The 57,671-nt window shown below is 35.9% G+C and carries 53 protein-coding genes, 1 tRNA gene and 3 pseudogenes; 20 read left to right on the top strand and 37 right to left on the bottom strand.

Annotated features, from left to right (window positions below; genetic code table 11):
- The first annotated feature begins 294 nt into the window (after nucleotides 1–294).
- The 3 genes from QZN33_RS10475 (at nucleotide 295) to QZN33_RS10465 (ending at nucleotide 1,868) form a co-directional block, all read left to right on the top strand.
- A complete protein-coding gene (locus QZN33_RS10475; RefSeq protein WP_296792141.1) occupies nucleotides 295–435 on the top strand; it encodes a hypothetical protein in 141 nt (46 codons plus the stop codon).
- Nucleotides 436–1,151: 716 nt separating this feature from the next.
- Nucleotides 1,152–1,448: a hypothetical protein gene (locus tag QZN33_RS10470; protein WP_296792138.1), complete on the top strand. Its 297-nt coding sequence runs from the start codon at nucleotides 1,152–1,154 to the stop codon at nucleotides 1,446–1,448.
- 54 nt (nucleotides 1,449–1,502) lie between these two features.
- Nucleotides 1,503–1,868, top strand: a complete 366-nt coding sequence (locus tag QZN33_RS10465; RefSeq protein WP_296792135.1) for a HEPN domain-containing protein — start codon at nucleotides 1,503–1,505, stop codon at nucleotides 1,866–1,868.
- A gap of 165 nt (nucleotides 1,869–2,033) precedes the next feature.
- Here the strand turns inward: QZN33_RS10465 and QZN33_RS10460 are convergent, their stop codons facing one another.
- Nucleotides 2,034–3,905 carry a hypothetical protein gene (locus QZN33_RS10460; protein ID WP_296792132.1) on the bottom strand — a complete coding sequence of 624 codons (1,872 nt, stop codon included), beginning with the start codon at nucleotides 3,903–3,905 and terminating at the stop codon, nucleotides 2,034–2,036.
- Between the two features lie 336 nt (nucleotides 3,906–4,241).
- On the opposite strand from QZN33_RS10460, the gene QZN33_RS10455 reads away from it, so the two are divergent.
- Together QZN33_RS10455 and QZN33_RS10450 are read left to right on the top strand one after the other, a co-directional pair.
- Entirely contained in the window at nucleotides 4,242–5,345 is a 1,104-nt protein-coding gene (locus QZN33_RS10455) for a hypothetical protein (RefSeq protein ID WP_296792129.1), read from the top strand.
- A gap of 39 nt (nucleotides 5,346–5,384) precedes the next feature.
- Entirely contained in the window at nucleotides 5,385–12,863 is a 7,479-nt protein-coding gene (locus tag QZN33_RS10450) for a lectin like domain-containing protein (protein WP_296792127.1), read from the top strand.
- Here the strand turns inward: QZN33_RS10450 and QZN33_RS10445 are convergent, their stop codons facing one another.
- From QZN33_RS10445 to QZN33_RS10435, 3 genes are read right to left on the bottom strand one after another with little or no spacing between them, the layout of a single operon-like run.
- Entirely contained in the window at nucleotides 12,864–13,730 is an 867-nt protein-coding gene (locus QZN33_RS10445; protein WP_296792124.1) for a toll/interleukin-1 receptor domain-containing protein, read from the bottom strand.
- Between the two features lie 11 nt (nucleotides 13,731–13,741).
- The gene (locus QZN33_RS10440) at nucleotides 13,742–14,560 is read right to left on the bottom strand and encodes a toll/interleukin-1 receptor domain-containing protein (protein ID WP_296792121.1); all 819 of its coding nucleotides are present in this window, start codon (nucleotides 14,558–14,560) and stop codon (nucleotides 13,742–13,744) included.
- Nucleotides 14,557–15,051 carry a hypothetical protein gene (locus tag QZN33_RS10435; protein ID WP_296792118.1) on the bottom strand — a complete coding sequence of 165 codons (495 nt, stop codon included), beginning with the start codon at nucleotides 15,049–15,051 and terminating at the stop codon, nucleotides 14,557–14,559. Before QZN33_RS10435 ends, QZN33_RS10440 begins: the two co-directional genes overlap by 4 nt.
- A gap of 355 nt (nucleotides 15,052–15,406) precedes the next feature.
- Between QZN33_RS10435 and QZN33_RS10430 the strand changes: the two genes are divergently transcribed.
- From QZN33_RS10430 to QZN33_RS10420, 3 genes are all read left to right on the top strand, one after another.
- Complete coding sequence (locus tag QZN33_RS10430; protein WP_296792115.1) at nucleotides 15,407–16,303, top strand: hypothetical protein; 897 nt, start codon at nucleotides 15,407–15,409, stop codon at nucleotides 16,301–16,303.
- Nucleotides 16,304–16,359: 56 nt separating this feature from the next.
- Nucleotides 16,360–16,497, top strand: a complete 138-nt coding sequence (locus QZN33_RS10425; protein WP_296792112.1) for a hypothetical protein — start codon at nucleotides 16,360–16,362, stop codon at nucleotides 16,495–16,497.
- A 537-nt stretch (nucleotides 16,498–17,034) separates the two neighbouring features.
- Nucleotides 17,035–17,265: a hypothetical protein gene (locus tag QZN33_RS10420; protein ID WP_296792109.1), complete on the top strand. Its 231-nt coding sequence runs from the start codon at nucleotides 17,035–17,037 to the stop codon at nucleotides 17,263–17,265.
- A 196-nt stretch (nucleotides 17,266–17,461) separates the two neighbouring features.
- Here the strand turns inward: QZN33_RS10420 and QZN33_RS10415 are convergent, their stop codons facing one another.
- The gene (locus QZN33_RS10415) at nucleotides 17,462–18,922 is read right to left on the bottom strand and encodes a sodium-dependent transporter (RefSeq protein ID WP_296792107.1); all 1,461 of its coding nucleotides are present in this window, start codon (nucleotides 18,920–18,922) and stop codon (nucleotides 17,462–17,464) included.
- A gap of 41 nt (nucleotides 18,923–18,963) precedes the next feature.
- On the opposite strand from QZN33_RS10415, the gene QZN33_RS10410 reads away from it, so the two are divergent.
- On the top strand, nucleotides 18,964–19,341 hold the full coding sequence (locus QZN33_RS10410; protein ID WP_296792104.1) for a DUF4258 domain-containing protein: 378 nt from the start codon (nucleotides 18,964–18,966) through the stop codon (nucleotides 19,339–19,341).
- A gap of 10 nt (nucleotides 19,342–19,351) precedes the next feature.
- Here QZN33_RS10410 and QZN33_RS10405 read toward each other — a convergent pair whose 3' ends face one another.
- The 25 genes and pseudogenes from QZN33_RS10405 to QZN33_RS10285 form a co-directional block, all read right to left on the bottom strand.
- A complete protein-coding gene (locus tag QZN33_RS10405; protein WP_296792102.1) occupies nucleotides 19,352–20,839 on the bottom strand; it encodes a putative glycoside hydrolase in 1,488 nt (495 codons plus the stop codon).
- Nucleotides 20,840–20,848: 9 nt separating this feature from the next.
- A complete protein-coding gene (locus QZN33_RS10400) occupies nucleotides 20,849–22,669 on the bottom strand; it encodes a putative glycoside hydrolase (protein WP_296792099.1) in 1,821 nt (606 codons plus the stop codon).
- Nucleotides 22,670–22,834: 165 nt separating this feature from the next.
- Nucleotides 22,835–24,424, bottom strand: a complete 1,590-nt coding sequence (ftsY, locus tag QZN33_RS10395) for a signal recognition particle-docking protein FtsY (RefSeq protein WP_296792096.1) — start codon at nucleotides 24,422–24,424, stop codon at nucleotides 22,835–22,837.
- Nucleotides 24,425–24,582: 158 nt separating this feature from the next.
- Nucleotides 24,583–25,017: a prefoldin subunit alpha gene (gene pfdA / locus QZN33_RS10390; protein ID WP_296792093.1), complete on the bottom strand. Its 435-nt coding sequence runs from the start codon at nucleotides 25,015–25,017 to the stop codon at nucleotides 24,583–24,585.
- A gap of 17 nt (nucleotides 25,018–25,034) precedes the next feature.
- Nucleotides 25,035–25,259: a 50S ribosomal protein L18Ae gene (gene rpl18a / locus QZN33_RS10385; RefSeq protein ID WP_296792091.1), complete on the bottom strand. Its 225-nt coding sequence runs from the start codon at nucleotides 25,257–25,259 to the stop codon at nucleotides 25,035–25,037.
- 24 nt (nucleotides 25,260–25,283) lie between these two features.
- Nucleotides 25,284–25,958, bottom strand: a complete 675-nt coding sequence (locus QZN33_RS10380) for a translation initiation factor IF-6 (RefSeq protein ID WP_296792088.1) — start codon at nucleotides 25,956–25,958, stop codon at nucleotides 25,284–25,286.
- A 45-nt stretch (nucleotides 25,959–26,003) separates the two neighbouring features.
- A pseudogene (locus QZN33_RS10375) lies at nucleotides 26,004–26,218 on the bottom strand (50S ribosomal protein L31e).
- An 11-nt stretch (nucleotides 26,219–26,229) separates the two neighbouring features.
- Nucleotides 26,230–26,385 carry a 50S ribosomal protein L39e gene (locus tag QZN33_RS10370; RefSeq protein WP_004032463.1) on the bottom strand — a complete coding sequence of 52 codons (156 nt, stop codon included), beginning with the start codon at nucleotides 26,383–26,385 and terminating at the stop codon, nucleotides 26,230–26,232.
- A 20-nt stretch (nucleotides 26,386–26,405) separates the two neighbouring features.
- The gene (locus QZN33_RS10365) at nucleotides 26,406–26,990 is read right to left on the bottom strand and encodes a hypothetical protein (RefSeq protein ID WP_296792085.1); all 585 of its coding nucleotides are present in this window, start codon (nucleotides 26,988–26,990) and stop codon (nucleotides 26,406–26,408) included.
- A 5-nt stretch (nucleotides 26,991–26,995) separates the two neighbouring features.
- On the bottom strand, nucleotides 26,996–27,298 hold the full coding sequence (locus QZN33_RS10360; RefSeq protein ID WP_296792083.1) for a DNA-binding protein: 303 nt from the start codon (nucleotides 27,296–27,298) through the stop codon (nucleotides 26,996–26,998).
- Between the two features lie 26 nt (nucleotides 27,299–27,324).
- Nucleotides 27,325–27,756: pseudogene (locus tag QZN33_RS10355) on the bottom strand (30S ribosomal protein S19e); the annotation flags it as partial.
- A 95-nt stretch (nucleotides 27,757–27,851) separates the two neighbouring features.
- A complete protein-coding gene (locus tag QZN33_RS10350; RefSeq protein ID WP_296792080.1) occupies nucleotides 27,852–28,109 on the bottom strand; it encodes a YhbY family RNA-binding protein in 258 nt (85 codons plus the stop codon).
- Entirely contained in the window at nucleotides 28,078–28,443 is a 366-nt protein-coding gene (locus QZN33_RS10345) for a ribonuclease P protein component 4 (RefSeq protein ID WP_296792077.1), read from the bottom strand. Before QZN33_RS10345 ends, QZN33_RS10350 begins: the two co-directional genes overlap by 32 nt.
- Nucleotides 28,444–28,661: 218 nt before the next feature.
- Complete coding sequence (locus tag QZN33_RS10340) at nucleotides 28,662–28,901, bottom strand: hypothetical protein (RefSeq protein WP_296792075.1); 240 nt, start codon at nucleotides 28,899–28,901, stop codon at nucleotides 28,662–28,664.
- An 83-nt stretch (nucleotides 28,902–28,984) separates the two neighbouring features.
- A complete protein-coding gene (locus QZN33_RS10335) occupies nucleotides 28,985–29,224 on the bottom strand; it encodes a hypothetical protein (RefSeq protein WP_296792073.1) in 240 nt (79 codons plus the stop codon).
- A 121-nt stretch (nucleotides 29,225–29,345) separates the two neighbouring features.
- Entirely contained in the window at nucleotides 29,346–29,573 is a 228-nt protein-coding gene (locus tag QZN33_RS10330) for a hypothetical protein (RefSeq protein ID WP_296792071.1), read from the bottom strand.
- A gap of 18 nt (nucleotides 29,574–29,591) precedes the next feature.
- Entirely contained in the window at nucleotides 29,592–29,990 is a 399-nt protein-coding gene (locus QZN33_RS10325; RefSeq protein WP_296792069.1) for a type II toxin-antitoxin system VapC family toxin, read from the bottom strand.
- A gap of 31 nt (nucleotides 29,991–30,021) precedes the next feature.
- Entirely contained in the window at nucleotides 30,022–30,402 is a 381-nt protein-coding gene (locus QZN33_RS10320; RefSeq protein WP_296792067.1) for a hypothetical protein, read from the bottom strand.
- A 264-nt stretch (nucleotides 30,403–30,666) separates the two neighbouring features.
- On the bottom strand, nucleotides 30,667–31,206 hold the full coding sequence (locus tag QZN33_RS10315; RefSeq protein ID WP_296792064.1) for an adenylate kinase family protein: 540 nt from the start codon (nucleotides 31,204–31,206) through the stop codon (nucleotides 30,667–30,669).
- A gap of 21 nt (nucleotides 31,207–31,227) precedes the next feature.
- On the bottom strand, nucleotides 31,228–32,322 hold the full coding sequence (locus QZN33_RS10310) for a GTP-binding protein (RefSeq protein ID WP_296792062.1): 1,095 nt from the start codon (nucleotides 32,320–32,322) through the stop codon (nucleotides 31,228–31,230).
- Between the two features lie 149 nt (nucleotides 32,323–32,471).
- Complete coding sequence (locus QZN33_RS10305; RefSeq protein WP_296792059.1) at nucleotides 32,472–35,198, bottom strand: STT3 domain-containing protein; 2,727 nt, start codon at nucleotides 35,196–35,198, stop codon at nucleotides 32,472–32,474.
- Between the two features lie 310 nt (nucleotides 35,199–35,508).
- A complete protein-coding gene (gene topA / locus QZN33_RS10300; RefSeq protein WP_296792056.1) occupies nucleotides 35,509–37,677 on the bottom strand; it encodes a DNA topoisomerase I in 2,169 nt (722 codons plus the stop codon).
- Between the two features lie 206 nt (nucleotides 37,678–37,883).
- The gene (locus QZN33_RS10295) at nucleotides 37,884–38,048 is read right to left on the bottom strand and encodes a hypothetical protein (protein ID WP_296792054.1); all 165 of its coding nucleotides are present in this window, start codon (nucleotides 38,046–38,048) and stop codon (nucleotides 37,884–37,886) included.
- 41 nt (nucleotides 38,049–38,089) lie between these two features.
- Nucleotides 38,090–39,751: a phosphoserine phosphatase SerB gene (gene serB / locus QZN33_RS10290; RefSeq protein WP_296792053.1), complete on the bottom strand. Its 1,662-nt coding sequence runs from the start codon at nucleotides 39,749–39,751 to the stop codon at nucleotides 38,090–38,092.
- 13 nt (nucleotides 39,752–39,764) lie between these two features.
- Entirely contained in the window at nucleotides 39,765–40,316 is a 552-nt protein-coding gene (locus QZN33_RS10285) for a TATA-box-binding protein (protein ID WP_296792050.1), read from the bottom strand.
- Between the two features lie 506 nt (nucleotides 40,317–40,822).
- On the opposite strand from QZN33_RS10285, the gene cyaB reads away from it, so the two are divergent.
- The 6 genes from cyaB to fen are packed head-to-tail and all read left to right on the top strand — an operon-like array spanning nucleotide 40,823 to nucleotide 45,980.
- Entirely contained in the window at nucleotides 40,823–41,371 is a 549-nt protein-coding gene (gene cyaB, locus QZN33_RS10280; protein WP_296792047.1) for a class IV adenylate cyclase, read from the top strand.
- Nucleotides 41,372–41,416: 45 nt separating this feature from the next.
- Nucleotides 41,417–42,580: a homocitrate synthase family protein gene (locus tag QZN33_RS10275; protein WP_296792044.1), complete on the top strand. Its 1,164-nt coding sequence runs from the start codon at nucleotides 41,417–41,419 to the stop codon at nucleotides 42,578–42,580.
- Nucleotides 42,581–42,589: 9 nt separating this feature from the next.
- A complete protein-coding gene (hacA, locus tag QZN33_RS10270; RefSeq protein WP_296792042.1) occupies nucleotides 42,590–43,843 on the top strand; it encodes a homoaconitase large subunit in 1,254 nt (417 codons plus the stop codon).
- 8 nt (nucleotides 43,844–43,851) lie between these two features.
- Nucleotides 43,852–44,415 (top strand): chorismate pyruvate-lyase family protein, encoded by a 564-nt coding sequence (locus QZN33_RS10265; RefSeq protein ID WP_296792040.1) that lies wholly within the window; start codon nucleotides 43,852–43,854, stop codon nucleotides 44,413–44,415.
- A gap of 12 nt (nucleotides 44,416–44,427) precedes the next feature.
- Complete coding sequence (locus QZN33_RS10260) at nucleotides 44,428–44,988, top strand: chorismate pyruvate-lyase family protein (RefSeq protein ID WP_296792038.1); 561 nt, start codon at nucleotides 44,428–44,430, stop codon at nucleotides 44,986–44,988.
- 8 nt (nucleotides 44,989–44,996) lie between these two features.
- A complete protein-coding gene (gene fen, locus QZN33_RS10255; protein ID WP_296792035.1) occupies nucleotides 44,997–45,980 on the top strand; it encodes a flap endonuclease-1 in 984 nt (327 codons plus the stop codon).
- Here fen and QZN33_RS10250 read toward each other — a convergent pair whose 3' ends face one another.
- The 3 genes from QZN33_RS10250 to QZN33_RS10240 all read right to left on the bottom strand — a co-directional run bounded on the left by QZN33_RS10250 (nucleotide 45,981) and on the right by QZN33_RS10240 (nucleotide 48,613).
- Nucleotides 45,981–46,631 (bottom strand): DUF2119 domain-containing protein, encoded by a 651-nt coding sequence (locus QZN33_RS10250; RefSeq protein WP_296792033.1) that lies wholly within the window; start codon nucleotides 46,629–46,631, stop codon nucleotides 45,981–45,983.
- Nucleotides 46,632–46,654: 23 nt separating this feature from the next.
- Nucleotides 46,655–47,905, bottom strand: coding sequence for an adenosylhomocysteinase (locus QZN33_RS10245; protein ID WP_296792030.1), 1,251 nt, complete (start codon nucleotides 47,903–47,905; stop codon nucleotides 46,655–46,657).
- Nucleotides 47,906–47,968: 63 nt separating this feature from the next.
- On the bottom strand, nucleotides 47,969–48,613 hold the full coding sequence (locus tag QZN33_RS10240; RefSeq protein WP_296792028.1) for a zinc ribbon domain-containing protein: 645 nt from the start codon (nucleotides 48,611–48,613) through the stop codon (nucleotides 47,969–47,971).
- A gap of 164 nt (nucleotides 48,614–48,777) precedes the next feature.
- Here QZN33_RS10240 and QZN33_RS10235 point away from each other — a divergent pair.
- The 5 genes from QZN33_RS10235 to QZN33_RS10215 all read left to right on the top strand — a co-directional run bounded on the left by QZN33_RS10235 (nucleotide 48,778) and on the right by QZN33_RS10215 (nucleotide 54,237).
- Nucleotides 48,778–48,886 (top strand) — tRNA-Met (locus tag QZN33_RS10235).
- 106 nt (nucleotides 48,887–48,992) lie between these two features.
- Nucleotides 48,993–50,159 (top strand): aldo/keto reductase, encoded by a 1,167-nt coding sequence (locus QZN33_RS10230; protein ID WP_296792025.1) that lies wholly within the window; start codon nucleotides 48,993–48,995, stop codon nucleotides 50,157–50,159.
- Between the two features lie 8 nt (nucleotides 50,160–50,167).
- Nucleotides 50,168–50,911, top strand: a complete 744-nt coding sequence (locus QZN33_RS10225) for a HesA/MoeB/ThiF family protein (protein WP_296792022.1) — start codon at nucleotides 50,168–50,170, stop codon at nucleotides 50,909–50,911.
- A gap of 239 nt (nucleotides 50,912–51,150) precedes the next feature.
- The gene (gene glnA, locus QZN33_RS10220; RefSeq protein WP_296792020.1) at nucleotides 51,151–52,506 is read left to right on the top strand and encodes a type I glutamate--ammonia ligase; all 1,356 of its coding nucleotides are present in this window, start codon (nucleotides 51,151–51,153) and stop codon (nucleotides 52,504–52,506) included.
- 48 nt (nucleotides 52,507–52,554) lie between these two features.
- Nucleotides 52,555–54,237 carry a DUF128 domain-containing protein gene (locus QZN33_RS10215; protein WP_296792018.1) on the top strand — a complete coding sequence of 561 codons (1,683 nt, stop codon included), beginning with the start codon at nucleotides 52,555–52,557 and terminating at the stop codon, nucleotides 54,235–54,237.
- On the opposite strand, the gene QZN33_RS10210 is transcribed toward QZN33_RS10215, so the two are convergent.
- From QZN33_RS10210 to QZN33_RS10195, 4 genes and pseudogenes are all read right to left on the bottom strand, one after another.
- Nucleotides 54,238–54,528, bottom strand: coding sequence for a DUF2097 domain-containing protein (locus QZN33_RS10210; protein WP_296792014.1), 291 nt, complete (start codon nucleotides 54,526–54,528; stop codon nucleotides 54,238–54,240).
- 121 nt (nucleotides 54,529–54,649) lie between these two features.
- The gene (locus QZN33_RS10205) at nucleotides 54,650–54,940 is read right to left on the bottom strand and encodes a DUF2097 domain-containing protein (RefSeq protein ID WP_296792011.1); all 291 of its coding nucleotides are present in this window, start codon (nucleotides 54,938–54,940) and stop codon (nucleotides 54,650–54,652) included.
- Between the two features lie 46 nt (nucleotides 54,941–54,986).
- Nucleotides 54,987–55,862, bottom strand: a complete 876-nt coding sequence (locus QZN33_RS10200) for a formylmethanofuran dehydrogenase subunit C (RefSeq protein ID WP_296792009.1) — start codon at nucleotides 55,860–55,862, stop codon at nucleotides 54,987–54,989.
- A gap of 2 nt (nucleotides 55,863–55,864) precedes the next feature.
- Nucleotides 55,865–57,561: pseudogene (locus tag QZN33_RS10195) on the bottom strand (formylmethanofuran dehydrogenase subunit A).
- Between the last annotated feature and the right edge of the window lie 110 nt (nucleotides 57,562–57,671).

The following is a 57,671-nucleotide window of genomic DNA, read 5'->3' as shown; positions in this document are numbered from 1 at the left end:
CTAAAACAGATGTTTGATATTAATTTATTTATAAATCTCACTATATAAACTGACAACACTTTTAAACCATCCAAAATTAAAAATACAGAAACTCCAATGGATCAAAAAGGCATATGAACCCGCCATAAACTCAGCATCAAAATGAATAATAAACCACTACAAAAGATCTAAAAGAGATAATCTAAATGAAATGAGAGCAATTTTACTTAATGACTTCAACAAGATTTAAATAAAAAGATAAAGAAAAATAACCTTCAAACAGGCCTCCAATAAACTAAAAAGGAGGTGGTGAGTATGAAAATAATTTCAAAAACATACTCAGCAACCATCATCAATTTCTTAAAAAAATTGAATGATGTCTCCTACACAACCAATCTAAAGGGAGGTGTCTCCAATGGAGATAATTATATTTCTAATGGTGACTTACATGTTTAATATCAAAAACATGATAACCATCATCAAACAAAATATATAATATCTCACAGACACCTCCAGATATGTAATTGGACAAAAATCAATTTTCAATGAAGGACGTTTAGAAAATACCCTAAATGTTTTCGCGGAGGTCTTTTTACCAGAGAAGACACTATCCAACTACATATTTCAAAAATGATTACATTTATATACTATCTCCTCTAAAATATTCACAAGAGAACACCTCCATTGAGGAAATCTCGAAAGATNNNTAAATCCTGCAATATAGGCATTAAATTTTAAAAAAAACTATTTTTAACAGAAAAAACACCATCTAACTACCCATATCAAATGATTACATTTATATACTATTTTCCATTAAAATATTCACAAGAGAACACCTCCATTGAGGAAATCTCGAAAGATTGATAATAGAATTTAATGCTTAAGGTTGGTATTGTAGGAGTAAATCCTGCAATATAAGCATTAAATTTTAAAAAAACTATTTTTAACAGAAAAAAACACAATTAAAAATAATATCAAAAAATTCACCAGATATATGAAAATTTTCCCAACCAAATTAAAAATTGCACTCACTTATCAAAATTGTTCTAACTTCACAAAAATGACTCCAATTCACAAATAAAAGAATTAAAAAAGGTTAAATTTATATTTAATTAAATAAAATATAATAAACAGGAAACCCGGATTTTCCATGAAAATTTGTGAGGTGAAAAATGACAACAAGACTTGAAAGATTCAAAAGGCAGATGGAACCTGCAAAAGAACTCTACACCAAAGAAATCCAAAGTTTTGCAAAAAACTACGACTTTTTAGGTGAAATGACATTACAGGAACGACCGGACATCGATACACAGGATTATATCTTCCGTTTTGAAAAAGTGAATGGAACAAGTGAAGAAGTTCTTGATCAAACATTATCAGAACTTTACGACCACATGGACAAATTTTCAAAAGTTCATGGCATCACCCAATTTTCAAGAAATACAATAATATCTTATAAATGGAGGTGAACAATCGATATTGAAAAATATCCCCAATTCCAACTGTATCTGTTAACATTACGCATGAAAATGTTAAAAAATCAATTAATTCCAGAGAACTGTGATGAATGGTGTGTTAATGCAAGCATAATCAACAGAGCATACTACAGTGCATACCTATACTGCAAATTATGGCTTGAAGACATTAAAAACTTTAAAATCAAACGTCCATGGGAATTTGATGACAGTGAAACTCGAATGGGGGAACACAAGCAAGTTCGAGAAGCATTAAATAAATTTGGAGAAAAAAATATGCAAAGTGAACTAAATGACCTATTTGATTTGAGAGTTAAAGCTGATTATGAGCCATTCATTGACATCACACCAGATGAGGTCCAAGATGCCATCCACCACATGGAAAAAATCTTCAACCACCTGAAAATCAGCTAAAAAAAAACTATTTTTTTTAAATCCTGAAAAAATTACGGCCACACTGCAAAATTGATGAAACTAAAATTAACTATTCATTAATCATCACTAAAAAAAACAGAAATGTTAAACTAAAATACAAATTACATGTTTAAAGAAAAAAAATAAGTAGTAAAGGCAAAGCCTTTACTTGGTTGTTATTTTTACGGTTTTAGATGCCTTGTTGTAGTAGGAATTGCCGGCAAATTTGATGACTGCATTGAAAGTGCCTTTTTTAGTCAGTTTGTTGATTTTAAAAGTAGCCTGACCTTTGGAATTGGTTTTTGCACTGTAGGTTTTACCGTTGACGTTTAAGGTAAGTTTTGTGCTTTTCATAACCTTGTTGTTGACTTTAAGAGTTACTGTGTATGATTTGGTTTTCAGTTTCACTTTATAAGTCTTTTTGGCAGCTGTTATCTTTGGAGTTGCCTTTTTGATTACTACTTTCTGGCTTGAACTGTACTTGATACCTGTTCCGGAATAGCTGACTGTTGCAGTAACGGTTCCTGTGAAAGGAACAGCATAAGTGGCCACTCCATTTAAGTTAGTTGTTACAGTAGCAGTTTTACCGTTTGAAAATACAATTGTCAGTTTTTGATTCACCATCACCAGTCCAGTCCCGGAATCTTTTAGAGTTATAGTCATTTTTTTGTCCGGATAATATGTACCTGACTGTTTAATAGTTATTTGAGGTTTGACATCACAAACTACAGAAGTTCTGGAAGTGATCGGTTCGCTGTTTCCTTCAAAATAACAGTTTACTAATTTTCCGCCTTCAACTATCCCTTCTTTTTCGGCATGATTGTTTATGAAAAGAGCATTCTCGATATTTGAGTTGCTGTCTATGATTGATAATGCTCCGCCGGTTTGTGCTCTGTTTTCTTCAAAGAGAACCCCATCATAAATGTTTAAAACACCCTTGATGCCTTTTTTAAGATAAGTCGGATTAGCATACATCTTGATTGCACCCCCATATCTTCCGGCGCCATTATCAATGAACCTGGAAGCGCCGTGAATGTTCAAACCGAATATTTGGGTAACGGTTCCGTTATCATTGCTAATACCGTTGTTTGAATATATTGCTCCGCCGCCGTTTATTGCATAATTATAGCTGAATTCTGTGTCTTCAATATCACAATACTGAAAATTGAATATTGCTCCACCGTAGCCTGCTTCACCTGTACCGTATGCATCCGGATAACCTGCATCATTGTTTGTGAAAATGGACTGACTTATATATGTGCTTATAGCACCATCAACAAAATATCCGTCACGGTTAAAGCAGTCAAGATAAATGGCACCGCCGTTACCTTTTGCCCCGTTATAATCGAAAACTGTATCATTGATAATTAAAGACGCACTGGCATAAATAGGGTAATATGCATATATTGCACCCCCATCTCCTAAAGCAACATTATTGTAGAAAATGCAGTGGTTAAGAAAAAGAGCACCCGTGGTGTCAATTGCTCCGCCGTTGCTTCCTGCAGTATTGTTTATGAAATTACAGTTATTGAATGTAGCCACATTGCTTCTGATGTAAGCACCTGCACCCGAATATTCCTCATCATGACCATTAATCAGATTCAGGTTGTTGATTGTAACACCATCGCTGTATATAAGCAAAACACCGGTTTTATGGCATGCATCCCAGGTATTGCCCTGAGCATCGATTGTTATGGGTTTTCTGATTTCTATTCCATACTTCCCACTGTTGGCAAATTCATCATCACAGTAATAATTGGAATAGAATGTAATTGAAACCCCTTCTTCTGCATTATCAATAATCTTTTGAAGATTTGTGAATGTTCCCCATTGAGCATCATCTTTCAGGACATCCCCATCAGATGCCCCGATTATTTCATCATCGATTTTTATATTATTATTTTCGTTTGCTTCAATCTTATCACTATCTGAGTCCGCTACAGTATCATTGGCCAGATCACTTGCACTGACTGCAGACGCTGTTGCGACAATTATTAAAAATAAGAATAAAAGCAAGAAGACCTTTCTGTTAAACATGATAATAACTTTATCATTAGCTATATTTAATTGTATACTATTGTGAAATATCTTTAAACCACGATTAAAGAAAAATTAGATGTAATGAATATTTTACACCCGCCCAGAGCCCTTAACTCACCAATCAAAACTAAAAGATAGTGTAAATTTCATCTCAAAATATGAACAGTATCATTAACCATAGCCAACTGAAATGAAAAAAAATGAAGAATATATAAAAATTATTAAATTTTAATTGGATAAAGAAAACCAAAACATTAATTTAATGTACAAATCAAATATAAATACAATATACAATATCAAATCGTTAAGCATTTGATAAACATTGGTGGAAAAATGAAATACAAATATCCCTTTGCAGTGATGCTGATTTTGACTATGCTATTTTTACTTGGAAGCGCCACAGCAATCGAAGATATGGATTTGAACGTGACTTCATCTGATGAAGCGCCAATTTTGGACATTCCGGTTAGTGAGGACATGGCAAATGTGGAGATTGAATCAGAAGAAAATCCTATAGAATTATCTTCCGCCGACAGTTCAGACTTATCAGTTGAAATAAAACTCGGTGACGTCAAAAAAACCACATTTGGAATCAACGAGATGAATTTTGATGTTCCACTTATCATTACAGCGAAAAACGCTGAAGGAGTGGCAAAAAATTCAAAAGTCTTTATAAGCATACCTGAAGAATTTGAAATTGCATCATACAACGCTACACACGGATTATATTCATCCGAAAGCGGAATCTGGAACATAGGCAATTTAGACAGCACAACAGATGCAGTCCTTACAATATTTACAACAATCAAACAAAAAGGAAGCTATCTCATTTCCTTAAATGCAACAACAGATTCCAACGACAGCGACATGGTAAACAATTATCTGGGATGCACAATTGAAGTTACCTCAAAAATTTCATCAAATGTTACAAGAACCAGTGCTGATAGAAGTTCAACACAGCATACCAGCCACTATGCAAGTACTGTTAAAGGAACAAGTAGAGGATACAGCGGTGAAAATATACCAAAGCCAAATCAAAACCCTCAAACAGATCAGGAAAATGAAAATCAGCATGAAAACGAAAACGATCCAAACCCGAACGAAAATGGAGGAAATTCCGAAACTAATAACGGTAAAAGCAGCACACAGGGACAATCAGGTGAAGGTTCATCATCTTCCCAGGGCGAAATAGGCATATCCAATGTTGCACGAAGAGGCATAAGAACCAGCACTATTTCAAATGCATTTACCGGCTTAGGCAATGTAATATCAGACCTGTTAAATCCCGATTCCGGTTCAGATAAAGATTCATACAGCCCATCCAGAATTGTTAAAGCAATTCAAAGCAATAATTACATAACAATACCTATTGCAATATTTGTACTCTTTGTGATTATACTGGCCGGAAACTATGCCTATGAAAAAATCAGACCATGATTTTAAAAAAATTCAAAATTAACGGAATATATATCGAACATGTACAGTTTAAATATATTTAATAAAAAGGTTTTTTCACTCTTATTATTACTGATTGTTATCGCAAGCATATCAGTGGCCAGTGCAAATGAAGTTAATCAGACCACAGAAACTTTTCCGCAATCACAAAACAGCGCAGTTTATGAAGATTCACTCAATGATATGCAAACGGCCAGAACTTTTTCTGATTTAAACAGTGAAATAAACAGCAACGATAATTCTGAAATTTACCTGAAACACAATTATACATTTAATTCTGATTTTGATGAGGAATTTAAGAAAGGAATAGTCATTGACCGAGCCATAACCGTGTGGGGTAACGGATTTACTCTTGACGGGAACAATTCCGCAAGGATTTTTAATGTTGCCAATTCAAACGTTGTTTTTCATGACATCAACTTTATCAATGGAAATACAGCAGACAATGGAGGAGCCATCAACGGCAAATGTAGTGCAGCAAACTGTAATTTTACCCGAAACACAGCAGGCTTTGGAGGTGCAGTCACTGGCGCTGACTGTGTAAACTGCAGATTTACACAAAACAGCGCAAATTACCGGGGCGGGGCAAGCTGCGGTGGTTCTTTTGAAAACTGCATTTTCACCGGAAATTTCGCATATCATGAAGGAGGTGCTTATTATCTCGGTTCAAATATGAAAATATATTCAATCACTAACTGCAGTTTCACTGAAAACTCTGCAAATGAAGGAGGAGCAATCAGCATTCAGTTTCCCGAATACTGCAGAGTTGTTGACTGCACATTTACTGCAAACACCGCATCATGGATAGCCGGCGCCGTCAATAGCGTGATATGTGAGAATTGTACTTTCATTGAAAACTCTGCAGATTACGGGGGTGCAATGAGATACGGCTGGGCTATAAACTGTATTTTCCTTGGAAATTCAGCCATATTTGGTGGTGCAAGCTTTGAAGGAGGATGCCGGAACTCAACATTCATTGAAAATTATGCAGACTACGGCGGCGCAATCTACAATGGTTTTAGAACTGAAAACTGTATGTTCATTGAAAATCATGCTGATTACGGCGGAGCGATACATGGAAACTCCCTTACTGTAGATACATGTTATTTTGCAAACAATACTGCCCGAGACGGTGGTGCATTATACCAGACAGAAGTAAAAAACAGTTATTTTGAAGGCAACAGTGCATCCGGAATGGGAGGGGCAATGTATGGTAAATCTGCAATCAACTGCGTATTTAAAAACAACAGCAGAACAGACACATACAATACTGAAATCACCCAATCCGATGCAAACATTTCACAGGATATCAATATAATCTATTTTGATGCATCTGCCGAAAGAGACGGTAACGGATCAAAGAAAAATCCATACAAATATTTATATGCAGAGCGAATAACCCCAGGAGTTACAGCATACTTTGCACAGGGAACTTACGAACTGGAAAGCACATGCACAATTAGCCAGGCAAAGTTAATCGGAACAGGAAGAGCAGTAATAAGCTCCAAAGTATCCGACAAGTATGATTTTATAATTAGACAAAATTCCTATCTTGAGATGTACAATCTGATTTTAAACAATGTAAATATCCTCAATCAGGCCACACTGAAAGCGGACACCTGTTCCTTTGAAGGAAATGACGTGTTTGACCCTCAAAACTTGCCGGAGATTGAATCCGGTTCAGGACTTTTTGACAGCTCATATGGAGGAATAATAGTCTGTGACCCTCCAGGCAATGTCAAATCCACACTAATTTTGAATGGATGTTACTTCCAAAGAGTTTATGACGCATTCAACGGAGGAGTCATTGCAGCAATAAATTCAAACATATCCATTTCAAATACAGTATTCATGCATTATTCCGCTACCTATAAAGGCGGTGCAATCTATTGTCTGAATTCAAATTTAAACATTCATAACGTGCAATTTTCAGCATATACCAGTTCAAGTGATGATGATGCTACCGTGAACAGATATGGAACATATACTGCGTATTATGGAGGTTCCATCTACTGTGAAAATTCCAATGTCATGATATATCAGTCCAAATTTGACGATTCAGTATCATTCAGTTTTGGAGGAAGTATTGCATCACTGAATTCACATATAACAATTAAAGAAAGCAGTTTAAACAATTCCAAGTCTATAACAGACGGCGGAGGTGCTGTTTACAACTCAAAAAGTGAACTTCACATTTTTAATTCAGACATTCATGGAAACAGTGCTGAATTTGGTGGTGCAGTATGCAACATAAACTCTGTTCTGGACTCTTACCGCAGCAGATACGGGCATAACCATGCAACCCACTACGGAGGAGTCATCTATGACATCTACGGAACACTGAACGTTTATTTAAACCAGTTTTATGTTTCCCGTGCAGAAATTGGAGGCGTAATCTATACCAGGATTCCGAACGAATATAATCTGGAATCCAATTCATTTGGAGATGCCTTTGCAAATGAAGGAGCGGCAATATTTTATGACGGCAAAAAACAGGACGTCAAACCTAATTACTTCGGCAATGATTATTATGCTTTTGCAGAATTTACAGCAAGTTTAAACGGCGAAGATTATTATATCATAAGTAACCCCATATTTTATCAGCTGTCTTCCACAGCTACAACATTATATTTCCCATATCCGGTTTATGAAGTCTATGACAGTATGGTAAATATGACAATATATGACACTGACGATGAGCTGAAACTGACATCCGTCATCACAGATGAGATAAAGCACAGAATTTCGGTCAATATCAGCTTCACAGACAGGCTTGTAAATCCTAAACTCAACGTCTATCTGTTTGAAGACATTGACATATCATTATACAATAATGGACTTCCAGGCAATCTATACACTGGTTCAAGAAATAATCTGTTTGAAGGGCATACTCTTATTGGAAACTACAGCATTGACCTTTCAGACATGATTAACAGTTACACATGCACAATAGATTTTGGAAATTCATTTCTGAGTACCAAATACGACAATATCTATGAAGCCTCATCATTCAATCCTGTAAGCCTCATCAACAGTTCATTTGCGGATTTCACATCACTTCCAAGCGAAATTGAAGTGCTTTCATCATATTACAATTCAAATGACTACGGATACGTCAGTTCCGTCAAGGACCAGAAGGATGGCGGTAACTGCTGGGCATTTTCAGGTATTGCAACCCTTGAAACCTGCCTGAGCAAAGCAACCGGTGTTTCCTATGACTTTTCAGAGGAAAATGCCAAAAACCTCATGGCAGCATATTCTGTTTACGGTATGAAGCTTGAAACCAACTATGCAGGATATGAATCAATGATACTGAGTTACCTTACAAGCTGGATAGGACCTATTGATGAGTCCAATGAAGACTATGACGACTACTCATCCATATCAGTTCTTCAAAATCCGATGTTCCACATCCAGAACGTCAAGTTCCTGCCTGCACGTGCCGACAGCTCTGACAACTACATGTATAAAATGGCAATAAGGGACAACGGTGCAGTTTCAGTAACATTCAAGTGGGGAAATGACTACCATTCAGTTTCACTTGTAGGCTGGGACGACAATTACAGAGGATATGACTCACTGGGCAATTCTTCAAATGGTGCATGGATATTTAAAAACAGCTGGGGACCCGACTGGGAGAACGGCGGTTTCGGATACCTTTCATATGATGAAAAGATATCAGAACAGATTTATCCGAACCTTCATGCATATACATTCGTTTTCAGTGACGTTAATCCTTATACCAAAATATATCAGTATGATTTTGCAGGAGTAAGCGAGTTTTATCATTATATGGATACAATATCATTTAAAAACACATTCAAAGCTGATAATGACAGCATTCTTTCTGCCTTTTCAACATATTTTGACAGACTGACCAATTTTACCGTTTCAGTTTATAAAAACGGTGAATTTGCTTTCTCACAGGACGGAACTTCATCAGCAGGATATTCCACAATAGCATTCAACACAATCATTCAGCTGGATGAAGGCGATGAGTTTACAATTGCCGTAAACAATCACAACAAAGGCTACAACTGCATCCCCGTATGTTCTGCAGAAGAAATTACCAAAAAGACTTTCAGCCGGAACGTTTCATTCATAAGTCTTGACGGTGAAACCTGGTTTGACCTTTATGACTATGCGGATTCATGCCATGTTGCATGCATAAAGGCATTTACCCAAAACATCAATCTGGAAGACATCACAATAAAAATAGATGAATTTGACACAGTAAACACAAATAATTTCAATATCAGAGTCGAATTCAGTGACGTTGACACCGATTTCATCAACTATTGTCTTGTAAAATTCATAATCGATAACCGCACATATTATGCCCAAATCAGGAACGGAGCGGCAAATCTGAATGTCAATCTTGAGGAAGGATACCACACACTGTCCGCACAGTACAAGGACAATCTCTTTGAGTCCAATATCGTCACTTTCAACTTTACAGTCAAAAAGAATGATGACGATACCTCATTTAATGCAATTCAGGATCTTATAAACAATGCAAAAGACATCGTCAGCCTTGACAAGGATTATCTCTACAGTGAAAAATTCGATGATGGAGAATATGGCGTGCATGTAAACAGGTCTTTAACCATAAACGGTAACGGACACATTATAAACGGACTCGGTAAAGCCGCAGGATTTTACATTGACGCAGACAATGTCGTTTTAAATGACATCATATTCAGCAATACACAATCCTCAAACGGTGGAGGAATATTTATTGCAGCTAAAAACGTCACATTGAACAACTGCAGCTTCATAAATTCACATGCTCTTCAAAACGGAGGTGGAATCTATTCATTATTCGACATCACTTTAAATAACTGCAGATTTATCAATAACTCAGCCAAAATGGGTGCAGGACTCTATCTGATTTCAGGCAAAAGCACATACATAATAGATTCACACTTTGAGGCCAACACAGCAGACATACACGGTTCTGCAGTCTATATGGAAGGTCTTGGAAAAGTAATGTTTACATCCACAAATTTCACAGGAAACGCCGCCCCATACAATGGAGGGGCTGTAATGTCCAGCGTCTATCGAAACACTTTTGAAAATTGCTCATTTACAGATAACTCTGCAAACTCAGGCGGATCAGTATTTTCCAATGCATATATAAATGAATTTTTAAACTGCATCTTTGAAAACAACTCTGCTAAAAATTCAGGAGGCGCTATAAGCTCCCACAATAAGATAAACATTTATGATTCCAGTTTCATGAACAATTCCGTTACCGGAAATGACGATCAATATTATAAAAATCCATTTGGAGGTTATGGTGGAGGAGCAGTATATTCCTATGACAATCTGAACATCTATCGCTCAGATTTCATAAACAACCATGCGGATGCCGATTCAGGCGGAGCTCTTTATACCAGCAAATACCTGAACGTCTATGACTCCCGATTCATAAACAATACCTCCCCAGAAAGCGGAGGAGCTATTTACAACACAGAATGGCAAATGATAAGAACAAACAGCGGAATGAGCAAATTTACCCAGTCACGCTACTACAACTCACTATTTATTGGCAATAAAGCAAGTTCCGGAGGAGCCATATTCAAAAGTGATTTGATAGTGAACTGTACTTTCACAAACAATTCCGCTACAGGCACAGGAGGTGCCGTCAATGAAGTGAAAGTCATTGACAGCTCTAGATTCATAAACAATTCGGCCACTCATGCAGGTGCAGTTTATAATGACGGAACAAGCGAATTTTATGTATTTAACAGTGATTTTACACACAATCATGCCCAATATGGAGGTGCCATTTATTCCCATGAATATGAGAGTTATTATTCACGCTTTATTTCAAACACAATAATTAACGATTCAAGGTTTGCAGAAAACACTGCAGACAATGTCAGAGGATGTATTTACAGCATGGGAAAGGTAAATGTTAACCACACCGAATTCAGGAATAACTCTGCCATTTATGGAGGAGCAGTTTATGGCAATGATGAAATAAACATCATCAAATCCATTTTTACAGACAACATAGCTGGCCAAAGCGGAGGCGCAGTTTACATGAGCGGAAATGGAAATCATACAGTTATCAACTGCGAATTTACAAACAATACCTCAAACTTCGGCGGTGCAATTTTTGCATTAAACAATGCTGAGATTTCATACAGCCTGTTTAAAGACAATACTGGCCATTCATACGGAGGAGCCATTGATTTTTATAAAAATGGAACTTACACACTCACTGCCTCAAGCTTTGAAGCCAACAGTGCAAATTACGGCGGTGCAATATACATATATGCTCCGGATGAAGAGTCAATGGCATATCTGAATGTTTCAAAATGCAACTTTACACAGAACAATGCTTTAAGAAGCGGAGGAGCATTTTACAGTGATGCATCTACAAAAATAGAAGAGTCAAATCTCACAAACAACACCGCAACTTGGGGAAGCGCCCTGTACAGCACAGGTTACATCAGTGTTGATAATACAAATATCACATCAGGCCAGGACATCCCGGCAATCGAATATTCCTATCACTACCGCGATGAAAATCCGGCTTACGGAAAACTGGATTTGAAAAACAACACTATTGACGTTAAAGGAGAAATTGTCCACTATAACGTTAACGGAATAGATTCCAGTATGCCGCTTTATCTGGTTTTTGCAAACCTCAACACAGTCAAAGGCAAGACAGTCAGCATATGCCGTCTGGAGGATGATGAAGGAAACTCAGTATACACAACAGGACTCGGAAAGCTTAATATTACACTGACCGACCAGAGCAAAAACAGAGTCCAGCTTTTACTAAACTATTCAAAAGATTATGAAGGATATTATCTCGATACAAGTTCTCTGGACTATGGAACATACACCATTTCAGGTACACTTACAAACGATCAGCTCAAATATAGCACAAAACCGGCAGTTCTCCAGATTACTGATGAATTCGGAAGAACCGCACCAGCAATTATAGCATCTGCACTTGTAAAAGTATACGGCAAGTCAGACAAGCTTGTTATAACCTTAAAAGACAGCACCGGAAATGTTATCTCAGATGCACCGTTAAGCGTTGAGGTAAATGGAAAGACAACATTTCTGGTTACAGATTCAAAGGGCCGTGACAGCATGAAGATAAATCTGGCACCTAATACATATTACGCACAGATCAGCTTTGAGGACAACGGATACTACACTTCAGCACACACAACAGTTAAAGTGACCGTCAAAAAGGCAACACCTAAACTTACAGCCAAAAAGAAAACATTCAAAGTAAAAACAAAAAGCAAAAAGTACACCATAACTCTTAAAAACAATCTCGGAAAAGTTATGAAAAAAGTTAAAGTTACAATTAAAGTCAAAGGCAAGACATACACAGCAAAAACCAATTCAAAAGGAATTGCCACATTTAAGCTGAAACTGACTAAAAAAGGAACTTTCAAAGCTACAGTCACATATAAAGGAAGCAAATATTACAACAAGGTTTCCAAAAAAGTAAAAATCACAGTCAAATAATTAACCGTTCATGACATAATCCTGACGACAGAGCTCGTTATCATCTAAATCAGCCAGTCTGAAGCCTATATGAGTTACATTATCACTTTTAAGATAACCTGTACATATTATGCCTGATTTAAACTCATCTGCCGTTGAATTTATTTCATATACCAGCGTATCCCTTTCATCGAAAAATTTAATGTTCATGAAATACTTTTCCTTATCGGAAGGCAAATTATAGGATTCACCGTGAACTACATACTTGAAATCGCCTCCGGAAGGCGAAACATCAACGTGAGTTATGTTCATTGCAAATACACCGTCATCAGTCGTTTTCTGACCGGCGGGAAGAACAATTACAAAATAGATAAAAAGCAGCACCAAAAGCACCGGAACAGCAATGCGAGCATACTTTCTAATGATATTCTGCACACGGCGAGGATTTCTTTTTTCAATAACACCGAGATATTCAGAGTCAATTTGAGGTGATAAAACCCTCCTATTTGAAATCTTTCGAAGCATAGCCTCAAGCTGGGTTTTGCAGTCGGGAAATGCATTGAGTTCTGTTGGATTCTGCAGAATAAACTCCAGATTCCCCCTCAATCTTGTATCATCAATATTGAATATTAAAATCGGAACTTCCCTGGAAAATGCAATGTCGGTTTCGGTAATGACATAATTGGTGTTCTTAGAATTTTTTGTAAGAATAAAGAGAAATGAGTCAGACTGCTCAATTGCAGTAGTAATCTTGTCAACAGAATCATCGCCAGACATTTCGCGAGCCTTCATCCAGGAAGATATGCCGTTTTTGTCAAATATATTATAGATTGCATCGGCAATATCCCTGTCCCGCTCATCATAGCATATGAAAACTTCATGACTCATATCAAAACCCCTCATTTGGCGTTAATGTATCCTTCAAACAGATAATTGAAAAGCTCATCATCCATAGAGGAGAATCTTAAAATCGCCTTTAATGTTAAAAATTCATTTCTGATTAAAAGACCGTGTATGATTGCCAGAATCCAGAAAAGAACAAATATCACAGCAAAAAGAATAAACATCGGATATAACAGAAACAGATAGTCCAGTATCTGGAAATATATCATTAAAAGCATCACTGTCGGAATCATATACAGAAGTCCCATCAAAACCCATTTCTTTTTGTTGGCTGTAATTCCCATATATATGAAAGATGTCCAGTAAATCGGCAGACACAGCAAAGCCAGGGAAATCCAGTCACGCTTATGCTTTGAAAAGTCACTTTCTTCAAAATTAGTAAAATCAACCACGACCGGAACGTCATTTTCTTCATTGCAAATTTCTCTTACATCAAAAACGAGTTTTTCGAGATAATTTTCAGGATTAGGATATGCTGCAAGCCACTGCATCACCTTGAGATAATATCCCATATGGTCGCTTGGCTCAGATCCGTCAATATTAAATGAAATTATTGGCTTGTTATACTTATATGCCATGTGGATTTCATTTTTTACATATTTGGAAGCCTGTGAAAATGAAGAATAGATTAAAACAACCATTTTTGCTGATTTTATACCTGCTCCAATCTCATCAATATAAAGCCTTCCGGACGGAATGTTTTTGGTGGCAATCCAGCATGAAAGACCGTTTTCCTCAAGAGTGTAATGGATCTTATCGGCAATGTCCTGATTTGCGGTGGAATAGCTTATAAAAACATCATGTTTTTCATTCATAATATCACCCTGCTGTTGAATGCAGTATCTACTACAAATTCCCTGTTGTTTGCTTCAAACAGATACACAGTTGCAGGTTTTGTAAAAGTCAAATTGTCCTTGTTGAATGAATCAAAAGGAATAATCATTGAATGGTATTTAAAACCGCTTCCGTCATCAAATTCCATGGTGAGCAGATAGCAGCTTTCATTTTTATAATCAATTGTTCCCTGACTGACTTTAGCGAAATGGTTCAGCAGATTGGAAAGTCTCCCGTCAGTTGAGTTCAGCTTGCTGATATCCATATTATAGAAATCATATGCGGAATTTCTGAATTCAACCTTATCCCCTACAACATTGTATTCAGAACTGGACGGATAGGTCACAAATATAGAATCGGTTACATCAATCTGCGAATCCCTGTATTCATAGCTCATAATGGAATAACCGCCATAAACCAAAAGGATTAGGGCAGTTGCAATAATCAGATATTCAATCATTTTTTTATTCATAACACACCAATGAATAAGTCTATAATATTTGATATAATCTTTAAAATATTTAAGTTTGTATCCGATTTTGAAAAAAAAACATAGTATTTAACAGATTATCCTAAAAATGTAAATAATAGATTACATTAAATCTGAAAATCCCACCAATCCAATTAAACTTTAAAAAGAACATCTTAAATTCTGTCAAATGATTCCGGAAGATTTTATCATTCTTATGATTTTTTTACCACAACTAATTTTTTCCAAGGCAATATCAAAATTGCTTTAAATCTGTTTAAAAACAGTATAACTTAATAAATGTTATTTATATATAAAAAAGATAATTTTAAATATGATATATTCAATATTACTTACTATGAAGTTAAAAAATCAAAGTTCAGGCATGGAATATCCTCATTACCATGACTATAATTTCAAGAGTATCCTGCAGGAACGTGCAAACGGACTGCTCAGATTCATAGGTATCCCCTACCGACTTTTATCCGTGATGCTCTCGGAGTTCACGACTATTGGTCCGGGCATCTCACGCATAGACTTTGCAGGCGAGGCATTGAAGGATGATAAGATTATCAGCCTCATAATCGAATGCCAATCAAAGATCCCCACAGATGAGGATATAAAGCGATTTTTCCAATATGTAGCGTCAATGAGGATTTTTAAAAACAATGATGTGGAATTATTCATTCTATGCATAGAAAAAGTACCTTACACTAAAAAAGAATTCATAATCAATGACGAATGCACATACACCATGCATATAATCTCCCTTAAGAATTATAAAGCAAGAGAAATATTTAAAAACATTGAAGATAAACTTAAACACAATAAGGAAATCACCGACATGGACATTGCATCATTGCAGATGATAGTCTACACCGACTACGATGAATCTCAACTGGAAATCCTTTTAAAAGCACGTAAATTAATTGAAAGAATCGCAGAAAATTCAGGAATGGACATCAATCAAAAAAAGGCTATCATATATTTGCTCGACGTGCTGAGTGTGAATATGCTAAATGAAAAAGAAATTGAAAAATATGAGGAGGAAACTTACATGATGCTAAATCCCACAGACAGATATCTACTAAAAAAAGGAAAAAATGAAGGAAAACGTGAAGGAAAACGTGAAGGAAAACGTGAAGGAAAACTCGATGTTGCTAAAAAGTTATTGGCAAAAGGATTTCAAATTGAAGAAATCATAGAATTAACAGGTTTAACTAAAGAAGACCTCTTGAAAGAAAACATTTCCTAACCATACTATTCTCACCAAATAAAATAACAAAAAGAACAAATACAAGGCGAAAACCTATGATGCTAAATCCCACAGACAGATATCTACTAAAAAAAGGAAAACTTGAAGTTGCTAAAAAGTTATTGGCAAAAGGATTCCAAATTGAAGAAATCATAGAATTAACAGATTTAACCAAAGAAGACATTCTGAAATAAAAAATAAACATTTCCTAACCATACTATTTTTCACCAAACAAAATAACAAAAAGAACAAATACAAGGCGAAAACCTATGATGCTAAATCCCACAGACAGATATCTACTAAAAAAAGGAAAAAATGAAGGAAAACTCGATGTTGCTAAAAAGTTATTGGCAAAAGGATTTCAAAATATTGATACCATCATGTAAAAAAATAAGACACGTGAAAAGCAGTTGAGAGAAAATCATCAAACAAAAAATCAAAGCCCACACTAACACAAACAGTTAAAAAAAATTTACTTTTTTTAAATTTAGGCGAACAAAAATCAGTCAAATCATGATTTAGGCATGTAAAAATAAGTAAATCTTTAAATAATATCTAAATAAGAATATACTATGTAACACACTCCCGTGTTATACTAAAAATTTTTTTAGTTTAAGTTTATCTTGGGATTAATCCTAAGATACACTTAATGTTTACTCAAGTTTGCATTACCATTTAAATAGAACCTCCCATAAACTAAACTATATCCAACAATTAAAGGAGGATAAGACATGGCTGAAAAAAATATGGTAATTGCGTTGGTGCTGTCACTTATTTTTACCGGAATCGGAATCGTTTATGCTGGAGATGTGAAAAAAGGACTTATATTCTTTGCTCTAAGCGTTATCCTGAACATTCTGGGCATGTGGGTGATATTCATTTTCTCATGGATTTCAATACTTGTCTGGGCATATGCGCTGTATCAGACATACCTTGAAGTGCAGGCGGCAAACGGATATTAGAAATAATTATCCGTTTTATTTTTTATATGGTAGATAAAGCACTAACTTTTTTTAAAAAACAACGTGAAGATAAAAATATTAACAAAAACAATTAATAATTCAACTACTTTTTAAATTGAAATTAATTTAACAATATCTAAAATCAATTAAATGACAAGATAATTTGGAGCAAAAAAAGAAAAGATTGAAGATAGTGTTAACTATCCCCACTTGCAGGTCTGATTTTTGTCAGAATAAATGCAGATACCATTACTGCAACTATGATTATCACATCCACAATTATCTCAAACTGTTTTGCTGTTGAAAACAGCTGGATAATTCCTATTGCCCACATTACAATTAAAACAATTGGAAGCAGGTATTTGATTACGAATGTCCAGATTGTACCTACTTTAAATGTTGAGGATTCGTTAAGTGCAGGAAGGAAGTGCTCGACACCGTAAAACCATGCAAATATGATACACTGAACACCAATTAATAGAAGTATTCCGAACTCATTTACGAATGTGTCGATGATTCCGACAAGATAGCTGCTGATTCCGGTTGTAAGAATCAGGGAGAATATACATCCTATGACAGCCAAAATTGTTGCTGTCTTTTTACGTGACCATCCGAGTTTTACGGAAGTTGAATTGAGCATCGGCTCCAAAAATCCCAAAGCGGAAGTGATTCCGGCAAATAAAATTGCTAAAAATAGCAATGGCGCAAGTACACGACCGACAGGACCCATAATGTTGAAAATCATAGGGAACACAATAAATACAAGACCTGTTCCTTCAGTTACAAGCTGAACCATAGGAGTACCTGCGGTAACCGACATGTATCCAAGAATTGAAAATACACCGAATGCAGTACAGATTTCAAACAGTGAATTGGATGCAACAACGATTAAAACATTGTCGATTAGCTTTGAGTTTTCAGGCAGATAGCTTGCATATGTAAGAGCAATAGCTTGACCCATACTCAATGAGAAGATAATCTGGGCAAAAGCAGCGAGCCATATGTTAACGTCCAAAAGCATGTTCCAGTCAGGTTTAAGCAGCGTATTTATACCTATGCCTGCACCAGGCAATGTCAGTGCGTAAACGATGATTATGGCCATAATGATAAACAGGGCAGGAATTAAAATCTTTGAAACTTTACCGATTCCCTTATCCACATCCCTGTGTGAAATGAACCATAATAAAACCCACAGCACCAGAACCCCGATTGTTGTAGGTATAAGCAGGAAACTTGCGTTTGAAAGGTTTGAACTCCCACCTACAGTCTGTACGAAGTATTCAGCTGTATTAGTTCCCCAGTTGAATGTGAAACTGCTTAGAAGATAAACCAGATCCCAGCTCAGGATTACCATATAATAAATAGTTACTATAAAAACGAAAAGGACCAGTATCCATGCAATAATTTCAAATTTCGTATTGATTTTGCGTAGAATCTTTGAAAACGATTCCTTGAAACTGAATCCCACACCATATTCTAATATTAAAAAAGGAACCCCCATAATAGCTATTGCTACAAAATAAGGAATGAAAAATGATCCCCCACCATTAGAATACAGTACATAGCTGAAACGCCAAATGTTACCTAACCCAACAGCAGCCCCGATCATAGCAAAAATAAAAGCCAATGACGAATCCCATTGTGCATGTTCAGACATACATAAATTTTTATAAAAAGGTATATAAATATATTTTACATATGAATGTCTTTGATAAGTTTATAATGGGAGATACAGCAGACATAAACTGGTGTTTTGAAAACAGGCATTTCATTGAAAGGCTTGATGAAAACGGGATTTCAAGAGAATATGTCGTTGACTGCCTTTTAAATGAAGAGCCTATAAGCTGGGAGCATGTCGAAAGGGAAAAATATGCGGCAGTATTCAGGGCACCTCCATCAAAGGACTACAAGGAAATAAGGGTCCTTATGGCCTGCAGCGGAAACTCCATCGATCTCGTTACAGTAATGAGAAACAATGAAACAACAACCAATCGCCAGAAAAAACAGTATCAGTCAGATAAAAAGAAAAATATAGAGAAAAAAAGATTGAAAGCTTTATCAAAAAGAAAATGGTAATCAATAAGGATTAAACCTTATTGAAATTTAACAGGTTGGTTACGCCAATTCTGAAAAGAACAACTCCTTTTGCACCGCCTTCAATAGCAGCTCTCGCATCCTTGCACAGCTCTGAAGCAGAGAGTTTTTTAGGATTGCTATCTGATTTGTAGGCCTGAAGACCTGCCCATACCTGAGCGCCGTATGAATCAAGAACAAATGAACTGGTTACATACTTAATCCATGTTGTTTTCTTTTTGTAATTTCCCTTATATTCCATCGGAATGATTACATCCAGATATTTGGTCATTGAAGGAATGCTCTGACCGTAATAGTCCTCTGTCATTCCGGGTTCAGGCATTATAGACGCTGACATTATGCAGTTTGGAGATACTTTTCTAACATCATTACATGCCTTTTTGACGAAATAGTTTATTGCCTTGACCGAATCGTCATAGCGATAGGCTGTTCCTCCGAATCTCACATAGTCAAGATGGATTCCGGCAACACCTTTTATCTTGGCATGGCTTTTTGCAAGTGAAATCTGTTTTTTCATATAGGAATACTTGAATGAGCCGTCACTGTTTATAGGACTGATCCATTTTCCGTTATAGAATACCTGCATCCAGATATGGACCTTCATTCCGTATTTTTTAGCCTTTGCAATCCATGATTTTACAGTGGATTTGCCGAAAAGGTCAATTGAATAGGAATGCAGGAAAAGATGTTTTGTTCCTTTATTTTTAAGTGTCTTAAGGTTGATGCGTTTCATTGAATCTCCCCACAGCCAGTATCCATAACCTTTGCCGATTGAAGATTTGACTTTAACGGTATGAGAACCGCTTGATGAGAGATAAGGACTGTTGGACTTGAATGAGTAGGTAATTTTACGTGTACCTTTTTTCAGGCTTATAAATACTGTAGCATAACCTGAAGAGTCGGTTTTTGCAGAATATGTTTTGCCTCCTGCTTTGATGGTAACTGTCTGATTTTTAACGCCCGCTCCGGAACTTGTTACAAGACGAACTATAAATGCTGTCTTTGCAGCGTGCCTGTAGTTTATGTATTTGTCAGCGACTTTGAGAGATGTTTTAATCGGACTTTTGATTGTCCATTTAGCAGTGCCGTTTGAAGCGGCGTAGTCTGCATCACCTGCAAATGAAAAGCTGACATCATATGTTCCTTTACTTAGCTTAGCTGAGATGCTTGCCTGACCTTTAGAATCGGTTGTTTTATTATAGTTTACACCATCAACCGCAATTGAAACAGGTTTTGAGACCAGAGGTGTTCCGTTTGAAGTAAGTGTCACTGTAAAGTCTGATGAAAATTGCTCATAGCCTGTTGCAGGCTGTGCATCTATGCTTGTGTCCTGGACATTTTCAACCACCGGAGGTTCTGTGATGTTATCCTCCTGCAGTATGGCATCATCAGCAATATCTGTTGCGTTTTCAGCTGCAGATACGGCTGAAAGGGATGCCATCATTAATGCCAATATTAGAAATATCAAATATTTTCTCATTAAATCACCTTATATACTATCAAAATCGAAATAATTGAACAGTGAATATCTGAATACAATTACGCCCATTGCACCGCCCTCATTTGCATATACAGCATCTTTTTTGAGGTTTGAAGCGGATAATCTTTGGACATTGCTGTCGGAAACATAACCCTGAAGACCTGTCCACACGTCCGCTCCGTTGGACTGGGATACGAACGTTGATGTTATTGACTTAATCCATGATGATCCCTGATGGTAGTTTCCTTTATAAACCATCGGAACAAGAACATCCAAGTATTTGCTTATTGTAGGAATGTCCTGACCGTAATAATATTTCATGCTGGACGGTTCAGGCATTACCGCAGCGGAAAGTATCAAGTCAGGGTTCATATTGTGAAGTTCTGTGCAGATTTTCTGAGTAAAGTAGTTGATTGCCTTTGTACCGGTAGAGTACTTGTAAGCAGTTCCAGGGAATCTCAGATAATCAAAGTGAATTCCCGCAATTCCATCTATGCTTGCATAGCTTTTTGCCTCCTTGATTATGGAGTTGAATAAGCTGTATTTGTATGATCCATCTTTATTTACCGGAGAAATCCAACCTCCGTTATAGAATGCCTGCATCCATATATGGACATTGATTCCCAAGCTTCTGGCCTCGGTTGCAAAATCGGCAACGGCACTCCTTCCATAAAGCTCAACCGCATAGAAATTCAGGAAGATATTGTTGACGCCATACTTTGCAGCAGTCTTCAAATTGACATTTTTCATGTCGCTTCCAAAGAGCCAGAACCCGTTGTTTTTATAAGTGTTTTTGGATTTGACCACAATTGTGTATGTATTTGAAGATTTCTTATAGACTGCAGTATTGTATGAATAAATCTGAAGGGTATATACTCCCTTGTTCAGTTTAATATTGATTGATGCCAGTCCTGTTGAATCTGTCTTTTTCTTGTATGTTTTCTTGTTTATTTTAAATATAATGGTCTGACCTTCAATATGGTCTCCGCGAACGTCCCTATACTTTATCTTGAAGGGTGTGGAAGTTTTCTCCCAGTATGTGTATATCTTCTGGTTTACAATAGCTGTAGGCATACCCTTTTTGACAGTTATCTTTGAAGAGCCCTTAGCTGCCTTTACATTTTTTAAAGCGTTGAACTTGTAGGAAATCTTATAGGTTCCTTTTCCGCAGTTAATGAATATATAAGCAATACCTTTGGAATTTGTCTTTTTGGTGTAGGTTTTGCCTTTAAATGTAAAAATTATCTTTTGAGAAGGTATAGGAACCCCGCCTGCAGTTAAAGTGACTTCATATCTGTTTTTAGCACCTGTATATGCAACATAATTGGAAGCTGAGATTTTAGAAGTGGAACTTTTAACAACAGTCAATGTTTTTTTGCCGGACAAAGACTGGTATCCGGTTTCTTTAAAAGAGTATGTTAATTTAAATGTTCCTACAGCATTCAGTTTAAAATAGACATGCCCGTTGGCATTGGTTTTCAATGTTGTAGTTTGATTGTTGAACTTAACAGTAACGTTTTTACCAGATAATCCGTTTCCGTCACCGTCTAAAATTTGAATATCATATTTTGAATTCTTTACAAAAACAGTATCAGACGAGGTCTTTGAAGTTGTAGATATCTTTGCTGCTTTTGCCTGCAATACCTCTGCATCTTCGCTGGTCGCTTGAATGTCTGAATTATTTTCGGTTGCTTGAACCTTAATATTATCGTCTATCGTTGCTATCTCATCTGTTTGGTTATTATCACTTGCACAAACCGCATTTAAGCATAAAAATGCAGCTAGAAAAATGCAAATGATAAATACCGTTTTATATTTAATATAAATCACCTCAATTAAAATTAAAATCGGTTTATCTATAACATTTTTCAAATCTTAAATCTTAATTTTAAGAATTTTTAATCATTTAAATTAGATTATAAGCATTATTTATCATTTTTAATATATATTAATTTTTTCACATCTTACAAATAATTAAATTAGAGAGGCAAAAATCTATTCTGCCATCTCCACAGCACCTTCATCATCACTGAAAAGCTGGTTCAGCATCCATTCGGCGTCATATTCCTTGATGTCATCATATCCCTGACCGACACCTAAAAACATGATTGGTTTGTTGATAACATAACCGATTGAAAGGGATGCTCCTCCTTTACTGTCTGCATCGGCTTTGGTGAGTATTACTCCGTCAATGTCGATTGCATCGTTGAACTTTTTAGCCTGTTCGGTTGCATCGTTACCGGTAAGTGCATCACCTACAAATATTACCAGATCAGGTTTGGAAACCCTTTTGATTTTTTTCATTTCATCCATAAGGTTTGTATTGGTCTGCATTCTTCCGGCTGTATCGATTAGGACAAGTTCTTTGCCCTGTGCTTTTGCATGCTCGACTGCATCAAACGCAACAGCTGCAGGATCTGATCCTTTCTGGTGCTTGATGATTTTAACACCGACGTTATCTGCGTGATATGTGACCTGTTCAATAGCTCCAGCTCTGAATGTATCTGAAGCTGCAATTACAGGAGTGTATCCTTTTTTAAGATAATAGTTAGCTAATTTTCCGATTGTTGTGGTTTTTCCGGTACCGTTGATTCCGACAAACATTACAACAAGAGGTTCGCCCTGAGCTTTTTTCTCTTCAATCATTTCGGTCATGGATTTGCCCGGAACGTCAATAATTTCTGCAACAGTATCTCTGAGCGCATTGAATGTCAGTTCGGTAATGTCGTTGCTTCTTTTGATTTTTTTACCGACGAGGTTGTTTTTAACACCTTCAACAACTTCGGTTGCAACTTCCATTGCAACGTCACCCTGGAGAAGTTCCATTTCAAGTTCAAAGAGTATGTCGTCAACGTGCTTTTCCTGAATGGTTTTCTCACGAACAAAGGAGAATAATCCTCCGCTTGCTTCACCATCTGCAGAAATATCATCCTTATCCTTGTTTCTACTCCAGAAGTGAGATTTTTTCTCTTCCTTATCTTCTTCGACTTCTTCACTCTCTTCATCCTCTTCCTCTTCTTTGGAGGAATCTTCATCTTTATTTCTTCCAAAGCTCCAGAAACTGGATTTTTTCTCTTCCTTAACTTCTTCAACCTCTTCAGCTGGAGTTTCTTCAACAATGTCTTCCTCAGCTTCATCCTCTTCCTCTTCTTTGGAGGAATCTTCATCTTTATTTCTTCCAAAGCTCCAGAAACTGGATTTTTTCTCTTCCTTAACTTCTTCGACTTCTTCAGCTGCCTCTTCTACTGCAGGCTCAGACACTTCTTCAGCTGCAGGTTCTTCTTCAGCGACATCTTCTTCATCTTTTTCTGAAGAGTCGTCATCTTTATTTCTTCCAAAGCTGAAAAATCCTGATTTTTTCTCTTCTGTAACTTCTTCAACTTCTTCTTCAGCTTCAGGAAGTAAATTGGATTCATCTTCTTTTTCTTCTTCTTTTTCTTCTTCTTTTTTCTTACCGAATGAGAAAAATGAGAATCGGGTACCTTTTTCCTCTTTAAGGTTATCCTCTTTTTCTGCCTCTTCGATAAGTTCCTCTTCCAATTTTTCACTTGTACGTGAAAATTTCTTTTTTAATGATTCAAACAAAAATAACCCAACCTTACTAGTTTAGTTAAAAAATCTAATTATTCATATGTTTATTTTTCTTAGTATTTAAAAAAGAAGTAAAATAACAGTATTTTTCTAAAAAAAATAGTATCAAAAATAGTAAAAAAATAAAAGAAAAGAAAAAATTGTAAAATATTTTATCCCATCTGAGTCATGTTGCCCTGAGCTGCAGCAGCAATCTGCTCAGCCTGAGCCTGAAGAGATCCGACAATGTCAGTGCATTTCTGCAAGTTAGCAAGCATTTTGTCTAAACTGTCTTTTAAATCTTCTTTTTGACCGCCAAGAATTTCACGAGCTCCTTCCGCATCTTTTTTAACAGCAATACCGGAGCCAATACTTACAATAATTTCATCAGTACTTTTAAGTTCTCCTTTAATGAAAGAACCGGCACCTACAGGAACAAAAGCTTCAATAGATTCTTTGCCTTCAATGTCATCCAGGGTTGCAAATAATGCATCCACTTCAGCGATAGAAGCCTGAATCATTTCAATTTGTTGTTGAATTAACTCAGCTTGTTGTCTGTATGTGTTAATTTCATTAAGAAGACTGTTTAATCTTTGCTGATCTTCCATAGTAACACCTTGTGTGTCTATAAAATTTCTTTTACAATAGGGTCTTCGACATCTTCAGGAGCAATTTCTTCGATAGAATTGATAGAAATTTGGTTCCTGTTAATACCATGTTTACTACCGAAACGTTCATAGATTTTTTCTTCTATGTCAGATTCGCAAGTAGCTTTGTATTCTTTGGTGAATTCATGGTAATCGTCACCCATTAAAAAAGTACCTTTAACTCTGTAAATTTTTGTTATCATTTAAAATCCCTCATGATATATTAATTAAAAGTTATCATCTAAAAAGCCTAATGCTTCTTCAACTCTAGCCATTTCAGGACCAGTACTATCTTTAGCTACAATAGCTCCATTTGAATTAGCAATAGAGCAAGCTCCTACTAAAGAAATACCTTTACCAACAGTACCAATATCTCCTTCAACACCAAATACTTTATGAGCGAAGTTAATTTCTGAGGAAGTTGCATTTTTAGCTATTAAAAATCCTTTGTTTGTGACTTTAACAAGAGAACCTATAATGTCAGTTCCTGCAATGGAACGGGCCTCAACGTCAACATCCAGGGTGGACTCAACAATGTTCAATGCATCTTCGGTTAAAAATGGGCTTGCAATAGCTCCAGTGTCATTTGCTGCGATAATGTTACCTACAGCAGTGTAGTTTCCGGGAATTGTAGCGACATCTAAACCTAAATCTTCTAATTGTTTAACTTCTCTGTCCAATACGTGTGGGGAAACAACGATACCGTTTGAATTAGCTACAGCTAAAGATCCTATAAGATTACTGCCGGAAATAGAAGATTTGACAACTTCGACTTCTAATGTTTCCTTAATGATTTCAGCTTTTTCGTCTAAAAGATTAAAAGGAACAATAGCTACATCATCAGTTGCAAGAATAAATACTCCTATATTCGGATTTCCTACAATATCAACTCTTTTCAACATATTGTTACCTCACATTAATCAAATATATGGCGAAGGTACTTACAGCTATTCTGCTAAAGTAGCTTTCACTACACCATCATCATCTTTAACTGCTTTTACAGTGATTTTAGAAGGTATTTTTTGAATACCTCTTTCCCAAATTGCATGATTGATAGATTCATCAATTTTAACTTCTTCAGCTTTCATGTGTTTGATTAAGAAGTTTTTGTCCTTTTGACATTTTTTACATTTCTAAGTGGAATTGTGTAAACTCTTTCCATTTTAACCCCTCTTATAATTTAAGACTGTTTCTTCTCCAATGTCTAGGTTTTGGTCTGTATCTAAGTTTACGGTTAGTTTTAGCATAAGCCCAGATTGGAATTCTCCTGTTTTGTTTATTTGCTTTTGCCATTCTTAATTTTTTAGCTAATGGTTTATTTCTACTCATTTTCTCACCTGTAATAATAATTATTTTTTATATCCTATAACGCGAGTTTGATAATGTTCAGGGAATATGTCCAGTGAATTTCCTCCTCTCTCATCAATCAAAGTCCTTATTTCAACCTCATAATCTGAGCTGTTGTCCTTGTTTGACTTTTCATGTGAAATTTCAAACAGGTTAGAGGTTATTAATTTTACAGATTTGTGACCGAAACTGTCCAGATTTATATATTGAACATCTAATCTATCTTCCAGACTTCGGATTTGATTGACATTTAACTTAGGAGTTCTGTCATCACGTCTTGTCCCGTCGGCAATAATATCATATTTTTCTGCAACATTCTCCACAACATTTTCATGAATGTACTTGATTCCGTCATTGGGAAATCCGTCTTTCATAATCATGTCGCATGTTTTCTCTAAAATCTCTGAATCGAGATTTAAAACATTATGGTTAAAACCTAATGACCTGGCTGATTTGCTGGCCGGAATATATGAATCATAAACGCCGAAATTTGCAGTGCACAATTCAACGTCAAGACCTAATCTTTTAAGCATTACCGCCATGAAAGATGAGTCCTTTCCACCACTATATAATACAGCCGCTTTCATTGATATTATTTCCTTGTAATTTTAATTTCTCTTTTCTGACCGGCAATCTGGCGTAATAATACTTTCAATTGCTCATCAGTGACTTTTCCTCTCAAACTACCCGCCTGAGCAGACTGGATTAATTGAATCTCAATTTGTTCGACAAGTTCCGGTTTAGTCAGTTTGAGATTGCTCAACCTAGAACGAGCTTCAGAGGTCATGATCTGACCTAAAATTTGTTTTTTCTGAGCTTCGAACTGTTGCCTTTGAGCTTCCTGCTGTTGTGCCTGAGCAGCAGCCTGTTGTTGCTGCATTTGCTGATTCTGCATAGCAGCTTGTTGAGCTTGTAATTCAGTTTTTCAAGTTCAGGAATATCTTTAATGATTTCAGCAGAAATTTTATCTAAGAATGATCTTCCTGCTGGGGAGACAACTCTTCCACCTTCAACTTTTTCCACATATCCTGCGTCTTCTAATTGGTGAAGTGCGGTTCTGATAATGGATCCGCTACCTTTCATGAATTTTTCAGGACGTACACCACGGTCTTTTTTGCCACCGTAGAAAGTTCTTAAACTCATTACTCCTACAGGACCATCCATGTAAACTCTTCTGATAATAGAAGCAGTTCTAGTATACCACCAATCTTTGTCTTCAGGTTTTCTTTCTTTGTGAACACCGGTTTTAACAAAATTGGACCATGCAGGGGAATTGATTTTTTCGTTATTTTTAAATTCTTCTGCGACTTTTTTAATTAATAAATCTGCAGGTACATCAAATACAGTAGTCATATTAATTCTCCAATATTTTATTAAATAATTGTAGCTTAATCCACTGTAAATTTAAGACCTAAAAAATAGGGCCTGTAACTCTAAATTTAAAATGTTTAAGGCTTTTTCTTATAGATTACAGCAACGTGGCCTCTAACGTCTATGAGCTTTGCTCTGGTTTTAGAGACTATTTCATCTATGTAATCATCTTTATTTCTAGCGATATTCTTTGCAAATTTAAGTTTAACAATCTCATTAGCCTTGAGCTGGCGTTTGATTTCTTCAATGACATTGTCATTAACACCGCTTTTACCAATGTTGATTGTCATCGCACCAAGAGCTCTATTCATCATTTCTTTTTTGCTTTGACTCATATTTAGCTCTCCTTTTTAACTTTTTTTCCTTATGATAAGGAATTTTCATTACATGACCACATTCACCACAAAAAATGTTAACTTCTGAGTTAACCAGCCGGACGGTGCAATTATGGCCAGGATAAAGGAAACTCTTACAATCCTTGCAATACCTTCTTGCCCATTTTTCAGGGATTTTGGTATTGTATTTGGTGGACAATCTCAATGCTAACTCAACATAGCGATGAGACCTTTCAGGATGGGTGATGAATTCCATCTCAGCACGCTCAAAAAGAATGTTCATTCTTTCAATCGCTATATCAATCATCCACTTTGGTCGTTTTCCTCTACTCAAAAATATCCTCCTTTAAAATGTAGGATATAATATTCAAAATTGAATTAAAATGATTTGCGCAAATTAAAACAAAAACCATAGTTAGAATAACCTTAGGTTAATATGAATATTAAGAATAATTATGTTTATTGCTATTAATAAAGGTTATGGATTATTTGAAAATTTTTTAAAAATTAGTAAAATTGAAAAAAATCTAAAATCATGAAAATCACATGGTGCTAATCCCAGCCTTCTTGGCCAAGACGAACAAGATTATCCAGAATATCATCGCCTGCAGGATTATCATGTTCAAGCATCATCATCATTTTTTCACGGTCAACAGTAGTTGGAATACTTTCTACTTTCTTTAGATAATCAAAAAGAATGCTATGAATCAATTTTTCAGGACTGCATTTAAGTTCCCTGCACCTAGCATTAATTTTTTCCATTATTTCATCGGGTATCTGAACTGACTGCATGTTTTTAACCCCGTTATCTTATTTGAAGAAATATTTCAATTAAATCATTCCAATTAATTTATTTTAAGTTTTTGATAAGAAATCTAATCAAACCCCTGTTCTCCCAGACGAACAAGATTATCCAAAATATCATCGCCTTCAGGATTATCATGCTCCAACATGTTCCAAATTTTTTCATAATCAATATCATCAGGAACATCTTCTATTTTTCTGAGATTTTCCCAAAGAGTATCATTAACAACTTCTTCAGGAGTCCTATCAGTTAATTTAGACATTATTTTAACCTTTTCAGCTACATCATCATTTAAACTTACATTTAACATAGTATCATCCAAGTTTTCTTTTTCTAATCATTTTCTCAATATTTTTAATCAAATCATCACATTTAATTCGTTTAGAAGCTTGTTTTTTAACTCTTCAAATAACTTTTTATCCAAATTATATTCAATCAAACATATCCGTGATTCTATCTAAAATGTCATCGCCTTCAGGTTTGTCATGTTCAAGCAAATTCCAGATTCTTTCAGCATCAATATCCTCAGGAATTTCTTCAACATGCCTCAAATGATTATATAAAATATCATTAACCAGTTCATCAGGAGAACAGTTTATCTGTTTACACCTAATGTTTATTTTCTCCATTATTGATTCATCAACTGTTATTGTAGACATGCAACCAACTCCCCCAGATTAAAAAAAACCACTTATCCTATGTATCCCACGGATTTTTTCAAAATCAGAATCAGTAGTGACAATTTTTGTGATACCATATTTTTCCATAGTAACCAATATAGTGCAATCTGCAAAATTAATACTTCCATTATAATATCTGAATTTTTCAGCAGCAGATTTATAATCTTCAGCACTCAACCAATCAAAAATATCAAGATTGAACAATTGATTGATTATATCATTTATACTGCCCTGAAAGTTATTCTTTTTTAAAGCATTTAAGACTTCAACAAATACGGTGATATTGATAACTTTAGTCTCATTTTTCAAAAAAGGCCTAATATTATTAGAAAACTCCTTATGATGGTCTCTTTTAATCATCAAACCTTTGATATATGAACTATCTAAAAAAATCATTTAAATCCCCCAGTGGTGTTAAATAAGGAATCTAATCAAAACCCTGTTCTCCAAGACGAACAAGATTATCCAAAATATCATCACCTTCAGGCTTATCATGGTCAAGAGCGTTCCAAATTTTTTCATAATCTACATTATCTGGAATATCTTCAACTGTCCTTAATTGATCTCTCAAAGCTTCATTTACAACTTCTTCAGGAGTCTGATCCGTTAATTTAACCACAATATTTACTTTTTCCATCACATCCCCATCCAAACTTATCAATGACATACTACCAACTCCTTTATAATTATCCAGACCCTGCTGGATATAATTCAATACCAGTTCTTCCAGATTCAAGTTATTTTCCCAACAAACCTCAGACAAATCATCAATTAATTCATCTTCGATTTTTACATTAATTTCAACCATAATCTCACTTGATACTAATATAAGCGAAATCATTTAAAAAATTAATGTAGAATGTGCACTTGAATTTAAGAACATATAGATTATAATTAAACTCGAAGATATTTAAATATTTTTAAAGTGTGAAAAATCACAGATGCACATTTTAAATATAAGACCATTTAAAATCAATAATTAAAAAAATAAAAGAAATTGTAGTCATTTATAAAAATTGAAGCGATTTAATAAAATTGTTGTGATTAAGTAAAATTGCTGTGAAATAATACCTTATGAAATCAGCCAGTCCATGAAGTCAACTTCACCAACATGATAAGTTTTCTCACCGGAAATTACACCTGAAAGCTCATCAACAATCTCATCAACTGTTAAATCACTTACATCAATCTCTGAGATGTTTTCACCATATATATCATAGGCTTCAGCTGTACATACTCCCATTGCTTCAGCTTCAAGGTTTTCATAGATTTTAGATTCGGAATAATCACGTCCTTCCAGTCTTGAGCGCAGAATTTCAGGGCGAACCCTTAAAACAATTACCTTATCGCCGCCTTCGCATAAATGTGCAAGATGGCCTTCAAAAATAAGAAGCTCCTCACTAGCGCCAATTATCTCAGCAACCTTTTCATTCAGTTTAGGAATGTCAATGACCTTGTAACCCTTTTCGTCATCGATTCCCAAAACAAAATCGTTTTCAATTGCCAAATCATTAATTTTAATCAGTCTGCAGTTTAATTTTTCACACAACAATTCACTGACTGTGGTTTTTCCGGTACACGGAGTGCCTGTAATAAAAATAGCTTCGCTCATAAAAATCAAAAAAAGAAAGAATTATTTTTTAAGAATAATCCTTAAAACATCCTCATCTTCCAGAACATGGTCCGGACCAACTTTCTGGCCGGGGAATTTAACTGAGGTTCCCCAGATTTTTGCATGACGGAAGTTTTTCACAAATTCCCTGTGCAATTTTCTGCATGCATCAATGACTGTAGAGCCTTTTTTGATAACCAACGGATCTTCCATGTCCGCTTTTCTTCCCTGCGGTTTGAGATAAACCCTAACCAAATCAAGATTATCGAAAATTAAATCTTTAAGCTCATCGATATTTGTCTTTTTGTCAGCGGAAATCGGAATGAATTCCGGAATGTATTTTTTAAGCTCTTCAATGTATGCATCATCTACAAGATCCACCTTATTTAATAGAACCAGCATCGGAACGTATGATTTATTTCTGTCAAGAACATCAATAAACTGATCCATTGTCACATCGTCCCTGAAAAGAACGTCGGCATTAATATATCCGTACTCATTCAGGATTGACCTTATTGTCTTTTCGTCCAGATTAGTTAAAGGACAGGTTGATGATACCTTTACACCACCGAGCTTTTTCCTTTTTACAGTTACATCCGGCGGCTGTTCGTTTGGCCTTATTCCAATAGCTCTCAGTTCATCAAGAATAACGTTAATGTGCTGAGGATTTAAAGTATCCAGAACAACTAAAATCAAATCTGCAGTTCTTGCAACAGATAAAATCTCTTTACCTCTACCTTTACCGCTGCTTGCTCCTGTAATAATTCCCGGAATATCGAAAACCTGAATTTTAGCGTTTTTATGTTCCATTACACCCGGAACAATATCTAAAGTAGTGAATTGATAAGCTCCAACTTTACTTTCAGCATTTGTAATTTCATTTAAAAGAGTTGATTTTCCTACAGACGGAAATCCTACAAGCACCACGGTAGCGTCACCAGATTTTTTAACATGAAATCCCTGGCCTTTAGATCCTCCACTGCTACGCTGCAATGATTCCTCTTTTAATTTTGATAATTTTGCTTTAAGTTTACCAATATGGTGTGAAGTAGCTTTATTATATGGAGTCTTTTGAATTTCCTCTTCAATATCTTTAATTTTCTCTTCTATACCCATAAAATCGCCACAATAATCATTAATAAAAGTATATATTATAGCTAAATTTATGTTGTTAATATCATATAAATACTTTGAAAAAATAGCAGAATTTTAAAAAAAATATTGAAAAAATAAAAAAAAAGTTTATAGATTAGGAAAATCCTAATCTAGGTACCGGTTGAGTTACCGGTAGTGTTGCTTGTGGAAACGCCTGAGCCTCCACCGGCAACAGTGTTGTTAAAGTTTACATTGAACAGCATTACACCGTTTTCCATGTGAACATTTTCAAATACATTCTGGCCAGCTCCACCTAAGAGATACAGTTGAGTAAACATTGAATTTGTCAGTTCATTACTCATAAGCATTGGAGTGTAGAAATTATCATTACCCAAGAGATATAATGTGTAGTTGGCATCTTTGACACCGCTTATAGATTCGTTTTTCATCACATAACCGTCCTCGATTACAATGATTTTAGAAATGTTTAACGGATTGTACGGAGTGTCATTGATCATTATCTGTTGACCGTTTTCAGTGTAAACAGCTTCAGTGTAAGCTGAAGTAGTATTGTTACCTGTTCCTCTGGTAATTACAGCATTGATTGTCATACCTTGGTCATTGAGCAGTTCAACTTTTTCTGTATGACCAGGCTGGACTTGAATACCTCCTGATGTTGGGAAGTAATAGTTGTAGTTTTCAGATGACTGGTTTGTAAAGTTCCAGTTACCGAAGTAGGTCCACCAACCTGCTTTTCCAAGCATATCGGAAGATGCTACAAATATTACCGGACGTGGGTCCGCAGGGTGAGTGTAGTTAACTACTGTTCTTGCCTGTTCGTCAGTCAGATGATACTTGGTTGTTAAATCCTTTTGAGCATCGCTTGCTGTTTTCGGCAGGATATCAATTAATATGCTGGTAGCTTTACCTGAATCGCCAGTGTAGTTAATCAATTCAGTCTGAGCTAAAGTACCTGTTGTATCAAGCATTCTGAAAATACCGGCAGACAGTTCAACATTGCTTGTGGTCATCGCCTGACCCAGCCAGAATGCCCGGTCACCGGATTGAGAACCCCCATCGAAGGTTACTTGTCTGTCTGCAGCAACCTCAAACAGGTACCCGTAATCCCACCAGGATGTGATTACAGTATCATTGTCAGTATTCTGATTTACCCATTCCATTGCATTCCACATCGGATCTGAAGTACCAGGACCTACACCGTAAGAAGTCTGATAAGCACCGCAGACTGACGGTGAAATCAGTGCAAGTACAAGTGCAGCAACAAGTATGTACTTTTTAAGTGGTACTTTTTTACTAGCGGAGGATTTAACAGCATATACAGTCAGTAAACCAATAATGACAATAGCCAGGAATAATAATATTCCATAGATAGAGTTGATTTGAGCTAACGGTATAGCGGCAAGGAATCCTGTAATGAAGAATGCTGCAACAATCAGCTTGTCATTGTTTAATTTGTTTTTAATGTAGTCACCTGCAAATCCGAGGAATACACCAGCCATAAGACCGAATGGCAGTACAATGGTGGTAATGAACCTTGAACCTCTACTTACCGCAAGTGCAGTTACTACAACCCAAACAACAAATAAAGTTGTATATAATATGGTTGTACGTTTGGATGCTAAAAGTTCATCGGTAGATCCGAAGTTAAAGTCACCAATATTTAATTTGAATTTGCGGTCGTCATCGATTTTTTTAGCGGAAGATGTTCTTTTTCCTTTAGGTGGTTTTTTGGCAGTTGCATCTGCGTTTTTAACTTTAAGAGTTCTGAATTTGAGAGCTCTTCTAACAAGAACATATAATACTGTCAGACCTGCGAATAATATTGATATACCACCAATACCGTTGATTACCCCATTGGTATTTGCTAAAAATGCGGAAGGCATTCCTGCACCAAGTAAACTTGGAAGCTGCATCTCTGCAACGGAAACAAGTACGTTAGGGAATCCTCCAACAACCCTTGAAGCGGATTGCAGGGAAAGTAATCCTGTTAAACTTCCGAATATTCCGGTTACACCTTCAATTCCTTGGAAAACAGCAAGACCGACAAATCCGATGACCCCTATAATCACAATTGACAGCAAATCCCTCTGGTGTATGAACCATTGAATCTTGCTTGAATACTCGTTAGGACTGTCGTCCCCGACATTGAATATGTAACATGCTATCAGGTAAACAACTGAGAATATTCCCATAAGACCTATGTAAAAGATATAACCAGTCCATGATTGTGAGAACAGTCCAATTGATATAATTGAAAATATAGCGAATAAAACTTTCCATATAATATTTTTCGCCCTTATACTCTCTATAAAGAAGAATATAAAGAACAGTGAAAATATGTAATAGAACATATCTGTATCGAAAAATCCTGGATATGTGTGAGAGAAGTAGTTCGGAGCAAGAACAATAATAAGAGTTGCTGCGATTGCACCGTAATCATTTGTCAGCCTTCTTGCAAATATGAATGCAGGAATAACCGCAAATGTTGAAATAACTGCTCCAGTCCAGAATGCCACTTCTTTTACAGAATGATCTGAGAACATGTCATGGAAAAACGAAGTAACATATACAATACCCAGTTCGTAATTAATCTGATTACCCGTAGGAGCGTACCTATGCATATCCCACTCACTACCATTTATTATTTGATCACCTACATAACCGTGTTCGACATAGTCATTGGTCAACCTGTAGTTATAATATGAATCCATTTCACTGAAATAAGGAAGACCTGAAGAATCTATGTAATCTCCTTTTAATTCATCGGAGATTCCAGGTAAATCGGCTGCAGGCATTTTTAATGCGAAGACAAAAGCTAAAAGAATTGCTATAATAAGCACTGATTTAACAATTGTCATTGTAGTTTCTCTATTCATCAAAAATCCTCATTTAAATTCTTTAGTAAATTGATTGTGTTAACAATCCTTAAATAATTATATTTAACTTTAATTTAATATCGATATTAAATAAAAATATTAAAATTTCAGATAATATTTTTATTAAGATATATTTATATTTTTTAACATTATTAAGTATTGTGAATATCGTTGCTTAAACAATATTTTAAAGAAAAAGAAAATAAATAAAAAAAAGTAATATTTGATAACCATTCATAAACAATAGATAAAAATATCCGTTTTTGAATGTCAAATTAACAAATAATCAAATACAGTTTATAATCCGAAATTATTCAGATTTTTTAACTTTGCTTTCAAGTTCATCTAAAGAACATGTGAAGTTGCACTTTGGAAAACCGCTGCATCCGACAAATTCACCAAACCTTCCGGAACGTTTAAGAAGTGTTTTTCCACATTTAGGACATTCCCCAACTTCCTGAGGGTCATGAACTTTAGTCTGAGTGGCATCCTTTCCGCAGTTAGGGTCAAGACACATTTCACGTCTGTTTTTGCCTTTTCCAGCAGCAATCATTGGAAGACCGCATTTTTCACAGGTCTTTTTGATGACATAAGCGTTTCTCGGAAGAGAATATGTAACGTTACAGTCAGGATAATTGGTACATCCTACAAACTTGCCGTAACGGCCTGACCTTTTAACAAGCTTTCCGCCGCAGCTGCACTCGCCGATGATATTGCTTAGCTGGTAAGCTTCATAGAGTTTGGAACCTATACCTTCAATATTCTTGTCAATATCTACCAGAATCTCTTTTACGTCCTTTTCACCTTCGCCTACAACGCTTTCCTTGGTAGCCTTATCCTGATTGATATCTTCAAGTTTAACTTCAAGATCTCTTGTAAGTTCTTCACTTGTCAAATCATTACAGTAAGTATTTAATGTGTCGATAAGATGCTCACCTAAAGGATTTACCTCAATTTTGGTTCCTTCGATGTATTTTCTGTCATAGAGCTTATCGACAATATCAGCACGGGTTGCCTTGGTTCCGAGGTTTTTCTTTTCAAGCTCCTTAATAAGAGATGCCTGGTTATAACGTGCAGGAGGCGTGGTTTCCTTTTCATCCTTAATAAGCTCCTTGACACTCATCAAATCTCCTTCGTCAACTTCAGGGAAAGGTTCATTGTCTATTTTTCTGAAAGGATAGTGTTCCATCCATCCTTTGTATGTTACCCTTCTTCTTGAGAATTTGAACTTTTCACCTTCAATGTCCAGGATAGTCTTCATGGTTTCGAATTTTGCGGCATCGAAAAATACTGCAATGAATCTGTAGACAATCAGATTATATATTTTCTGTTCGTCATTGCTTAATTTGGATGTCGGAAGAATTCCTGTCGGGTGAATCGGAGGGTGAGCAGCATCCTCTTTTTTACCGTTGTTAGGTTTTAGTTTTGAAGGCAGCTGATCGATGTGCTGTTTGAATTCAGGATTGGCAGATAACTGCTTGAATATATTTGCAAAACCAAGACTTTCAGGCAGTTTCTGGGATGAAGTACGAGGATATGATGTATAACCCGCACTGTATAGATTTTGAGCTGCTACCTGAGTTCTTTTTGGTGAAAATCCGAATACATTATAAGCTTCAGCCTGAAGGCCGCTTAAGTTGAACGGTACAGGAGGTTTGGTTCTGGAATTTGAGATGGTAATTTCATCAACTGTCGCATCCTTTCCACTGCATTTGTTGAAGATGTCCTCAGCACGCTGCTTATCAAAGATATTTCCGTCAACATGCTTGATTTCAATGTCTTCAAAGTCAAGAATAGCTCTTAAATTCCAGTAAGGTTCAGGAACAAAGTCTCTGATTTCTTTTTCACGGTTTACCAGAATGGACAGTGTAGGAGTCTGGACTCTGCCCACAGAGAGTTTTAAAAATCTGTGCTTGGTCTTTTTGACAGTATCTGAAAGGGCAATTGAGATATTCATTCCGAAATAGTAATCCAAGATGTGTCTTGCAATACCGTTGTCCACCTGGTGCATGTCAATGTCGATTCTGTTTTCATAAGCATCAATGATGTCCTTTTTGGTTAAAGTGGAGAATTTCATCCTTGATGATTTGTTGAGAGATTCTTCACCGCATGCAAACCTTAAGGCATTATAACCAATCAAAGTTCCTTCCACATCGTAATCGCAAGCATGAATATAAGAATCAGCACCTTTTGCAACTTTTTTAATAGCATTGAGATAATTTTTAGTAAAAGAACTGCTTTTACTTGCTTCATAGGACGGAACCCAGTGGAGATTGAAGGATACCTTATATTTGGAATCCTTAGGAATTAAAGAATACAAATGACCAACACCGGAAACAACAGTAATATCCTTTGAATCCCGTGTCAATTCCCAATATTTAACTTTCTTATTGTATACTTTCTTTTTAGCACCTGATGAAAGTGCTTTGGCTATTTTTTCAGCAGAACTCGGTTTTTCGCAAATTATTACTTCATGCATTATACTCTTACCTATCCCAATTTTTTTATAAATTACTTTAATAAAATTTATTATATAAAAATATTACGATTTAAACATTGATTTTAAAAAATGTACCGAAATGTATCAAATTATAAATCTATGAAGTTATTGTATACAAAAAATAGAGATTAATTAAAAGTTGTTTAAAACACAAAGGAATGTTTAATAAAATTTAAAAAAAAGAATTATTCATCTTTAGGGGCCACTTTTTCTTCCCTGTAGAAACTGTAAAATTCGGCACAATAATCACAAATTGGAAATTTGCCGTTACGGTAATAAGCCAGTTCAGAATCATTCATGTCAAATTTCTGGCCGCATAAAAAACAGGTTTCGATTTTCTCTTCTGCCATAGTATAACCCTTAAAAAAATAAAAAAATAGAGGTTAATTGCTTAACCTATATTATATTTTTGCAAGAGTAAGATCTCTTCTGTGGAAACTTTTCCACCTTGTTTAAATTTAGCAAAGATTTCTTCAGCTCTTTCTTTTTCTTCACGGTTTTTGTTAGCTCCAGAACCGCCTTTGTTATCGCTTCTTCTTTTCTTAGGTTTGTTGGAACCTAATTTTTTGTTGATAACATGGATGTCGCTTAAGATAGCTTTAAATTCTTCATGTTTAGCGGAAGCGTTTTTACGTGCTTCAATGAATTTTTTGTGAGCTTCGTCAGCTGCAGTTCTGATGTCATCAGTTTTTCTGAAGTAGGTGAGCATTTCTTCGTGAGCTTCTTGAGCTTTTTCGGAAAGTTCAATAACTTTTTGATGTTTTTCTTCAGAAACTTTTTTAAGTTCTTGAGCTTCAGTTTTAACGGATTCATCTTCGTGAATTTCCATTAACTGTTTTCTTAAATCATTTGCATTTTTAACAAGTTGATTTTCTTTTTTGATGTCTAAAACGCGAGTTTCAATAATTTTATCAATCTTTTTGATTTCATTTTCTATTTTGATTTTATCGCGTTTACCTGAAGACCATTCGAGACTTTTGATTTTGTTATTAGCTTCGTTACGAGCCTTTTTAGCAGCTTCAACTTCTTTGTTGATTTCATTACGCTCGTTTCTGAATTCAATAGCTTTATTTAAGTTTTCTTTTAATGATGCGTTTAATTCATCACGTATTTTACGTTGTTCTTTAGCTATTTTGTTGAATTCTTCCCTTTCATCAGCAACTTTGGAGATTTCAGCTTCTTTTTCGTCTTTTTGTTTTCTTACACCTTCCATGGTGTCTGCAAGAACAAAATCAGATTTAGGGAGAGCTTTTTTATCTTTTTTCTCATCTTTATCTTCAGCTTCAGCTTCAGTAGCTTCTTCTTCAGCAGCTTCTTCTGTTTCTTCAGCAACTTCTTCAGTAGCTTCTTCAGCAGCTTCAGTTTCTTCTACTTCTTCACTAGCTTCTTCGTCGTCAACAGCTTCAGTTTCTTCTTCAGTGGTTAATTGATTAAGGATTTCATCTAAGACTTTACTTAAGTCTTTTTCATCTACTACTACATCAGCAATTTCTTTTACAGAATCTTTTGCATTGAATGCAATTCCGCAACCTGCTGATTCAATCATGGAAATGTCGTTTGCGCCATCTCCAACAGCAACTACTTCATCTAAAGTAATTCCTGCTTCTTCGACGTGGTCTTTTAAGACATCTAATTTGGAACCAGATACTAAAGGACCAGTCACTTCACCAGTTAATTTACCATCTTCGACTGTGAAACTATTAGTATAAACTGCGTCAACACCGAGTTTATCTTTAATTTTTTCAGCTACTACATCAAAACTACCACTAATGATAGCTACATCAACATCTTTTTCTTTTAGACATTCGATGGTTTTTTCAGCGCCAGCCATTAATGGGAGATCATCAGCAACTTTCTCGATTTCTTCAATGGAAGTTCCTTCAAGAAGTTGAACTCTGTCTTTAATAGAAGTTTCAAAGTCTATTTCACCTTGCATAGCTTTTTCAGTTATTGCAGCTATGTCCTCTTCAACATTTGCTAATTTCCCTATCTCATCTATCGCTTCACCATCAATAATAACGTTATCTAAGTCAAATACTACAAGTTTAATCAATAATACCACCAAATTATATTAAATCTAGCTCACTTAATCTATCGTAAGCTCTTTCGACGCCTAATTTAGCATCGCTTTTTGTTTTAGCACCAGTACATACTACTTTACCGGAACCAAACAATAATAAGACCACTTTAGGATCAGATAATCTGTATACTAAACCAGGGAATTGTTCTGGTTCATATTCAGTATCTTCAAGTTCCAAAGCAACAGCCTCTAAGTTTAATGTGGATTCTAAGTTAGCAGAAGCCACAATGTTTTGAATTTTAATTTCAAATTCTTCGGGAATGTCAGTGTCGACAGTCCTCATTAAATCTACAGTTTTCTTGATTGCTATTTTAGAATCATCTATAGATTTTGCTCCAGTACAAACAAGTTTACCAGATCCAAAAATTAAAGCTGCAGTTTTTGGTTCTGGAAGTTTGAAAACTAGACCTGGAAATTGTTCACGATTATAAGAAACGCCCTCTAACGCATTAGAGCTTTCAATTTCTTTTAAATCGATGTCTTTGCCAATGCTTGCAGAAGCAACAATGTTTTCAATTTTAATTTCAACATCGGTCAACTTAAAACCTCCAATTCATTTTTAAAAGTAGTGAGTAAAATTTAAGAAAACAAAAATATGCATTAAATTTTTACTAATAAAATATTTAATTTAAATAGTATATAAAGGTATGTTTATTTAAAATATTTAAGAAAATTTTAAAAAAAAATTATAATTTTAAAATTTCGAAATAACCTTAAATATTTATAAGAAATTTGGATTTCAATATTAACACTACTAATTAATAAATGTTACTAATTTTTAGTATTTTTTTGTGAAAAATAACCGAGCAGATTAATTTTAAAAAAAAGTTTTTAATTTAAATTTCTTTAAATAGTCAAATCACTTAAAAAATAAAGATGAAATCAATAGATTTCAGTAACTCCTTTATAAATGGATAATACACCAATGCACTATACTTTATAAATACTATTGACAATTTTCCTACATTTACCCGGAAATTAAAAAAATTTTAAATAAACAGATGCCTAATATAATAATCAATCCATTAAAAAAAGCATGATAATATGATAGAAGTTGAAGTAAAAGCCAAAATTGACAGTTTTGAAGAAATGGAAGAAAAATTATCAAAAATCGGTGCTGTGAAAACCAAAAAAGAGTTTCAACAAGACATATACTTTAACAGTCCTGTTGTGGACTTTGCACAAACAGATGAAGCCCTAAGAATAAGGACAACAAAAGAGGATGAAGTCGAACACATATTCATCACATATAAGGGTCCGAAAATTGACAAGGCATCCAAAACCAGAAAGGAAATCGAAATGGGAATTGAAGATGCAGTAAAATGCGGGGAAATCTTTAAGGAGATCGGTTTTAACGAGGTGAGAGCAGTGAGGAAAAACCGCCAGTACTACTCTTATAAAAACTTTGAGATATCCCTTGATGATGTTGAAGGGCTTGAGCCGTATATGGAAATAGAAATATCACTTGAAGACGGAAACGACTACAGTGAAGCTCAAAAAAGAATTTTTGATTTGTTTGAACAGTTAGGCATCACCGACGGTTTTGAGAGAACTTCATATCTGGAGCTTTTGGAAAATATAAATAGTACTTAAATATATATTATATATGTTAAATTTATTTAGAATAGAAGTGATACTTTGCAATATTTTATAAGTCATTATAACAAAGAAAGCGAAATAGCTTTCCCAGAAGATTTTATAATTTATGATACAACTTTAAGAGACGGTGAACAGACTCCAGGAGTTTGTTTCAGCCTCGACGACAAATTAGAAATAGCTAGAAAATTAGACCAGTTTAAAATACATCAGATAGAAGCTGGTTTCCCAATTGTTTCACAAAGAGAAAGAGAATCCGTAAAAACAATTGCTAACGAAGGTTTAAATGCAGATATTTTAGCATTGACCAGAACAAAACCTGAAGACATCGACGCTGCTCTTGACTGTGATGTGGACGGTATAATCACATTTGTGGGAACATCAGACATTCACCTGGACCACAAGATGCACATTACAAGACAGGACGCAATCAACCTGTGTGAAACTGCAGTAGATTACGCTAAAGATCATGGATTATATGTTGCATTTTCAGCAGAAGATGCTACAAGAACAGATATAGAATTTTTAAAACGTATTTATTCAAAAGCTCAGGAATGCGGTGCTGACAGAGTCCACATTGCCGATACCACAGGAGCAATCACCCCGCAGGGTATTGACTATTTAGTAAGAGAACTCGTTAAAGATCTGGATATCAATATTGCACTTCACTGTCACAATGACTTCGGTCTTGCTGTCATCAACTCAATTACAGGAGTTCTTGCAGGTGCAAAAGGTATTTCAACAACAGTAAACGGTATTGGTGAAAGGGCAGGTAACGCATCCTTAGAAGAGCTTATCATGGCATTGAAAATATTATACGGTAAAGACTTAGGATTTAAAACCAAATACATTACAGAACTGTCAAATATCGTATCCCAGGCAAGCGGTCTTCCAATTCCATACAACAAACCTGTTGTCGGAAACAACGTATTCAGACACGAATCCGGAATCCACGTTGACGCTGTAATTGAAGAGCCTTTATGTTATGAACCTTACGTTCCAGAACTTGTCGGACAAAAACGTCAGCTGGTATTAGGTAAACATTCAGGATGCAGGGCCGTTAGAGCAAAATTAAATGAATGTGAGCTTGACGTAAGTGACGATGAACTTATTGAAATCGTAAGACAGGTTAAAAAACAAAGAGAAGAAGGAAAATACATTAACGACCAGGTATTTAAAGAAATCGTTAAGAATACAAAAAAATAGGTCATGCTTATGAACATTACTGAAAAAATATTATCCAAAAAAGCAGGGCATGAAGTCACCCCCAGAGAGATAATCGAAATTCCGGTAGACCTTGCAATGTCCCATGACGGAACAAGCCCTCCTGCCATAAAGACTTTTGAGAAAGTGGCGGACAAGGTATGGGACCCTGAAAAGATTGCAATCATTTTTGACCACAACGTTCCTGCAAATACAATCGGTTCTGCCGAATTTCAGAAAGTCTGCAGAAACTTCATTAAAACTCAAAACATTACCAAAAACTTTATTCACGGCGAAGGAATCTGTCACCAGGTAGTTCCGGAAAAAGGACTGGTTGAACCCGGAATGGTTGTTGTCGGTGCAGATTCACATACATGTACCTACGGTGCTTTCGGAGCATTTTCAACTGGTATGGGTGCAACAGACCTTGCAATGGTTTGGGCAACCGGAAAAACATGGTTCATGGTACCTGAAGCGATTAAAATGGAAGTTGAAGGAGAACTCAATCCATATATTGCTCCTAAAGACATTATCCTAAACATTATAGGTGAAATTGGAATTGCCGGTGCAACATACAAGACCGCAGAATTCTGCGGATCTACAATTGAAAACATGGGGGTTGAAGGAAGAGCTACCATGTGCAATATGGCAATTGAAATGGGTGCAAAAAACGGAATTATGGAACCTAACCGTGATATAATCAATTATATTTGCAAAAAAACCAATAAAAAAGAGTCAGAATTAAATATTGTAAAATCAGACTCAGATGCAGTTTATTCAAAAGAAATGCACTTTAACATTGACGGAATGGAACCTCAAATTGCATGTCCGAATGACGTTGACAACGTTAAAGGCATCTCAAAAGTTGAAGGAACAGCAATTGACCAATGTTTAATCGGATCATGTACAAACGGAAGACTTTCCGATTTAAAGGATGCATGCGACATTCTGGAAAACCAGAAAATCTGTGACGACATCAGGCTTTTGATACTTCCTGCATCAAAAGAGATTTACAAAAAAGCAATGCATTTAGGATATATCGACACATTCATCGATGCCGGCGCAATTATCTGCAATCCCGGCTGCGGACCTTGTCTTGGAGGCCACATGGGAGTGCTGAGTGAAGGAGAAAGCTGCATTTCAACTACAAACAGAAACTTCAAAGGAAGAATGGGAGATCCTAAATCCTCAGTATACTTATCAAATTCCAAAGTAGTAGCTGCTTCAGCAATCACTGGAGTAATTACAAATCCAAAAGATTTATAGTGATTTAAATGACTATGTCTAAAAACGAAGCAAACAAACGACTAATCGAAAGAATCAATGACCTCGAAAAAGAAAACAACAAGCAATTCTCAAACACACAAAAAATACTGTTAACTACAGACGGTTCAATAACTGCAATTCTGGACGTTTTATACGGAAAAATTGATCTTGATACCCTCGACCAGCACTTTGAAAATGCAGATGAATATCATGCAGGACTAGTTGATGTCGAAGTGGATACAGAAATCAATTTCCGTGAAGTTATAATGCATAAGGGTTCAAAGCCTCTGATATATGCAATATCACATATCCCTTTATCCAGATGCAGCAAGGATGTCTGTGCAGACCTGGTTAGAGCAGACATACCGATTGGAAGAATATTGAAAAATTACAACATTGAATCAAGAAGAGAAATAAGAGAAATCTATCTTGAAAAACCTAACGAAAAATTAAAAGAACTATTTCAGGAAGACTGTGAAATGCTGGCACGTGAATACGTAATAATTAATAATAATCAGGTATTGATGTGGATTAAAGAAGTATTTCCTATTACCTATTTTACAGAAATATAATCGAGGGATTAAATGTATTCTGAAGGAAAAAAAATTAAAAATGACGCATATGAACTAATAAAACAAGTAGAAAAAGAAAATGGAATTGAATTATCACCAATACAAAAAATATTAACATCATTAGGGCCAATAGGAGAGCCATTAAGTGCACTTTTCGGAACACTGCAGCTATTTGTACTTAACCAGCACATTAAAAATGCGGATGAAAATGAAGCGGAACTTCTAGAGATTGATGAAGGAGACGAAATCGTATACAGAGAAGTAATCGTCTTTAAAAAAGGACGTCCTTTATTTTATGCACTTTCATACATTTCAAAATCCAGAATCAACGATAAAGTTCTAGCATCCCTGATGGATGAAAAAATTACAATAAATAACATCATAGCAGAAAACAACATTGAAACCCTAAGGGATATTAAAAAACTTTCAGTTGAAGACCCTACACCTATAATTAGGGATTTATTTAAAACTGATGAAAAAATGCTTGTAAGAGACCATACCATAAGCCAGCATGGAACTATAAGGCTTTGGACAAGAGAAGCATACCCGTTAAGTTATTTCAATAAAAATTAGGTGTTAGAATGGGTGTAAAACTAAAAGACATAATCGAACCTGAAAAAATCGGCTTTAAAGACCTTGAAGGAAGAGCCGTTTCCATTGATGCATTCAATACGCTTTACCAGTTCTTATCAACAATAAGACAAAGGGACGGAAGGCCTTTGACTGATGAAAACGGTAACGTTACCTCACATTTAAGCGGAATATTGTACAGAAACTCTTCCATGATTGAAAAAGACATCAAGCCAATTTACGTTTTCGATGGAAAGTCTTCAGAACTTAAAAGCGACACCCAACAAAAAAGAAGAGAAGTCCGAGAGGAAGCTGAACAGATTTACAAAGAGGCGCTGGCTGAAGGAGATACCGAAAAAGCCCGTAAATTTGCAATGAGATCATCCAAACTATCTCCGGAAATTATTGAATCATCAAAAAAACTCTTGACATTAATGGGAATACCTTATGTTGAAGCGAAAGGAGAGGGAGAAGCTCAGGCAGCATATCTGGTAGCAAACGGAGACGCATATGCGGTTGCTTCACAGGATTACGACTGTCTCTTGTTTGGAGCAAAAAGGGTTGTAAGAAACCTTGCAGTCAACTCCAATTTAGGAAATCTTGAATACTATGAGCTGAACCGTGTATTAAAGGAACTTAAGATTTCCCGCCAACAGCTGATTGATATGGGAATCCTAATCGGAACAGATTTTTCAGAAGGATTAAAAGGAGTAGGTGCAAAAACAGCACTGAAACTGGCCCACAAAGGACAGCTTGAAGAAAAAATAGCAGAACTTCAAAAGCAGTCCACACATGATCTTGACGAAGTAAGGCAGCTCTTTTTAAATCATAACGTCAACACCGATTACAAGATAAAATGGGAAAAACCTAAACAGGATGAATTAATAGAATTTTTATGCTTTGAACATGGATTTTCACAGGAAAGAGTTTCAAAAGCTGCTGATAAACTTAAAAATTTAAATTCATCACAAGGAAGTCTTGACGCCTGGTTTTAATTAATAAGGCGGAAAATCTTCCCCAAATACTTTTTTTGCATATTGAACTGCCAAATCAACCTGAGAAGAATAATCTTTAAGCATCTGTTTTTCAAAATACTGCCTTGAAGGAGCTTTTAAAATTAACTTTAAGAGTTTTTCATAAGTCTGGCACGCCAGTTTCTTATCAAAATTATACTCATCAACAATTTCGGGAGTCAGTTTTTCAAGACATGGAAATTCCAGTGTTTTACATACAGTTTCAGTTGAAAAATAAGTCATACGAATCAGCGGCGAAACTGATGAAACAAGAACATGATTTCCCAATTTAATCAGTGGAGGAACACCGGTCTGGACATATCGCTCCATAGAAGTTAATTTTTCATAGTTTTTAAGATTGTAGCAGTGAAGTTCAGTGTAAAAGTCCGGTTCAAAATATTCAATCAGGTTTAAAATTTTCTGACCTATTTCGGAGTCATAATATTCCTTTTTAATAGTGGAAATATATGGAGTCCTGTCAAAATTATAAAAATAGAACTGTCCTGAGGACAAATCCTCTTCTTTAATCCGTTTGAGAAATTTTAAAGAAGTTGAACCTTCATTACCGTGAACGCCACCTATAAATAGTTTTGTGGGGCCTTCACCATTGTCAAGGTATCTGAAATAAGACATAAAAATAAAAAAAAGTGAAGGAATTAAGTTCCTTCCTGCCAGTTAGCCATGTAAGCTTTTTGTTTGTCTGTTAAAGAGTCAATTTCAATACCCATAGCATCAAGTTTCATGCCTGCTACGGTGTAGTCGATTTCATCAGGTGCTTTTGTAACACCAACAGGTAAATCGTTTTCAAGGATGTGTTTAGCAGACAAAGCCTGTACAGCAAAACTCATGTCCATAATTTCTGCAGGGTGTCCCTGACCTCTTGCAGCAGATAAGTTGACTAAACGGCCATCAGCTAAAAGGTAGATTTTACGTCCGTCTTTGGTAGTGAACTCTTCAATACTTTCACGTACTTCTTTTACTTCAGTTGAGATTGCTTCAAGGTCAGGCCTGTTGATTTCTACGTTGAAGTGTCCTGAGTTTGCAAGCATACATCCGTCTTTCATGTATTTGAAGTCGTCACCGCAGATAATGTCAGCGTTACCGGTTACGGTAATGATTAAGTCAGCCTGTTTTACAGCTTCTCTGATGGTCATTACTCTGTATCCATCCATTCTTGCTTCTAAAGCACGAATTGGGTCAACTTCAGTTACAATAACATCTGCTCCGAGACCTGCTGCTCTAAGAGCAAGTCCTCTTCCACACCAGCCGTATCCGCATACAACAACGGTTTTTCCTGCAATAACCATATTGGTTGTTCCCATGATTGCATCGAAACTGGATTGTCCGGTACCGTATCTGTTGTCGAATAAGTATTTGGTGTATGCGTCGTTAACAGCGATTACAGGGAATTTTAATGCGCCGTCTGCGTGCATTGCCTGAAGCCTGTGAACACCGGTTGTGGTTTCTTCACATGCACCTTTGATGTGGCTTAAAAGTTCAGTCCTTTCATTGTGAAGAACCATAATCATATCTGCACCGTCATCGATGATGATATCCGGTTTGTGGTCAAGTACCATGTTGATTGTCTGGTAGTATTCTTCATCGTCCTGTTCTCTCCAGCCGTAAACGTTAAGGCCTAAGTCAGCTGCTCCTGCAACTGCATCGTCATGAGTGGATAAAGGATTACATCCGGTCATAGCGACTTCTGCTCCACCAGCCATTAATGTTAAACCTAAATTGATTGTTTTAGGTTCCAAGTGCAAACATGAACCGATAGTGATTCCTTTGAAAGGTTGAGTTTCCAAATATTCCTGTTTAATGGATTCCAAAACAGGCATGTGTTTTTGAACCCATTCAATCTTACGGACACCTTCAGGTGCCAGTGCCATATCTTTAACTTTACTCATTTAATTATCTCCTATAAAAATAACTATTAATAATATATTGTTTATAAGTTTTAAAAATTACCATTAATTTAAGTTTTCGACAACTTTAATATCATCAAATACATCCGGTCTGGAAGAAGATACTGACACCACTTTGTTATCTTTTACGAAAGTAAAAGCATAAACATCAGAGGTTTCTTCATAATAACCGGTATATCCCATCATATTCTCCCTGTGACCATCAATTTCATTTAAAAGGTCATTTGCATCAACAGAATGACTGTTAGGATCTATTACATCAATCCGGATATAGTCATCGAATTTTTCCCAGTATTTGGAAATATGGCGAACACCATCGAGATTTTCGCTGGATGTTAAATCTTCATTGATTTGATAGTCTCCAGGAATGTTAAATGAAATCGTATCAACCTTAACTTCCTGATTTTCAACCGGACTTATCATGAACATTGCTCCAACTGCAATAACAGCTATAACCGCAATGACTGCAAGAACTATAATGAGATTCTTATTTTTTTCCAGAAAACTTTCTTTTTTAGGTTCTTTTAGTTTCAAACCGCAGTTTCTGCAGAAATATTCATTTAAAGTTAACTTTTCACCGCAATTGGGACAGTATCTGATAACAGCCTGATCAATCTGCTTTCCACAGTCAGGACAGAATTGCATTGTTTCATCAACATATGCCCCGCAGTTTTTACAAAATGTTGCCATGTAATCACGAACTTTCAAAATTAATAGCAATTTTAATTATTTTATGATGTTATATTTAATTTTTGGTATTGTAAATTAATTTAAAAAAAATAAAAAAAGCAAAAAAATCCCCTGAAAAACAAAAACTTTAAATGTAATGATAAAAATACATATATTTGTTAGATGCCGGGGTGGCTCAGCTGGTTAGAGCGCACGGCTCATAGGGTAATATAGCGTGCTCAACCATATTCCTGGGATACCGTGAGATCGCGGGTTCGAATCCCGCCCCCGGCATCCTAAATCCCAGGAATTCCCATCTTAACACTATTTTTAAAGAATTTTTTTCAAATCATAACAATTTTATAGTTTTTTATCTAAATTAACATATGAGGATTTGAAAATGATATATAATAAACTTGGAAAAACCGGCCTAGAAGTTTCAAGACTAGGTTTTGGAACAATGAGACTTCCAACATTCAATTCCAACGACGAAATCAACACCGAAGAAGCATCAAAGATGCTTGAATACGGAATTGAAAAGGGAATAAATCTTATAGATACTGCTTATCCATATCACAGCAAAACTTTAGAAGGCAGCGGAAACAGTGAAAGCTTTGTTGGTGAATTTTTAGCTGAAAACAACTTGAGAGACGAAGTTTACATTTCAACCAAATCCCCTTCATGGGCAATTGAAAGCGAAGATGATTTTGAAATGTATCTTGACGAACAGCTTGAAAAGCTTCAAACCGACTACATTGACATTTATCTTCTGCATTCACTAACAGTTCCTGACTGGTACAAAGTCAAGGATTTAAACGTTCTGGACTTTCTGGATGACTGCCTTTCATCCGGAAAAGTGAAACATGTCGGATTTTCATCACATATTGAAGTCGATTATCTTATTGAAATAATTGACGAATATCCGAAATGGGAAGTTGTCCTAACCCAGATGAATTATCTCGACGAGTATTACCAGTCCGGAATAATGGGTCTTGAGTATCTAAAAGAGATGAACATCGGAAGCATGATTATGGAGCCTTTAAGAGGAGGAAGGCTTGTTCAAAATATTCCAGGAGAAATCAACGATTTATGGAATATGGCGGAAGTTAAAAGGACACCTGTCGAATGGGCTCTTCAGTACTTATGGAACAGGGATGATGTGGACTGTGTTTTAAGCGGAATGACCAGTTTAGAACAGGTAAAGCAGAATATTGAAATAGCTTCAACCATTGACAAAATCAGTGAATATGACCGGGAACTGATAAGAGAAGTTGCAAGGACATACAGAGGATTTATAGGAAACAGATGTACAAGATGCGGCTACTGCATGCCTTGCCCGCAGGGAGTAGACATCATTAACTGTCTTACAGAATACAATATCGCACACATGTTAGGCGACCCTAAAGCCAGCGCAATGCAGTATTTCACACTGATTGATGATGATTCAAGAGCTGACAGCTGCGTTCAATGTATGGAATGCATACCTTTCTGTACACAAATGCTCAACATTCCAGAAGAACTCCAGAAAGTATATGAATACTTCGGAAGTGAATTTGATCACTTTTAGGTGAAAAAATGGAAGATGACAGCAGATACTGGCAGATTATGACCCGCCAGATGCCCATTGTAGATAAAAAAGACCAGGAAAAGTTTAAAAATGCAAGAATTGCAGTTATAGGCTGCGGAGGAATCGGAGGCCAGACCATTGAAATGCTTGCAAGGATGGGTGTCGGCGAACTTGTTTTGGTGGATGAGGATTCATTTGACTGGACAAACCTGAACAGACAGATCCTGTCACAGACAGACAATATCGGAGTGTCCAAAAGTGAAACTGCAAAAAAGAAAGTTGAAAAAATCAACCCCTACGTTAAAGTAAAAAGCTTCAAAACCCGTTTGGACATCTCCAACGTTGATGAAATCATTAAAGATGCAGATATTGTTATTGATGCACTGGATAATGTTCTAACAAGAGTTATCCTTTCAAGAAAATCATCACAGTACAGAATTCCGTTCATTCACGGTGCAATTCACGGAACACTGGGCCAAATTACAGTATTTTTATCAAATACCAAAAGTTATGAAGAAATGTTCAGCCTGCCGTCTTTAGGAAAAGAGCTTGACAAAGACGTTATCGAAGAATTGAAAAACGTGACTTCAGGAACACCCCCTGCAATCGGACCTACACCGAATCTGATAGGTTGTCTTGAAGCTATGGAGGCTTATAAAATCATAACAGGCATCGGAAAGGTCATTGTGGCGCCGAAAATACTGACATTTGACTTGTTGGATTTGACTTCATTTCACATTGAACAGCTGTGAAAATAAGTCAAATTTATAACTCTTATTTATATTAAATTGAACAATTTATAATAAAATTAAAAAATTAATATTCATTTTTTATAAATTAAAAATTAAAAATATTAAAAAATATAGAATATTAATCTATCCTTATTTTTTTTCAAAATCTTTATATAGTAATAAAATTAGATATTAACTTAATAGGAAACATATTTCCGACTATTTATACTCAATCCATAATATTTTGGAGCTTGATTTAGATGAGTGACATTCCAGAAGAAAAAATACAACTTATTAAAGAAAAAATGAAAGAGGATAACATCAAGTTTATCCGTTTACAATTTGTAGATATCAACGGTACTGTGAAAAATATCGTTATTCCATTCAACGGCGAAGACATGGCCGAACTATTCAATGAAGGAATGCTGTTTGACGGATCATCCATTGCAGGATTTGTTGGAGTAAATGACAGTGATTTAGTATTAAAACCTGATATTGATACTTATTCCAGACTTTCATGGAGACCTGAAGAGTCCGCAACCTGCAGATTCATCTGTGACGTCTGGACCGCAGAAAAAGAACCATTTATAGGCGACCCAAGAGGAGTACTTAAAAAATCATTAGCACACATTGCTAAAATGGGCTTGCAATACAATATCGGTCCTGAACCTGAATTCTTTATTGTAGACATTGATGAAAACGGATACCCTATGCCTTATGATAATGCCGGATATTTTGACGTTGAACCGCTGGACAAAGGACCTGATTTCAGAAGAGAACTGACATTGAACCTGGAAGATTTGGACTTTGAAGTTGAAGCATCCCACCACGAAGTTGCACCTGGTCAAAACGAAATCGCATTCAAATTTAAAGATGCTCTAAAAACTGCAGACGCAGTAATCACATTTAAACAAGCTATTAAAGCTATCGTAGACAACATGGCTACTTTTGACCAAATGGATTACAGAGTAACATTTATGCCAAAACCGTTCTTCGGAGTTAGCGGTAGTGGAATGCACTGCCACCAGTCAGTATTCAAAGGAGACAAAAACCTGTTCTCCGATCCTGACTCAGAAACCGGACTTTCCAAAGACGCACTTCACTTCATGGGAGGATTACTCAAGCACGCTCCGGCAATTACAGCAATCACAAACCCTATTGTAAACTCATACAAACGTTTAGTGCCTGGTTTTGAAGCTCCAGTATACAGAGCATACGGTCTTAAAAACAGATCAGCATTAATCAGAGTACCTGCAGCACGTGGAAAAGCTACACGTATCGAATACAGGTCACCTGACCCTGCATGTAACCCATATCTCGCATTTACAGTAATGCTTGAAGCAGGAATTGACGGAATCGTAAACAAAATCGATCCTGGAGACCCTGTTGAAGAAAACATTTATGTTATGACCGAAGAAGAAAGAGAAGCAAAAGGAATTAAACTGCTCCCAACAAGTTTATGGGAAGCTTACCACGCACTTGAAGAAGATCCATTAATCCTTAATGCTTTAGGTCCTCACGTAAGTGAAAAATTCCTGGAACTCAAATATGAAGAATGGGACGAATACCGTGTTCAGGTATTCGGATACGAACAGAGAAAATATTTAGATATCTAATCTAAATATTATTTTTTTTATTTTTAAAACAATTAAACGGGGCTTTAGATGTCTGAATCAGAACACAGAATGATAGAGATTTTACGAATTCTCAACACTCAGGAAAAACCTATTGGGTCCAAGTTAATTGCAGATGAACTGAAAAACAAAGGATTTAACCTTGGTGAACGTGCAGTTAGATACCATATGAGAATACTGGATGAAAAAGGATATACAAAAAAGATAGGATATTCAGGAAGAGAAATTACTGATTTGGGCCGTGAAAAATTAGAAAAAGGACTGATTTACGATCAGGTTGATTTCATTCATTCAAAATTTGAAGAAATGATGTATTTAACTGATTTCAACTATATGTCACAAAGTGGAAATGTAGTTGTAAATACATCAACTGTTTATAACGAAGAATCAATTAATATAATGAAAGAAATTTTTGAAAGTGATCTTTCTGTTAGCCCTTACATCAATATAAATGAAGATAAAAACACCGGCACTTATGAGATGACAACCATATGCGGAACAACAATAGACGGAATATTTCTCAATGAAGGAATACCTTCACAGCTCCAGTATGGAGGTCTTTTAAAAATTGAAAATCTGGAGCCGACAAAGTTTGTTGAACTGATATCATATAAAAAGACATCACTTACACCATTAAGCGCCTTTTCCACACCGAAACTTACTTCAGTAATTGACGTGATTACAAAAGGAAGCGGAATCATCCCCGCAAACTTCAGACTTATACCTGCTGTCGGCAGACAAAAGGCAATTGAGATTCTTAATGAACTGAGAGAAATCGGAATTGGAGGTGTAATAAATATCTCCAAGGAAGGAGAAGACATTTTAGGTCTTCCGGTACCTCACGGAATGGTCGGAATAGGTATTGTCGGAGGAATAACTCCATTTTGTGCGCTGGCTGAACTGGGCGAAGAGATTGATATTAAAATAGCTGAAGAGATAATGGATTTCAAAACATTGAAACCTATCGTTTCAGACGTCAATCCGATTTTAACCCTTCCAAAGGCAAACAAACAACCTAAAATACCATTTTTACTTCCAAAATCATGGAATCTTATTCAGCAGGTCAGCTTTGATGTTGAAAAAAGAAAAGGAAACATAATTTCAAATGTTTCATACATTGAAAAAAGGAATTTGGACATGGCCATGGAAATTATGGAAGATGTCTACAATTCAAATCCGAAATACATCAATCCCTATTATAAACTTATAGACCATCCGAGTGATGAAAATAAGATCGGAATAGCTACAATCTGCAGTTTATCAATAGACGGACTTTTAATAAATAACGGAATAATGTGCAATCCGATTTACGGAGGACTTCTGGAACTTAGCGAACCACCTCTCTTTATTGATTTGATATCTTACAGCGGAACCACACTGGATCCCCACAAGATTTTCATATCAAAAAATATGACATCAATAACAAGCAACACATTAAGCAAAAAAATACTGGCCAGTTTTAAAGAAATCCCATATGTATCAAGAGATTATGCAGTTCATTTATTAAACATATTGAAAAATATAGGATTTTCCGTTTATAAAATTGGAAAGCCAAGGGAAGTAATATGCAATGCAAAAGCAGAAAACTATAATTTCGGTGTCATAGCAGGCAGTGGACTCAACACCATTGCTGCAATAAAAGAAAACAATATACCGATTGAAGTAAAGGCAATTGAAAAATTAATGCCTTTTGAAAAAATGGATAGACTGTAATTATATTACAGTTACTTCCACAACTTCACCGTCTTTAGGATAATGAATGAACTCAATGATATCCTCTTCGACCTCATAGACATCGATTTCAACTGTGGCACCAAGTTCACTTTCATCAAGAGACACTAACATTTTAAATCCAGGTTTGCCGAAATATTCGGAAAAATCAACGTTTAAGACTTCTCCTTCTGCAAAAATTCTATCGTAAGCTATTTCGATCCTATCATGCATTTTTACATTTTCTTTTAAATATTTTACAGCTTCTTCTGTGGTTAATTCTAGTTCTTTCATGACAATCAACCCCTTACATAATATTATAAATCTCATCATATAAAAGTTTGTTTGTATGATATCGAACAAAAAAAATTTTCAATGAAAAATGAACATAAAAAAATAAATAAAAAAAAGAGGATTATAATACTTCGATTATAATTTCATCGTCATCATGAACATGACGGATTTCCAACAAGTCATCGGCAATTTCGTGCAAGTCAACTTCAACTGCCTGATTTAAAATTTCACCGGTTAACTGTAAACCGACTCTGAGACCTTCTCCAGTCACTTCATCTTCTTCAGTAAGACCTAAAACTTCTCCTGGAGCAAAAATACGATTATAGGAAATTTCAAAAACGTCTCCAACATATACTTTATTCCTAACGTATTCTACAACCTCATCAAAAGTCATTTCTACTTCTTTTACCATATTATCAGCCCAAAATTATTTTAAAAAAAAAGAAAAGAGAAAGGAATTATAAATTCCTGTATTCTCTGATTGAAGTATATTCGTCGTCTAATTCGCCGTAAGATGCTAATTTTTCTTTGTTAGCTTCAGCGTCTAAGTAAAGGTTACCTTTACCGTTGAGACCAATATCTCCAGTGTAGTGAATATATTTTCCTTTGAAAGTGGTTCCTTCTACTTCAGGATCTACAACGATACCGTCGAGAACGAATCCTTCAAGTAATCTTCCAAGGAAACCGTGGATAATAATGTTACCGTTTTTCATCTGACCACCAGGCCAACGGTTTACGTCACCGTCAATTTCAATAATACCTTTGGTCATGTGAATACCAGCTAAGATATCACAGTTACCTTTAACGTGGATTCTACCACCGGTTAAACATTCACCACATTGTTTTCCAGCGTTACCGCCAACAACTATTTGTCCACCGGTCATACCTCTCCATTCACCAATGTAAGAAGCACCAGTGAATTCTTTGGTATTTCCTTCGATTTCAAGGTATCCACCAGACATTTCTCTTCCAGCGTGAGCAGCTGCGTCACCTTTAACGAGAATAGATCCACCGGACATTTCTGCACCTACGTGTAAATCTACACTACTATTACAGACAATGTTTCCAGCGCTCATTTTACAACCGATGTATTTTACTCTGTTTAAGTCACCGTTTAAAATCATTTCAACTTCTTCAGGTCCGTTAGCTTCTCCTTCTACAGTGATGTCGAAGAAGTCAGTGATTGGGAATCTGGAATTTCCAATAGGAACTTGATATTTAGCGAAATCTGCTTCGGTCCATGAGTAAATTTCATCAGGAATTAATTCATCAAATTCTAATGCGATTGATGAAGTTTTGATTTGATCAAATGTAATTGTTTTCAAATTAAACACCCCTATTTACCGTCAACGTCTACTCTAATTGGGTTTGATACATAGTGGTCGTGTACTGGATAGTTTTCCCATTTAACTGAGTAGTATTGGGTGAAGAACGGCATAATGTTGTCGATAACTTTTTGCTCGTTTTGTTCCCATCCTTTTACGTTAACCCAAATGTTTTGACTTTCTTTAACTTTTACAATTTCTTTATCTTTTACTAATATTTGACCATCTTTAATAGTGTAGTCAGCTACGTTGAAACCTTTTTCGATGGGTCAATATCATTAGGATTTATGTCGTATACTGCAATGTCTGCTCTGTAACCAGGGGTGAGTGCACCTCTGTCAGTGAATCCGTAGATTTTAGCTGGAGCAGCTCTTGTAATAGTTGCAATATCGTAGAAATCGTATTCTCTTTCAAGAGTAGGGAGAAGAGTTCTTTTGTGTACCCATTTGTGAACTTCATTGTCACACATGTCTTGTCTTTTCTCATTACTCATTAACCAGGAAATAATTCTAGGATATCTGGTAAATGGACCTGCGTTAGGGTGGTCAGTGGTTAAACATACTCTCCATGGATCTTCGATTAACAAGAATAATTCAAGACCGATAGCCCATTGTAAGGTACTAACAGGACTTTTCTTGGAGTAGATACATGGGATGATACCTGCTGCAGTTTCACATTCAATATCCTTGTTGGTCCATTTAAGACCGGATAATTTGAATAAGTCGTATTCCATAGGAGCGTCTGCAGTCATGGTAGTGGTTTCATCGAAAGTTACTTGACCGATATCACAGGTTAAGTTGTCAGCTTTGTTGAAGTGTTTAGCGACTTCTTCAGCACCGGAAGTTACATCTTTCCAACTGTTTCCTAAGTAGGAGTGGAATTGTAAGTGAGTTAAGTGCATAACTTGGTCCCTAATTTCAGCTGCGCCTTTACCTTTTTTGATTCCTTTAACAGCATCCATGGTTTCGATAGTGGTTGGTACGTTACCAGGGTGTCCTAAGTCGTTAGGGTGAATGTGGATAGAGTGAGGTAAGTTTAACATTTCGTTAGCTTTTGCAAGTGCAACGATAACTTCTTTGGAAGTTACGTCAAAGTAAGGAGCTTTGTCGTTTACACCGTGTACGTTCATACCCCATCCCCATGCTTCACTTCCACATGGGTTTACGATTTTGATACCGTAACCTTTTGAGATTTTTAACCATGCAGATACAAATGCTGCAATGTCTTCAATATTATTATCTTTAGCGTATTCCATTACGAACCAGTTGTTACCGAATAATGGTAAAGCTGGGATGTCTAATTGTGGAATAGTTGCAATTTCTTCGTGAGTGTGTTTTGCTTCAAGAGGAGGCATAGCTGCTTCTACAACAGTACCGTAACCTAATCTTGAGTATCTGTAACCAGTTGCAGGACAACTTGGAATGGAGAATCCAGATTCTGATCTTAATACTTTAGTTTTTTGAGTAACACCTCTTCTGGAATCTTCAGGTCTGTATAATCTTCCTACTACTAATTTAGGACCTGCAACGTGTGCGTGAGGGTCAATACCTGCTGGCATGACTATTTTATCGGTAACGTCTAAGACTTTAGCATCAGCGGAAACATCATCTACAATAATGCCGTCTTTGAACATGACATCTTTCTTTTCCCCATTGATTTCGTTAGCTGGGTCGTAGACAATACCATTTTTAAGAATATATTCCATTATATCACCTTTATAGTGCGTTTGGATTTGGCACATATTTTGGAGCTACGTTTGGCTCTTCTCTGAGTTTCATTACTCTTTCTTTCAATTCACGGACAATCCATTCGTCGTCA

The sequence above is a fragment of the uncultured Methanobrevibacter sp. genome, assembly GCF_900314615.1.
In the GTDB taxonomy this organism is placed as follows: Archaea; Methanobacteriota; Methanobacteria; order Methanobacteriales; family Methanobacteriaceae; genus Methanocatella.
Note: the sequence above shows the minus strand (reverse complement) of the source record. Positions and strands in the feature narration are given on the sequence as shown.

Bases quoted from the DNA above. Each gene is read 5' to 3' on its own strand.
- QZN33_RS10295 (WP_296792054.1), bottom strand. From the start codon at position 38,048: ATGGCAGAAGAGAAAATCGAAACCTGTTTTTTATGCGGCCAGAAATTT.
- QZN33_RS10335 (WP_296792073.1), bottom strand. From the start codon at position 29,224: ATGTTAAATGTAAGTTTAAATGATGATGTAGCTGAAAAGGTTAAAATA.
- QZN33_RS10210 (WP_296792014.1), bottom strand. From the start codon at position 54,528: ATGAAAGAACTAGAATTAACCACAGAAGAAGCTGTAAAATATTTAAAA.
- QZN33_RS10305 (WP_296792059.1), bottom strand. From the start codon at position 35,198: ATGAATAGAGAAACTACAATGACAATTGTTAAATCAGTGCTTATTATA.
- QZN33_RS10225 (WP_296792022.1), top strand. From the start codon at position 50,168: ATGGAAGATGACAGCAGATACTGGCAGATTATGACCCGCCAGATGCCC.
- QZN33_RS10360 (WP_296792083.1), bottom strand. From the start codon at position 27,298: ATGCAGAATCAGCAAATGCAGCAACAACAGGCTGCTGCTCAGGCACAA.
- rpl18a (WP_296792091.1), bottom strand. From the start codon at position 25,259: ATGATAACAAAAATTTACAGAGTTAAAGGTACTTTTTTAATGGGTGAC.
- QZN33_RS10475 (WP_296792141.1), top strand. From the start codon at position 295: ATGAAAATAATTTCAAAAACATACTCAGCAACCATCATCAATTTCTTA.
- QZN33_RS10430 (WP_296792115.1), top strand. From the start codon at position 15,407: ATGAAGTTAAAAAATCAAAGTTCAGGCATGGAATATCCTCATTACCAT.
- QZN33_RS10245 (WP_296792030.1), bottom strand. From the start codon at position 47,905: ATGAGTAAAGTTAAAGATATGGCACTGGCACCTGAAGGTGTCCGTAAG.
- QZN33_RS10215 (WP_296792018.1), top strand. From the start codon at position 52,555: ATGTCTGAATCAGAACACAGAATGATAGAGATTTTACGAATTCTCAAC.
- QZN33_RS10405 (WP_296792102.1), bottom strand. From the start codon at position 20,839: ATGAGAAAATATTTGATATTTCTAATATTGGCATTAATGATGGCATCC.
- glnA (WP_296792020.1), top strand. From the start codon at position 51,151: ATGAGTGACATTCCAGAAGAAAAAATACAACTTATTAAAGAAAAAATG.
- QZN33_RS10460 (WP_296792132.1), bottom strand. From the start codon at position 3,905: ATGTTTAACAGAAAGGTCTTCTTGCTTTTATTCTTATTTTTAATAATT.
- QZN33_RS10380 (WP_296792088.1), bottom strand. From the start codon at position 25,958: ATGTTGAAAAGAGTTGATATTGTAGGAAATCCGAATATAGGAGTATTT.
- QZN33_RS10440 (WP_296792121.1), bottom strand. From the start codon at position 14,560: ATGAATGAAAAACATGATGTTTTTATAAGCTATTCCACCGCAAATCAG.
- QZN33_RS10310 (WP_296792062.1), bottom strand. From the start codon at position 32,322: ATGGGTATAGAAGAGAAAATTAAAGATATTGAAGAGGAAATTCAAAAG.
- QZN33_RS10320 (WP_296792067.1), bottom strand. From the start codon at position 30,402: ATGGTTGAAATTAATGTAAAAATCGAAGATGAATTAATTGATGATTTG.
- QZN33_RS10325 (WP_296792069.1), bottom strand. From the start codon at position 29,990: ATGATTTTTTTAGATAGTTCATATATCAAAGGTTTGATGATTAAAAGA.
- QZN33_RS10470 (WP_296792138.1), top strand. From the start codon at position 1,152: ATGACAACAAGACTTGAAAGATTCAAAAGGCAGATGGAACCTGCAAAA.
- topA (WP_296792056.1), bottom strand. From the start codon at position 37,677: ATGCATGAAGTAATAATTTGCGAAAAACCGAGTTCTGCTGAAAAAATA.
- QZN33_RS10350 (WP_296792080.1), bottom strand. From the start codon at position 28,109: ATGAGTCAAAGCAAAAAAGAAATGATGAATAGAGCTCTTGGTGCGATG.
- QZN33_RS10445 (WP_296792124.1), bottom strand. From the start codon at position 13,730: ATGAGTCATGAAGTTTTCATATGCTATGATGAGCGGGACAGGGATATT.
- QZN33_RS10315 (WP_296792064.1), bottom strand. From the start codon at position 31,206: ATGAGCGAAGCTATTTTTATTACAGGCACTCCGTGTACCGGAAAAACC.
- QZN33_RS10340 (WP_296792075.1), bottom strand. From the start codon at position 28,901: ATGCAGTCAGTTCAGATACCCGATGAAATAATGGAAAAAATTAATGCT.
- pfdA (WP_296792093.1), bottom strand. From the start codon at position 25,017: ATGGAAGATCAGCAAAGATTAAACAGTCTTCTTAATGAAATTAACACA.
- QZN33_RS10370 (WP_004032463.1), bottom strand. From the start codon at position 26,385: ATGAGTAGAAATAAACCATTAGCTAAAAAATTAAGAATGGCAAAAGCA.
- QZN33_RS10365 (WP_296792085.1), bottom strand. From the start codon at position 26,990: ATGAAAGCGGCTGTATTATATAGTGGTGGAAAGGACTCATCTTTCATG.
- QZN33_RS10435 (WP_296792118.1), bottom strand. From the start codon at position 15,051: ATGAATAAAAAAATGATTGAATATCTGATTATTGCAACTGCCCTAATC.
- QZN33_RS10260 (WP_296792038.1), top strand. From the start codon at position 44,428: ATGTATTCTGAAGGAAAAAAAATTAAAAATGACGCATATGAACTAATA.
- QZN33_RS10410 (WP_296792104.1), top strand. From the start codon at position 18,964: ATGAATGTCTTTGATAAGTTTATAATGGGAGATACAGCAGACATAAAC.
- hacA (WP_296792042.1), top strand. From the start codon at position 42,590: ATGAACATTACTGAAAAAATATTATCCAAAAAAGCAGGGCATGAAGTC.
- QZN33_RS10250 (WP_296792033.1), bottom strand. From the start codon at position 46,631: ATGTCTTATTTCAGATACCTTGACAATGGTGAAGGCCCCACAAAACTA.
- QZN33_RS10465 (WP_296792135.1), top strand. From the start codon at position 1,503: ATGAAAATGTTAAAAAATCAATTAATTCCAGAGAACTGTGATGAATGG.
- QZN33_RS10230 (WP_296792025.1), top strand. From the start codon at position 48,993: ATGATATATAATAAACTTGGAAAAACCGGCCTAGAAGTTTCAAGACTA.
- cyaB (WP_296792047.1), top strand. From the start codon at position 40,823: ATGATAGAAGTTGAAGTAAAAGCCAAAATTGACAGTTTTGAAGAAATG.
- QZN33_RS10425 (WP_296792112.1), top strand. From the start codon at position 16,360: ATGATGCTAAATCCCACAGACAGATATCTACTAAAAAAAGGAAAACTT.
- QZN33_RS10455 (WP_296792129.1), top strand. From the start codon at position 4,242: ATGAAATACAAATATCCCTTTGCAGTGATGCTGATTTTGACTATGCTA.
- QZN33_RS10330 (WP_296792071.1), bottom strand. From the start codon at position 29,573: ATGTCTACAATAACAGTTGATGAATCAATAATGGAGAAAATAAACATT.
- QZN33_RS10420 (WP_296792109.1), top strand. From the start codon at position 17,035: ATGGCTGAAAAAAATATGGTAATTGCGTTGGTGCTGTCACTTATTTTT.
- QZN33_RS10415 (WP_296792107.1), bottom strand. From the start codon at position 18,922: ATGTCTGAACATGCACAATGGGATTCGTCATTGGCTTTTATTTTTGCT.
- QZN33_RS10240 (WP_296792028.1), bottom strand. From the start codon at position 48,613: ATGGCAACATTTTGTAAAAACTGCGGGGCATATGTTGATGAAACAATG.
- QZN33_RS10450 (WP_296792127.1), top strand. From the start codon at position 5,385: ATGTACAGTTTAAATATATTTAATAAAAAGGTTTTTTCACTCTTATTA.
- QZN33_RS10265 (WP_296792040.1), top strand. From the start codon at position 43,852: ATGACTATGTCTAAAAACGAAGCAAACAAACGACTAATCGAAAGAATC.
- fen (WP_296792035.1), top strand. From the start codon at position 44,997: ATGGGTGTAAAACTAAAAGACATAATCGAACCTGAAAAAATCGGCTTT.
- QZN33_RS10205 (WP_296792011.1), bottom strand. From the start codon at position 54,940: ATGGTAAAAGAAGTAGAAATGACTTTTGATGAGGTTGTAGAATACGTT.